Origin of the sequence: Pseudomonas aestuarii (genome assembly GCF_027988105.1) — a bacterium.
In the GTDB taxonomy this organism is placed as follows: Bacteria; Pseudomonadota; Gammaproteobacteria; order Pseudomonadales; family Pseudomonadaceae; genus Aquipseudomonas; species Aquipseudomonas aestuarii.
The window spans coordinates 1-56,503 of sequence record NZ_JAQJZJ010000018.1 but is presented as its reverse complement, the minus strand read 5'-3'; the positions used below and the strand labels follow the sequence as shown (position 1 = coordinate 56,503).

Here is a 56,503-nt window from a genome sequence, read left to right as displayed (position 1 = left end):
CCCAGCCCCTCAGTCTGAAACGCGAAATGTAACAACGAGTTCGGCGTTCGAAACTAGGTCAATGAAATTTCGGTATGTGGGTCAAAAGCGCATCGCCTGCAACACCTATCGACCTACGCCATGCTCAATTTGCCCAATCAAAGTGACGACTTGCTGGTAGTTGCCCGCCGAAATTGCTTCGGAGAGTGGCGACTGGGATAGCGCGCGGTTGGTGTTTGTAAGCCATCGAGCAGCTGCGGCTGCATCAAGATCAAAGAGATGCAGTGCTGCCGCAATAACGTCAGCGAATTGTGATGGCGATTCTGTGGGGACAGATACTGTTGCCGCTGGATTGCCAGGCTCGACTGCATGGGAAGGGCACCGTGTACGCAACCATTTATTTCGCTCTAGCGTCTGACCGGGTTTTCCACATACATCACAAATGGAATCCGACAAATATTCTGCTAGGTCAATCAGGCGGCCGATGTAGTCATCACCACCGCGGTAGTAAAAACGGAGCGTGCCGAATTTTTCTTTGACCTGTGTTGCTATCACAGGGGCGCAGAGTTGTTCCTGCTGGTGCTTCTGAATGAGCGTGCAAGTCGCGTCGAGCAACTCGAACCAGCCGTTTCGGCACTCGAAGCCGAAGTACGGGGCGATCTCATTTCCACTGGAGGGGAAAATTTCCGGGTAGCGAGTGCAGAAGTGATTTTCAAAGACTTGATCCATGATTTTTCAGTCCCTAGTGTCTTTAACGGGGTTGCGGTCCCAACTTCTAGGGTCGGATAGCCGACGCCCAATCAGGAATCCACTGTCCGAAAACGGTATGCGTCAGCCCATTTCGGTTGGACCTAGCGCATGTCGGCCTCACTGATCCGAAATCGGACATGCAGGGCCGAATTCGTAATCTAGTGATCCAAATTTGGAAAGAAAAGGCCGAATTGGGCGGGACTCTAGTTATGAGTAATTGACCGTTCGTCGGCAAAAATCACGGGTAATACCGACTTTCCATCCATAACGACCGAGTTTCCTCGGCGACGTTTTTCTCGGATTTTCCTGTGAGATACTTTTTATCGAAGGGCGAATTTGCGAGCAAAGGCGTTGTACGTCACTCCGTTCCTCCCAACGCGACTCGCTTTTTCGGCACTGCGTTTGAAAAAGAAAGACGTACTTAATACGTCAATAGCATTGACATAAAAATAATAACAAGGTGCTCATCATGGATAGAAAAACAGCGAGGCTTTGCCTCCGAATAACCCCTAGCGACAAGCAATTTATCTTCGCCAAGGCGAACGATCTGCAGCTCAGTGTGGCCGATTGGCTCATTCGAGCTGCGCTGGATCGCGAAATTATTCCACCACGATCAGTGTGGGATGCTGAATCGATCAGCCAGCTGTCCCGTATTGGTAACAACCTCAACCAGCTGGCTTATTGGGCTAATAGCGGAATGCTGGTGGACGACTCCGCCTTGCGTGAAATCGCAGCCGAGCTGCGCTTTCTACGAGGCTTGTCTGATGATCTTTAAGGTTCGCAAGCATCGCTCGAAGCGGCATTTGCGTAATCTGATCAGGTACTTGCTGTCCCGGCAAGGAAAGTCGAACGAGCGCGTTCTGCGACATGAGTCGCTGAATGCGCTACCGATGCTGCCAGGCGAAAGCCCAATCAGCTATGCAAAGCAATGGTCTGAACGGCTATGGAGTTTCACTGCTCAGGAGCGTCGTGGGAAGAAGCCACCGCAGGACTATTTCGTTCATTCGGTAATGAGTTTTTTCCCGGGTAATGATGAGCACGCTGCTGATCAGCTAACCGCAGAGCAAGCTATTGCTCTGGCTAAAGAGGCCATGGCAGAGGTTGCCCCTGGCGAGCGTCAGGTACTTTATGTGGTGCACGGCGACAAAGCACACCTGCATGTGCACATCGTGTTTTCTGTAGTCGAACGCGGTGGCCGGATATGGAATCCAAGGATGGATTTTCGGCGATGGGAGTCGGCCGCCGCTCGCTTAGAAGTCAAATATGGTTTGTACCAAGTGACGGTGGGTCGGCCCGGCGGAGTCCCTGCCAGAAAAAAATCGCCGACCAGTAATGAGTTGAACATGGCCATTCGTACGAGAATGCCGTCTGACCGGATGCTGTTGCAGCAGTTGCTCGATGCCGCATTAGCAGGCAAGCCGTCGTTCCCTACGTTTATCCATCGCCTGATCAATGCAGGTGTTACCCCTATCCCGAATATCGCCAGCACTGGTCGCGTGTCAGGCATCTCTTTTCGACTTGGAGATGGCCTGCCCATGAAGGGGAGTGATCTCGGAAAAGGTTATTCGTGGGGCGCACTGTCCAAACAGCTCAACTTTGCTGAGTCGCAACACCTTCACCTGCTTCGTCCATTTGTCGAGGAGCAGCCATCCGTAGACGGAGCGGTTCAGTTTGACGAGTCAGTTGAAGCCCCAGCACTACCTCTATCGGAGTCGATACCGAAGATGCGTCGGTTTATTGCTAAGCCTCGAGGTGACCAGCGCATTGATTGGGTCTGGCGAAACAAGCCGACGCGGACCGCATTTGTCGAATCGACCAAGGTATGCGTGGCGAGATCGGCCCATTCAGCTGTGTACGAAGCGATGGCAGATCGATCCCTGCAGCGAGGCTTGAAGCGCGTCGGCGTAACAGGATCAGAGGCGTTTCGGAGAAGGATGTGGTTTGAGTTGTCGCTTCGCGGAATCTCGGCGGTGGGCTATGAGCCATCAGAAGCAGATAGAAATCGATTGGAGTGGTGGATAAATGAGCAAGCTAAGAGTGGCCGAGGAAATGACTCAGCAAGAAGCCCTGCACCGAGCGGAGGAACTGTCACTGGCGTTGGCCGTGAAGTTGGACTCAATGCGGCAAATGAAAGTGTCAACGAGCGAAGAGCTGGCAGGGACGATGTATCCCTTGCTTCAGGCGATGACCTCGCTGGCGCTGGAAAATCAGGTGCTGATGAAAGAACTGCGCACGATGATGCGGGAGGAAATCTGCGAAATGAGAGCGGAGATGGGCGAGTTGCATTCGTTGATGAGGGAGCTAAAAAGTCTGTCTTAAGCGCCGAGGTCGAGTCCGCTGGAATGAGTTCGGCCATATATCCCACTCCGGCCATGCACCGTGCCTCACGTCTTGGGCAGGCCGCTTTGTTGCGACAGGGCGTGCAGTCAGTGCAGAGCAGCGACGATTGGCGGGTGGTAATGGATATGCTGTGGGAGTTGAATCGCCGGTTTACCCGGTGGGGGATCGTTTTCGGAATGCCTGGGCAAGCTCCGCTTGGGGAGCTGACGCACCATGCCCAGATTGCGCCGAGTTGGGCAAATTTGCAGGTTCTCAACAGTCAGGGGTGCAATATTGATTTGCAGCTGACATCTCCGGACAGTTGGCTACACCTTGAAGGGGTCACAGCTCTGGATTTCGAAAGGCTTGCTGCACAGGGCGTCACACCAACCATTCAGTTCACATCAGGTGGTATTACGCAGGTGTTCGTGCATGTGAATTATGGCTGTGAGAGTCGTCAGGTGATGAACCGCTTGGCGGAGCAGATACAGGTTGGACTCGACGCGAGGGTTCGGGCGCATATCGGCAGCGTGTCGTTTCCATTGACGGGGTTCGATTGCTGGTCTGATGAACAGCTTCGAGTTTGTAGTGGAGTTAGCTTCGACGGCAGTACGATGGGGATGCAGCTTTCGAGTCAGTTGAGGCAATTGAAGGGGGAGCTGGATAGATCGGGAATTCTGGGGGCTGTACCGGTACTGAGTTTGGACACAATGACCGAGGCTGGTGCGGAATTACTGGGGGAGAATCGAACGGTTCGAGGGGAACCGCCCCGTCCAGGTGAATATTGAACGAGGCGGGTTGATCAACGGCGTCGTAGATCGGGTGCTTTGCGTTTCTCCTTGAGGCAGTGCGGCTTACGTTGCTGGAGTTTCTGATAGTTTTCCCATGAGATATGAGAGAGGTCGACATCGAAATTTACCTTTGCGATTGTCGTCTGTCGTCGAGATAGCGAAAGTTCCTCGCCGTAGTTTGTGGTCGTGTCATCGTTGGTGCCGTGACCTATCAGCATCTTGATCATCAACTCTTGCGCGCCAACCCCGTTACGCAGGGAGTTAACGAACGTGTGGCGGAAGCTGTAAAGGCAGGCGCCCATCCCTTTATAAAAGCCACACTCTGGTAGATAGCCGTGATCGTTAGCACCTTGGCCGCTAAACCAGCGGGATGCCGTGCGTGCGAATCCATGTTTTTTGTCGTAGGGCAGCTCGGGAAAAAGGGGGCGGTAGCGTCCTCCTTCCTTCTGCCGCATTGCCACAAAATCCAGAAAGCCTATATCAACAAGTGTCGGGTGGATTGGGATTTCCCGGGCGCTGAAGGCAGTTTTAAGCCGTTGCTCTGGCCCTTCATCCGTAATTCGGATAACCCAGATTCCAGCAGACTTAAAGATGTCGCCGGCATATAGTTGGCACAGCTCTCCAGGACGGGCCCCCGTGAAAGCTCCTAGCAGGGGGAGCCAAAAACAGTAGCTAAAAGGGATCCATCTGAAATTTTCTGCAGCCTGTGTCGTGTAAATACGACTATGGAAAACACCCTCAAGCTCAAGAGGGGTAAATGTCTTGTAGTGGCGTTGTTGCTTGGACAGAGGAGGGAGCATTACCTCGTTAAGAGGTAGTTTGATCAGCCACTTCTTGTGTTCGCAGTACGTCATGAACTGCTTCAGGAGATTGAAATAGCGGTGAGCAGTTTCGCCACGAACGATTTCCTCGACCCCTGTGCTAATCATGTCGAGCTCATCTAGCGGCACCAGTGCTTGAGTGTTCTTCTTTTTCTTGCTCAGGGTCTCTTGCAGGTTTGTAAGGTCGGCCAGACTCAGCGAGAGAACAGGTCGATCCTTGCCGAGGAACTCAACGATCTGCTTTAGCTGGGACCTGTACTTGTAAGCCGTACCATGCTTCCAGGTCCCTTTGACCGTGTAATCCCAGATCATCTTGTCCGCTGCCGTTTGGATCGACATGGATAGATTCGGCTGAGCGAAGGACGGGGCCGGAACGCGCTCCAGTATCGTGCTTAGTTGCGCTGGATCGTTGAGCAGGCTTTGGAGATGGGACACAATTTCTGAATAATTGAATCCGAGGTGCTGCGGGACTGTTAGTGTCAGGGTATTAGTGCATTGCATTGAAACTCCTAAAAGTGCTCCAAAGGTAGGCCGACGGGAGCATTGCGAATGGCCGGGCTTGGGCTATGCCAAACTTGTTTTCGAATATAGTGCTGGTTTTAACTTCGTCAAGAATATTATTTTGCGGTGTTGTGTAAATATATATTGAACTCTCTGCAACCTCCGGCTGGCAAGGGTTGCAGAGGGCTGGGGTGTTGTTTGGCGGTCTGTTGTTGTGCCAGGTTAAGTTACTTAAACTGTAAAGCTCCTGCAGGATAATGCGCCAATCGCATACTAGAGGCTTATGTTTTCTCGTTGGCGAGGGGGTTGGCTTTCTGCCCGGTAAGTGGACGGGTTACTGGTGTTTAAGCCAGTCAATCAATAGCCCGGTATTATGATTTTCCATCTCTATGGATTTGCGGGTTGGTGGGCTTTGATCTCCTGCTCGTGCTGGTCGTCCCGGTCGATGGCTGATCTTCTGTAACCCCTGATAGTCCTCGAAGCTGATGTGGCTGAGGTCGATGTTGAAACGCAGCATCTCCACGGTCTGTTGCTTGATCTCGGTACTGTAGCCATCACCGTACTCTGCGGTTGTTGACTCATTGCTGTGCCCCGTCAGCGCCTGAATGCGCGGTTGATCGACGCCCGTCTGGCGCAACTGGTTGATGAAGGTATGCCGCAGCGAGTGGAAACTCAGACCGTTGAGGCGAGGAAAGCCGCACTGCTGCAAGTAACCCGCTCGTTGTGGGTCGCCACAGAACCAGCGGGAAGCGATGTGGCTATGCGCGCGGCGGATGTCGGCACGCATCTGCGGAAACAACAGCTCTTTGGGGGATGCGGCTGCTTGTCGGCGTTGCGCAACGAAGTCGAGGAAGCCTTTCTCCAGCAGCACTGAGTGCAGTGGGATGTCGCGTGCGCTACTGCTGTTTTTCAGCAGCTTGTGTGGGTGGTTGAGGTTGTGGCTCATCATCCAGGTTCCTTCCGGCGTCTGGACGATATCCTCGATCGTCAATTGGCAAAGCTCGTTCAGTCGGGAGCCTGTGAACAAGCCGAGCAGTGGTAACCAGAACTTGAAGTCGTCCATGCGCCAGCGCGGCACCTTTGTGGAGGTGTACACCGGGCCGTTGAGGAGCTGCCCCAGTTCACTCTGGGTATAGGCCCGTCGCACACGCGCACTGCGCTTCCTGGTTTTTTCCTTCAGTCGAATCGGTCCGGCGATATCGCGGACGATCCACTCGTTCTCATAGGCGAAGCGAAACATTGCCCGAGCCAGGTCGAAGTACTTCTTCGCAGTTTTGGGATGAATCGCTTCATAGCCACCCTGCTGGAGCAGGACATGGATCGGGATGCCGTTGAGCTCGCTGAGTTGGCGTCGGTTGCGGGGGTACATCATCAGAACAGTGCGCAGGTTGCGGAAGTCCTCCGTCGTCACCGTACTAATGTGGCGCGACGGCCCGAGGAGTTCACAGACGACTTCCAGGCGAGCACAGTTGAGAAAGCGTGTGCCTTGGTGCGACCACTGCCCGGTCAGCTCCTGGTCCCGTCGGTAACGCTCCATCAACTGCTGAATTGTCGTGTTCCCCTCCGGTGATTGCTCACTGCGAGGTGTCAGGCCGCCGGCAAACATCGCCCCGAGCGGATTGGCTGGGGCTGAGTGCTGATCGCTAGATGGCATTGCCCAATTGTCATCGTTATTAGGTGTTGGTGCTGGCGGTGGTGTCTGACCTGGCGGCATCGGTGTGTCGCTGTCAGGTCGCAAACGTGCTCGTATGGCCTCGACATGGATACGCAGTTCATTGAGGGTGGGGATACCGCTACCGAACTGCTGGCCCTGGAGGGCGAGACTCGACAGCCAATCGAAACGCTCGAGCACAAAGCCCGATTTCAGTATCGCCTCATGCAGGTCGTGGGTATGCAGGTCGAACGTCAGCCGAGCGGGCAACTGGGGGTAGTGGCTCCTCAGCAGCTCGGGCATATCCACATCCAGCAGGTGATGTTGTCCATGGGCTGGGTGTAGGCGGTGCGGGGCGTTACTGGCACCTGCGGGATTGTCCAGTTGGCGCAGAAATTCGTGGTCGCGGTCGCGCAGATCTTGTGGACGAAGTGCCAGCCAGCGGGGGTTATGGCGAAAATGCAGGCCGTGCTCGGGCAGCAGGTAACGGCGCAGTGATTCCAGCTGGAAGCTGGCTTGGTACAGCGGTAGCCACTCACTGCGTTGCAGGTGCTGTTCCAACTGTGCGGTCAGCTCGGCCATACCCTGGAGGACAAAAATCGCGCGCTGCTGTGCCTCTGTCGGGTTCAGCGTGTGCAGCTCGAACACCTGGGTTTTCAGCAGCAAGGGATAGGCTGCGCCGAGCAGATCGGGGAGGGGAACTTGCAGGGTGAACTGCTGCACTTCGCGTAGCAGAAAGGTGGGCATGCGGCGCAGTTGCTCATAGCGCTGACGGCCGATGGTCAGGTTCAGATCCTGTACCGGGCACATGATCTGTGAGCTGTGCGACGTGATGCTCGGGCGGGGATCCTGTTGGCTCAGTGGTCTGATCGACGCCTGAATGTCGGTCAGCGCTTGGAGCAAGCCGTCGGCAGTCTTGATTTCGCCGATACGAAAGCGCAGTTGGCGGATGCGCTCAGCCAAGTCGAGCGCAAGAGCGCGGGCTTCATCGACGGCGATACCGTCGAGCGGCCAGCGAATTTCGCGGGGTACGTAGGGGAAGCGCTGCTGAAGCAGGCGGGGGAGAATCAGCCGAAAGGTCAGCTGATCGTTGCTGTCGCGGTACAGGTAGTGAGCTAGGTGTTGCATGGGGTTCAACCTCGTCGTCAGTGGAATTTCCTGAGAAATTTCCAGACGTGGTTTGAACCCCATTTGAATTAAGTCTTCAAAATCAAAGACTTAACCTGATGATTGGTGGAGCCGGGGGGATTTGAACCCCCGTCCGCCAGTACTCCGCTGTCGGTTCTACATGCTTAGCCGTGTCTACTGAGTTAACCCTTGGCCGCCCGACGGGCAGGGTGCTTTGGGCGAGTTGTGTAATTTTTAGCCACTTCGTCCACAACGTACTACGCGGCGATTCTGTTCTATATGACAATCATTTCGGGTTTACAGACATCCCCTAATGATTGCTGGAGCCGAAGCTACCAGAAGTGCGACTAGGCTGCTTACGCAGCTAGTTGAGCACCGTAATTGTCATCATTGGCAATTATGGATTTTTGCAACAGTTTATTTACGAGTTCTGTTACCAACTCGGCATGCCCCTCGAGTTTCGCAACCGGCGTCGAATCCTAATCGGCCCCAAAGTTGTGTTACTTGAAAGTACGACAGCTAGTGTACGGCAAAGGTTCCGTAGCGTCGACCGGGTAATCTTCAGGCGCACGCTAGCAGTCATGTGCAGCTATGATTGCTGCTTGCAGTGGATGCATTGTCTTTGGGAAGAGACCTGATTATGCCGCGAGTAGCGCGTTACCCCGTGCGCCAGTGGATTTGGCGTGCCTTTGTGCAGAGTGCTTTGATTCCGCTGATCCTGGTGGAGACGGTGTTGATCACCGTGTATTTGCTGAGCAATGCAGCCATTCGCGATGCACAAATCGGTCATTTGCAGCAGAGTGCTCTGGAGGCGCTGTCCACGGCAGTGGCGCGCGAGGGCCAGGTGATCGACAGTCGGTTACGCTCGGCCGAGGCGCAGGCGCGGATCTTTCGTGATACAGCGAGTCATGCGCTGCAAAACACCGCTTTCCAGCCCGATGCGCTGGAGTTCAGGCGGCATGTTTCGACCAGCAGTGGAGTGTTTTACAGCCGTAGCGACGATGGCCGCGCAGCATCTTTCTACGCCAATAGCACGCCATTGGCACAGCAGGACCACGCCAAGGCCCTGCGCTTGTCGCAAATCGACCCACTGATGCGTTCGATTCGAGACGCCAACCCGTTGGTCAGCGCGCTCTATTTCAACAGTTGGGACAGCTATAACCGGATTTACCCATTCTTCATGACCCCTGAGCAGTATCCCCACGACATGGTGATACCCGATTACAACTTCTATTACTTGGCCGATGCGCTCCACAACCCGACGCGCAATGTAGTCTGGACCGATGTCTATCTCGATCCGGCAGGGCAGGGCTGGATGATGTCGGCGGTGGCGCCGGTGTACCGCGGTGACTTTCTCGAAGGGGTGGTCGGCCTGGATATCACCGTGGGCCAGATGCTCAGCGAGATCGGTGAGCTGGATGTGCCTTGGCAGGGCTACGCCATGTTGGTCAGCCGTGACAACAACATCATGGTGTTGCCGCAGGCCGGTGAGCAGGACTTCGCGTTGCACGAGCTTACCGAGTATTCCTACGCCGAGGCGGTGCGTCGTGAGGTGCTCAAACCTGCGGATTTCAGCCTTGATTCACGTTCCGGCATGCAACCGCTGTTGCAGGCTCTGGCATCCGGTCAGGGCCATGTGCAGGAGGTGATGCTCGGGGGGCGCAAGCAACTGGTGGCCTGGAGCGAGATTCCGCAAACGGGCTGGCGTCTGCTGCTGGTGGTCGATGAGGAAAACATCTTCAGCGAGACCAACCGCCTGGCCGAGCGCTACTTGCAGATCGGCTACCTGTTGATTGTCGGCCTGGGCTTGTTCTATCTGCTGTTTTTTGCCTGGATGTGGCTGCGTTCGCGGCGCTTGAGTGATCAGCTGGCTCAGCCGATTGCCGGTATCGTCGGCATGATGCGCCGTCTCGGTCAGGGTGATTACCACCCCAGTGCGCCGTCCAGCCAGATCGATGAGATGGTGAGCATGGCCCAGGCCGTGCAGCAGACCGGCGAGCAGTTACAGGCCAGCGACATCGAGCGGCATGAGGCGCAGCGGATTCTGCAGCTGGTGCTGGAAAGCACCACGGAGAGTCTGTGGGAGGTCGATGCGCCGAACATGACGATCAAGGTCAGTGACCACTTCGTCAAGCGTTTCGGCCTGCGAGCCGAGAGCATGAGTTTCAGCGAGTTCAACCTGCGCGTGCACCCCGATGACCTGGAGCGTACTCGCCATCTGCGGCAGTTGTTCGCGGTCAGTGGTGAGGATCAGTTCGAGGCGGAGTATCGCTATGCCGATGCCGGCGGTGAATATATTTGGTTGCTCAGCCGCGGCAAGGTACTCGAACACGATAGCAACGGCGGCGTCTTGCGCATCGCCGGTACGCATGTCGACATTACCCGGCTCAAACAGGTGCAGGAGGAGTTGCGCCGCGCCAGCCTGCAAGCCCAGTCTGCCAGCCAAGCCAAGAGCCGTTTCCTGTCGAGCATGAGCCATGAGCTGCGCACGCCGCTGAATGCCATTTATGGCTTTGGCCAGTTGATCGAACTGGAGACGCAAGGCAAGCCAGAGGCCCAGCAGGAAGCCGATTATGCCCGCGAGATCGTCAACGCCAGTCGCCACCTGACGGCGTTGGTCGATGACATCCTCGATCTGTCGAGCATCGAGAGTCGCCGCCAGCAGTTGCAATTGCAGGCGGTGGAAGTCGGCGCGCTGCTCAATGGTTGCGCCGAGCTGGTACTCCCGGAAGTCCAGAAGCGGCATCTGCAGTTGCAGGTACTGGCGGAAGTCGATGCCGGCTTGTACGTGCAGGCCGATATACGCCGTCTGCGCCAAGTGATACTCAATCTGCTGTCCAATGCGATCAAATACAACAGCCCGCAGGGCCTGATCAGCTTGGGCTATGAAGTGCGCCCGGACTGCGTACGCTTGTGGGTCGAGGACAGCGGCCCAGGTTTGACCCTGGAACAGCAGGCCCAGTTGTTTCAGCCATTCCAGCGTCTGGGTCGCGAGAACTCGAGCATTCCTGGTACCGGTATCGGCTTGGTATTGTGTCGCGAGCTGGCCAGCCTGATGGGCGGCGAAATGGGTTTTTGCAGCACGCTCGGCGGCGGCAGCCGTTTCTGGATCGACTTGCCCAGCGCCGCAGCACCCGAGACGGCGGCCGCCGTTGCGTCGCTGGTCGAGGCGGATGGGCCGAAGCGTAAAGCCGAAGTGCTGTGCGTCGAGGATCACCCCGCTTCCGTGAAGGTGGTGCAGGAAGCACTTCGCGAGTTCGCCGATGTACGTGGGGTCGGTTCGGTGCAGGGGGCGTTGGCCGAGCTGGAGAACCGCACGCCGACCCTGCTGTTGCTCGACCTGGACTTGCCCGATGGCGACGGGTTGCAGGTGCTGGACGCCATGCGCCGTGATCCGCGCCTGCGTAATGTGCCCGTATTGGTCATCAGTGCGACTGCCGATGAAGCGGTGTTTAGCGAGGCGCGTCAGCGCGGCGCACAGGCGTGCCTGGCTAAACCTATCGACCTGATTCAGGTGCGCCGATTAGCCCTGACTCTGTTGGGACAGGCCACTGGTGCGGGGCTATTCGCTGGCCTCGAGCAGTTGTAGGGCTTCACCGAGAACCTTCACGGATTGACTGTGATTACCCGCCTTGTGCAGCTCTTCGCCTTCGGCGCGGAGCTTTTGCACTCGCTCCAGTACGGTTGCGTCGCTGGGCGGATTGCTCTGCAGCATGGCATCGATCTTCGCCATATCTGCAGGGCAGTGCATGGCCCAGAGCGAGGTGCTGAGCAGTACGGTGGTGAAAAAAACGGCAAGACGGCGCATGGAGGTGCTCCTTTAGACGGCTGGGGAATTTCAGTATAGAAAATCCCACTGGCAGCCTTAGGCCGTTGATCTGCTTTCCCGTTGAAATAAAAAGCCCCGCAGGGCGGGGCTATGTCAGTCGCGGGCGCCCGCAGGCGAGCGTTTTTCACAGGTTCTCAGTGCTTGGCGCGGGTCACTCGGTCCACCAGATAGACCAGGCCGTGGTAGTCGATACCACCATATTGGCTCAGGCCGATCTCGCAGGTGCGGCTGGTGCTGATACCTTCCTCGCAGTACTGCACGGCCGACTGCAGATCGCGTAACGCGTGAGCGTTGAGTTCCGGAGTGGTGAAGCCCTTGTCGCCGGCAAAGCCGCAGCAGTGAATGCCTTCGGGGATTACCACCTGGCTGGTGCAGTGCCGGACGATATCGATCAAGCCCTGGGCTTCGCCCAGATGCTGGGTGCTGCAGGTGACATGCACGGCCACGGGCTTGTCCTGCGGCTGGAACTCCAGGCGCTCGAGTAGGTGCTCGCGGATGAACTTGACCGGGTCATGCAGGTTCAGGCGCGGGTCGAGTCCGTCCTGGAGCAGGCGCAGGGTGCAGGGGCTGGTGTCGCAATAGATCGGGTCGAGACCGCCGCGACTGGCCTTGAGCAGTGCGTCTATGAGCTCCTGGCGCTTGCGCTCGGCTTGCACGGCATAACCCTTGGACGCGAATGGCTGGCCGCAGCAGAGGTTGTCCAGATGGTCCGGGAACACCACCTGGAAGCCGCCCTTCTCCAGTAGTGCGCGGGTCTTATCGAGCAGCGGCATCTGCTCGGCATCGCTTGCTGCCGGGCCCATGGCGCGGGATACGCAGGCGGCGAGGTAAACCACCCGCGGTCGCTGATCGCCAGTGGTCGCGGGCAGTTGCAGCCGGTGGACCGGTTGCGGCATGGCCGGTGTCCACTGCGGCACGCGACCCTGGCTGGCTTTGCTCAGGGTGGCGGAGGCGCGACTGAGCAGCGGCGCACCCATGAGCAGGCGCGCGCCATTGGCCACGTGCAGCAGGACGCGGGTGCCCTGCATGGCGCGGCGAAAATTGTTCGCCAGCCAGTCGGCGCTGCGTTGATTGTGGGCGTCGCGGGCGCGCAGTTTGCGCACCAGGTCGCCGGTGTTGATCCCTACCGGGCAACGCTGGGCGCACAAACCGGTGGCGGCGCAGGTGTCTATGCCCTGATAGCGATAATCGCGCTCCAGTGCGGTGGTATCGATGCCTGCGCGCTGTTTCGCCTGGATATCACGCCAGATCACGATGCGTTGGCGCGGGCTCAGGGTCAGCCCCTTGGACGGGCAAACCGGCTCGCAGAAGCCGCATTCGATGCACTTGTCGATGATTTCGTCGGCCGCGGGCAACGGCTTGAGGTTTTTCAGGTGGATAGCGGGGTCTGCGCTGAGCACCACATCCGGGTTGAGAATGCCTTGCGGGTCGAGCAGGCGCTTGAGCTGCCACATCAGCTGGTAGGCATCCGCGCCCCATTCCAGTTCGACGAAGGGGGCCATATTGCGCCCGGTGCCGTGTTCGGCCTTGAGCGAGCCGCCGAACTCCACTGCCACCAGTTGTGTCACGTCATCCATGAATGCCGAGTAGCGGGCGACTTGCAGTGGGTCGTCAAAACCCTGGGTGAAGACGAAGTGCAGGTTGCCTTCCAGGGCGTGGCCGAAAATGATCGCCTCGTCGTAGTGATGCTTGTCGAACAAGGCGAGCAGACGATTGACCCCTTCGGCGAGCTGCTCGATGGGGAAGGTGACGTCTTCGATGATGACCGTGGTGCCGGTCTGGCGCACCGCGCCGACGGCGGGGAAGGTGTCCTTGCGGATCTTCCACAGCAGGTTGTACACCGCCGGGTCTGCGCTGAAGTCGACCTGCTTCTCCAGTGGGAACTCGGCGATCGACGCCATGATCAACGCCAGTTGCTCCTGCAGCAGGCTCTGGCTGGCGGCGCGGGACTCGATCAGCAGGGCACAGGCGCTGGCGGAGAGGCCCTTTACCCAGTCCGGCATGCCCGCCTTGTCTTGCACCGAACGCAGGCTGCGTCGGTCCAGCAGTTCCACGGCGGATACCGGCTGTTGCTTGAGCACGGTGACCGCGCGGCAGCAGTTTTCCACATCGGCGAACACCAGCAGGGCGCTGGCCTTGTGCGGGTGGTCGGGCACGGTGTCGTAGGTCACCGCACTGATAAAACCCAGGGTGCCTTCGGAGCCGACCATCAGGTGGCTGAGGATGTCCAGCGGCTGGTCGAAGTCGACCAGGGCGTTGAGGGACAGGCCTGTGGTGTTTTTCAGGCGGTATTTATGCCGGATCCTGGCGGCCAGCGCGCTATTGGCGCGGGTCTGCCGGCCCAGTTCGGCCAGTTGTTCGAGCAAGCCGGCGTGGCTGGCAGCAAAGCGCGTCACGCTCAGCGGGTCTTCGCTATCGAGCACCGTGCCGTCGGCCAGCACCAGGCGCATGCCGGCCAGGGTCTGGTAGGTGTTGTGCGCGGTGCCACAGCACATGCCACTGGCGTTATTGGCGACGATGCCGCCGATCTTGCAGGCATTGATCGAGGCCGGATCGGGGCCGATCTTGCGCTGGAAGGGCGCCAGCACGGCGTTGGCCTGAGCGCCTATTACGCCCGGTTGCAGGCGGATCTGCTTGCCCTGGTCACGAATTTCCCGGCCGTTCCAGTTCTCGCCCAGCACCAGCAGTACCGAGTCGCTGATCGCCTGGCCGGACAGGCTGGTGCCGGCGGCGCGGAAGGTCACGGGAACTTGATGATTCCCTGCCAGCTTGAGCAGGTCGACCACTTCCAGCTCGGACTCGACCCGGATCACCAGTTGGGGAATCAGCCGGTAAAAGCTGGCATCGGTACCGAAGGCCAGGGTCGACAGCGGGTCGTCGAAGCGGCGCGCGCGGGGAATCAGGCGCTCGACGGCGGCGAGGAAGGCGGCGGGCAGGCTCATGGGCGCTCCAGATCATTCTCAGTACATTGGGCGGCGCGTCGGGATGCTGATGCAGCGCCGTTAGTAGGAGCGGCTGGACGGCGTTGCGCTTCAACCACGGTAAGCGCGGATGAATCCACTCCTGCTACAGACGGTTTGCTGCTCAGCGTCCCAGTTCACGCACCAGCGATTCGGCGCTGATTTCGCTGATCGACTTGGCGCCGGTCAGGACCATGGCCACACGCATCTCTTTTTCGATCAGATCGAGCAGGTTGCTCACGCCCGCGCCGCCGGCGACGGCCAGCGCATAAATGAAAGCGCGCCCAAGCAGGACGGTGTCGGCGCCCAGGGCGATCATCCGCACCACATCCAGACCGGTGCGAATGCCCGAGTCGGCCAGGATTGCCAGCTCGCCCTTGACCGCGTCGGCGATGGCCGGCAGCGCGCGCGCACTCGACAGCACACCGTCGAGTTGGCGGCCGCCGTGGTTGGAAACGACGATGCCATCGGCGCCAAAGCTCACCGCGTCCTTGGCGTCCTGCGGATCGAGGATGCCCTTGATCACCATCGGGCCGTCCCAGAATTCGCGGATCCATTCCAGGTCCTTCCACGAGATCGACGGGTCGAAGTTGTCGCCGAGCCAGCCGATATAGTCGGCCAGGCCGGTGCGGCTGCCGCGGTAGGCGGAGATATTGCCCAGGTCATGGGGTTTGCCCAGCAGGCCCACGTCCCAGGCCCAGCTTGGGTGGGTCATGGCCTGCAGCATGCGTCGCAGCGGCGCGTTCGGCCCGCTCATGCCGGAGTGGGCGTCGCGGTAGCGGGCGCCCGGTACCGGCATGTCGACGGTGAACACCAGGGTGGTGACGCCGGCGGCCTTGGCACGCTCCAGCGCATTCTTCATGAAGCCGCGATCCTTGAGGACGTAGAGCTGGAACCACATCGGTCGATCGATCGCCGGCGCCACTTCTTCGATCGGGCACACCGACACCGTCGACAGGGTGAAGGGGATGCCCTTGGCTGCAGCTGCGCGGGCTGCCTGGACTTCACCGCGGCGGGCGTACATGCCGGTCAGGCCAACGGGGGCCAGCGCCACGGGCATCGACAGGGTTTCATCGAACAGGCGGGTTTCCAGGCTCAACTCGGACATGTTGCGCAGCACCCGCTGGCGCAGGGCGATGTCGGCCAGGTCCTCGACGTTGCGCCGCAGGGTGTGTTCGGCGTAGGCGCCGCCGTCGAGGTAGTGGAACAGGAACGGCGGCAGCTTGCGTTGCGCCGCTGCGCGGTAGTCGGTAGAGGCAGAAATGATCATCGGGTTCACCCTAGTGCCAGGAGAAGGCTGTTCTTGTCCAGGACACGGCCCCATGAATGCTGCGGGGCCGGCCTGTTCGGGTATACGGCAGTCGTGAATGGAGCCTGTCAGCCAGCGGACAGCGGGTCGCTAACGCCCAGCACATAGATCGCGATCATGGCGATCGAACCGGTGAAGAGCACGTAGTACAGCGTAGGCCAGATGGTTTTGCGCAGGATGCTGCCTTCGCGCCCCAGCAGGCCTACCGTGGCGGAGGCGGCTACCACGTTGTGGATGGCGACCATGTTGCCGGCGGCGGCGCCAATGGCCTGTGCCGCGACAACCACGGCACCGGAGATGCCCAGGTTAGTGGCCACGCCGAACTGGAACTGGCTGAACATCATGTTGCTGACCGTGTTGGAGCCGGCGATAAAGGCGCCGAGTGCACCAATGCTCGGTGCCAGCAGCGGGTATATCCCGCCGACGCTATCGGCTACCCAGCGGGCCATGAGGATCGGCATGCTGGCCAGATCGGCGCCGTTGACCCCCGAGTTGATCAGGATACGCACCATGGGCACGGTGAACAGCAGGACGAAACCGGCGCTGAGCAGCACCCCGGAGGATTCCCTGACCGCCGAGCCCAGGTCACGCAGCTTCATCTTGTGGAAGAGGAAGGTAGCGAGTACCACGGTGACCAGAATCCCACCCGGCAGATACAGCGGCTGGAAGCTGGCGCTGACTCCGGTCTCGCCGAGCAGGTCGGGGAAGTTCACCGCCACAGCTTTCAGTGCAGCGGTGACTTGCGGTACGACCCGGCTGATCACCAGCAGGGCACCGACCAGCACATAGGGCAGCCAGGCGCGCAGCGAGCTCATGGGCTTGGCGGTCAGTTGGTCCAGCTTCATTTCTACGGTGCCCAGCCATTCGCTCGGCCACTTGTCCGCCGGGGCAAAGTCCCAGGTGGTTTTGGGCAACAGAAAGCCCAGGCGTGCTGCGCTGGTCACAATCGCCAGGCCAATCAGGCCACCGGCCAGTGATGGAAATTCCGGACCAAGGAATACCCCGGTGAGGGCGTAGGGGATGGTGAAGGCCAAGCCGGCGAACAGTGCGAACGGCAGTACTTCGAAGCCGGCTTTCCAGCTTTTCTCGGCACCGAAGAAGCGTGTCAGCATCAGTACCATGATCAGCGGCATCACGGTGCCGACGATGGCGTGGATGATCGCCACTTCGCTGGTGATCAGCTGCAGGAACTGCGCCCAGGAAGAGCCTTGCTCAAGCAGCTGCGCGCCGAGGGTGGCCGAATCCAGGCCGGTATTGACCCCGACTATGATGGGCGTGCCCACGGCCCCGAAAGACACCGGCGTGCTCTGCACCAGCATGCCCATCAGTACCGCGGCCATGGCCGGGAAGCCGATGGCCACCAGCAGCGGTGCGGCAATTGCCGCTGGCGTGCCGAAACCGGAGGCGCCTTCGATGAAGCAGCCGAACAGCCAGGCAATGATGATCGCCTGAATCCGCCGGTCCGGGCTGATGGTGGCGAAACCGGCGCGGATCGCGGTGATGCCGCCGGAGTGTTTGAGGGTGTTGAGCAGCAGGATGGCGCCGAAGATGATCCACAGCAGACCCAGGGTGATCAGCAGGCCTTGCAGGGTCGAGGCGAGTACGCGGTTGACACTCATGTCCCAGGCGAACAGGCCAATGGCGGCGGTCACCAGGTAGACCAGCGGCATGGCGTGCTTGGCCGGCCAGCGCAGGCCGACCAGCAGGATGGCTGCGAGCAGGATCGGAGAAAAAGCGAGTAGAGCCAGTAGACCAGTTGACATGTCGGTCTCTCCTTAGCGGCGCGCGATGCGCATGGGTGTATGCGGATGCAGCGGTGCGGCAAATGGTTTGGCGATGACCGGCATGGCAGACCTCATAAGCTTCTTGGAATTGTTTTAGGTTTGGGTAAATTGGTAATACCAATTTACAATGTGGCGCGGCCAGAGTAAAAGTGGAAGCTTGCAGCTGTCAATTAGCAGGCTTACTACTTTGGTCGAGTGCCCTTGTCTTGTATGGGCTCCAGCGTCGCTATAGGCTTGCTCTACAAGTGCCTGAGAAGGGCGTTACAGGTGGTCAAACCAGTGAGGTTCGGGTTATGGATGTAGGCCAGGTGCGCCAGCGCCGTTTGTCGGACGATATCGTCAGTCAGCTGGAAACCATGATCCTGGAAGGCACGTTGAAGGCCGGGGAGCGGCTGCCCGCTGAGCGGGCGCTGGCCGAGCGCTTCGGGGTGTCGCGGCCGTCATTGCGTGAGGCAATTCAGAAACTGGCGGCCAAGGGCTTGCTGGTCAGCCGTCAGGGTGGTGGCAACTATGTTGCCGACTCGCTTGGTACGACCTTCAGCGATCCGCTCTTGCAGCTGCTGGAGAGCAACCCGGAAGCCCAGCGCGACCTGCTGGAGTTTCGCCACACCCTGGAAGGTTCCTGTGCCTTCTATGCCGCCCAGCGCGCCACCGAACTGGATCGCCAGCGCCTGAGGGAGGCTTTTGCCGCGCTGCAGGACTGCTACAGCCGTAGCGGCAAGGTGACCCGCGCGGAAGAGGGGGCGGCTGACGCGAGCTTTCACCTGGCCATCGCCGAGGCCAGCCATAACGCCGTGCTGCTGCACACCATTCGCGGGCTGTTCGACCTGCTCAAGCGTAACGTGGTGACCAATATCGGTGGTATGTACGCCCAGCGCGACGAGACCCGCGACATGCTGATCGATCAGCATCGGGCGCTTTATGAGGCGATCATCGAGGGCCGTGCCGAAGACGCGCGACAGCTGTCCAATCGGCATATCGACTATGTGCAGGAAGTGCTCGCCGAAGTGCAGCAGCAAGCGCGGCGAGAGCAAAGGGCGCAGCGCCGCGGTGCGGGCGGCAAGCCCTAGAGTGGGTTAGCCGCCTGCAGGAGGCGATCTGTCGCGCTGGAGGGCGGCGTAAACCGCCGGGGCGAGATCGCTGTCAGTCGTCCTTGCCTTTGGTGCGCATGGCGCGCTGGACTTCACGGTCGGCGTCACGCTCTTTTTCGGTGTGGCGCTTGTCGAAGTCCTTCTTGCCCTTGGCCAGGGCAATCTCGCATTTGATCAAGTGCGCCTTCCAGTAAACCGACAGCGCCACGCAGGTGTGACCCTTCTGCTGTACGGCGCCGAACAGCTTTTCCAGCTCGCGCTTGTTCAGCAGCAGCTTGCGCGTGCGGGTCGGGTCGGCAATCACGTGGGTGCTGGCAGCCTTCAGCGGGGTGATGTGGAAGCCCATCAGCCAGGCTTCGTTGTCTTTCAGCAATACATAGCTGTCGACCAACTGGGCCTTGCCAGCGCGCAGGCTTTTCACTTCCCAGCCGGCCAGGACCAGGCCCGCCTCGAATCTGGATTCGACGAAAAAGTCGTGCATCGCCTTTTTATTTTGGGCGATGGTGCCTTGAGGGTGTTTCTTTTGTTTAGCCATAGGGCGCGCATTATAGGGAGTCGTTGGCCTGCTGGCGACAGCCTGATCTTGAGAGAGGTGGGCTAATCCCTGACAATGCGCATCTTTTGCGTAAATATCGGGCGTATTCATGGTCAGTGACAAGGTTTCTATCCACGGCGCCTGGGCCAGTCGGTGGGTGTTTATCCTGGCGGCAACCGGCTCCGCAGTGGGCTTGGGCAATATCTGGAAGTTCCCCTACATGACGGGCATTTACGGCGGTGGGGCCTTCGTCATGATGTACCTGGTGTGCATTTTTCTGGTTGGCTTGCCGATCATGTTTGCGGAAACCCTGATCGGTCGCCGCGGCCGGCAGAGTCCGGTGAACGCCCTGGGGGCGCTGGCGCTGGAGTCTGACGCCTCGCCGCGCTGGTCGTGGGCCGCGCTGATGGGCATGGTCGCCGCGCTGCTGATCCTGTCCTTCTACAGTGTCATCGCCGGCTGGTCGCTGGACTACATCATCGGCATGGGTGGCGGTCAGTTCCAGAGCATCAGTGCCGATGGGGCGGGCGCTGCGTTCGGCGCCCTGACGGCCGACCCTTGGCGTCTGACCCTGTGGCATACGCTGTTCATGCTGTTGACCGGCTTCGTCATCGCCCGTGGTGTCGTGGCTGGCCTGGAGCGCAGTTTGCGCATCATGATGCCGCTGCTGTTCCTCTTGCTGCTGGTGCTGCTGGGTTACAGCATGACCACTGGGCACTTTATGCAGGGGGTTCACTTTCTCTTCGATTTTCAGCCCGACAAGTTGCTCGACGGCGTGCTGGCCGCCATGGGGCATGCGTTCTTCACCCTCAGCGTTGGCGTCGGTTCGATCATGGTCTACGGCGCCTATATGCCCAAGCGCGCCTCGATCGGTACGACGGTGATGGCGGTCGGCATTCTCGATACCCTGGTGGCCCTGACGGCTGGTTTGGCGCTATTCCCTATCGTGTTTGCTGCCGGCATGGAGCCGGGCGCCGGCCCCGGGTTGATGTTCGTCACCCTGCCGGTGGCCTTCGGTGGTATTGCCTTCGGCCAGGTCATGGGGACGCTGTTTTTCGTCTTGGTGCTGATCGCGGCCTGGACCTCGTCGATCTCCATGCTGGAACCGGCCGTTGCTTATCTGGTCGAGCGAACCGAGCGCAGCCGCAGGCTGATTACCAGTGTGCTGGTATTGTTGTGCTGGGCAGTTGGCATGGGTACGGTGTTGTCCTTCAATGTCGCTGCCGAGGCCAAGTTCTTCGTCTCCGCTGACGACGGTTTTCACCTGTTTCAGTGGGGTGCCGAAGGCGGGCGCAACTTCTTCGAAAGCATCGACTACCTGACCAGTCGCATTCTCTTGCCGCTGGGTGGCCTGGCCTTCGTACTGTTCGCGGGGTGGGTGCTCAAGCGTGAGGCGGTGCGCGAGGAGTTGGCGATCAATAATCCGCTGCTGTTCGGCCTGGTCTACTGGTTGATTCGTGTGGTGGCGCCATTGGGTATATTGATCGTGTTTGTTGCAGAGTTGATGAAATGAGTACAGTCACCCTTCTGGATGAAGTTGCAGGCTTATGAGTACCCATATCCAGCGCTCGGCGTTGCTGCCGTATCCGGCGTCGGCCATTTTCGAATTGGTCAATGACGTGGCGCGTTACCCGGAGTTCCTGCCCTGGTGTTCGGCCAGTGAGGTGCTGGACGTCAGCCAAACCCATATGCGTGCCAGCCTGGCAGTGGCCAAGGGTGGGCTGAGCCAGCGTTTTATTACCCGCAATGCGCTGGTTTGGGGGCAGTCGATCGAGCTGGTTCTGGAGGAAGGGCCGTTCAGTCAGTTGCAAGGCCAGTGGGTGTTCAAGGCGTTGGGCGAGCAGGCCTGCAAGATCAGTCTGGATCTGACCTTCGATTATGCCGGCCCCCTGGTGCGGGTCACCCTTGGGCCGCTATTCAACCAGGCGGCGAACACCCTGGTGGACGCATTCTGTCAAAGGGCGAAGCAGCTATATGGCTAGCAACAAGATGATCGTGGTCGAAGTGGTTTATGCCTTGGCGGATAAGCAGAAGTTGCTGCGTCTGAGCCTGCCTTACGGCACCACCGTGCGCCAGGCGGCCGAGCAGTCGGGCATGCAGGCGCATTTCCCAGGCCTGGACCTGGCAAGCATTCCGCTGGGGATCTTCGGCAAGGCGGTGGCCAAGCCAGATGAGCGGGTGCTGGAGGATGGCGAGCGGGTGGAGATCTATCGGCCGCTGATCGCCGACCCGAAAGAGGTGCGCAAGCAGCGTGCGGCCAAGGCGGCCAAAGCCAAGGCTGACGAAGAGAGCGCTTGACGCCCGATAGGCGCGCATGAAAAAGCCCGGAAATATCCGGGCTTTTTTGCGTCTGCCGGCTTACTGCGGCGAGCTGTCCAGCGGTTCAGGGGTCGGTACCGGCACGCTTTGCACCTCGTCGACGTCGCGCTGGATCTGCTCGAGCAGTGAGCCAGGCGCTGGTCGCTCTTCGGTTTGCGGCTGCGCAGTGGTTTGCGGTGCCGCCATGCTGGTGCCATCCTGGCCGAGAATGGCCTCGTCGCGGCTGACGCCCGGCATGAAGTCGCCCGACAGACCGGCCAGTTGATCATTGCCATTGAAGATCACGCTGACGCGCTCTTGCAGGCGTTTACCGCCGCCCGGTTGAATGCTGTACAGGTAGTCCCAGCGGTTGGCATGGAAGGTGTCGGTCAGCAGCGGGTTGCCCATGATAAACCGCACTTGGCTGCGGGTCATTCCGGGGCGCAACTGATCTATCATGTCCTGTGTAACGACATTGCCCTGTTGGACGTCGATTTTATAAACCCCGGGGAAAGAACAACCGGCGAGCGCGAGGAGTCCCACGAAGGTGAGACTGGTCAGCAGGAGCTTGGTTTTTTGCATCGGCGGGTGACTTCCACTATCTTGGCTGGGCAACGTAAACCCCGATCATACCCGCAATAAAGGAAGCTGCGAAGCCGCTTCCGCGAGAAAGCAGACCATGGTTGAAAATAGCGAACTACGCAAAGCTGGCCTGAAAGTGACCCTGCCGCGGGTCAAGATTCTGCAGATGCTCGATTCCGCCGAGCAGCGTCACATGAGTGCAGAGGATGTTTACAAGGCCCTGATGGAGGCGGGCGAAGACGTCGGCCTGGCCACCGTGTACCGCGTACTGACCCAGTTCGAGGCGGCGGGGTTGGTGGTGCGCCATAACTTCGATGGTGGTCATGCGGTGTTCGAGTTGGCCGATGGTGGTCATCACGACCACATGGTCTGTGTCGATTCGGGCGAGGTGATCGAGTTCTTCGATCCTGAAATCGAGAAGCGCCAGAGGGAGATCGTGCAAGAGCACGGCTTCGAGATGGTCGATCACAACCTGGTGCTCTACGTGCGCAAAAAGAAGTAAGCGCGCACACGCATCATGCACAAAGGCGACCCTCGGGTCGCCTTTGTCGTTTCAGTAATCCGTCAGAGGTTGTGAAAATATCGAGGTCCGTCGCGAAAACGTCTTTAGGCGTTTGCCGTAGGCGGGAGTTGTTTGCAATCTCTCAGGCCTGGGCACTGCCGACCATCTGCCGGGCATGGGCCAGGGATTCTTCGGTCAGGTCGACGCCGCCCAGCATGCGGGCGATTTCCTCGACCCGCTGATTGCTATCCAGCTTGCTCACGGCTGTGCGGGTGGCATCGTTGCCGCGCTGCTTGTGTACGAACAGGTGCTGATGGCCCTGGGCGGCCACTTGTGGCAGGTGAGTGACGGTCAGCACCTGGCCGCGCTCGCCGAGGCGGCGCAGCAGTTGCCCGACCACTTCGGCGGTCGGGCCGCCAATGCCGACGTCGACTTCGTCGAACACCAGGGTCGGCACCCGGGAGGTTTGCGCGGTGATCACCTGAATTGCCAGGCTGATGCGTGATAGCTCACCGCCGGACGCGACTTTGGCCAGGGTCTTGAGTGGTTGACCGGGGTTGGCGCTGACCAGGAACTCCAGTTGTTCGAGGCCGTTGGGCTGAGGGTCGCTGCCGTTGTTGGCGCTCAGTTTGATGTTGAAGCGCCCTCCCGGCATGCCCAGGTTCTGCATTTCCAGTTCTACCGCTGTGGCCAGTTCGCTGGCCGCGCGCTGGCGCAGGGCACTGAGTTCGCCGGCCTTTTCCTGGTAGTGGCGCTCGTAGGCGGCCAGTTCGTCGTTCAGGCGTTCGGCGGCCTGGTCGTCGGCGTTGAGGCTTTCCAGCTCATCGAACAGTTGCTGCTGCATGGCAATCAGTTCGCCGGGCTGAATCCGGTGCTTGCGCGCCAGGGTATAGATTGCATCCAGGCGCTCTTCCATCTGCTGCAGGCGCGCGGGGTCGGCGTCGAAATGGTCGAGAAAGCGATTGAGCTCGCCGACTGCTTCTTCCACCTGGATCTGGGCGCTGGCCAGCAGGTTGGTTGCTTCGCTCAAGACGCTCGGCTGACCCTGGAAGGCGCCCAGGCGGTTGAGGCTGCCGGTCAGAGTCGAGAGCACGTTGCCGGCGTCATTCTCGCTGCACTGTTCGATCACCAGGCGGCAGGCGCTGAGCAGGCTTTCGGCATTGGTCAGGTTCTTGTGTTCCTGCTCCAGTTGTAGCAGTTCGTTTTCACCCAGGGCCAGACTGTCGAGCTCCTCCAGTTGATAGCTGAGCAGCTGATGGCGTGAGCGTTGCTCGTCGCCGAGGCTGGACAGGCGCTGCAGCTCGCTGCGGGTCTGTTTCCAGCGTTGCGCCGCCAGTTGCACCTGGCGCGCCAGTTCCTGGCTGCCGGCGTATTCGTCGAGCAGGCGGCGGTGGGTTTCGGCCTTGAGCAGGGACTGATGCTCGTGCTGGCTGTGGATGTCGATCAGCAGTTCGCCGAGGGCCTTGAGGTCGCCCTGGGGGCAGGGCGCACCATTGATGTAGCCACGCGAGCGGCCTTCGGCGGTGATTACGCGACGCAGGATGCACGGGCCGTCGTGATCCAGGTCGCGCTCGGCCAGCCAGGTGCGGGCTTCGGGGATGTCGCCAAGGTCGAAGCTGGCCAGGATGTCCGCCTTGTCGGCGCCGGGGCGCACCACGCCGCTGTCGGCGCGATCGCCCAGGCACAGGCCGAGGGCGTCGAGCATGATCGATTTGCCGGCGCCGGTTTCGCCGCTGATGACACTCATGCCGCTGTCCAGCTCCAGGTCGAGGTGTTCAACGATGGCGTAGTTGTGTACAGACAGGTGCACCAGCATGGCGAGGCCCCTCAAGTGTTAGGTGTGTATATTTATACAGTGTTTGTTTCTCGGCTGACAATCCTTGTGCAGCACTTGAAGCTGCAGAATTTGTCCCCATATAGGCGGCAGACGCGCAAGTTTAGGCTTGCGTCGAATTTTTAGAGGAGAAACGCATGGCTGACGAACAGACCCGCGATACCCAGTTGCCGGAAGTGGCACCTGGTGCCGAAATGGAATCGAGCGATCAGTTGGACGCTCGCATCCAGGTGCTGGAGGAAGAGCTGGCTGCCGCTCAGGATCAGGCTCTGCGCATGGCGGCGGATCTGCAGAATGTGCGTCGTCGCGCCGAGCAGGATGTAGAGAAGGCGCACAAGTTCGCCTTGGAGAAATTCGCCAATGACCTGTTGCCGGTCGTCGACAGCCTGGAGCGCGGTCTCGAGTTGTCGAATCCGGATGATGAGGCAATCAAGGCGGTGCGCGAGGGCATGGAGCTGACGCTGAAGCTGTTCCACGACACCTTCAAGCGCTATCAGTTGGAAGCCATTGACCCGCACGGTGCGCCGTTCAATCCGGAGCACCATCAGGCCATGGCCATGCAGGACAGCACCAATGTGGAGCCGAACAGCGTGCTCAAGGTGTTTCAGAAGGGCTATCTGCTCAACGGTCGGCTGTTGCGTCCGGCGATGGTGGTGGTCAGCAAGGCGCCGAGCGAAGCGCCGCCGTCCATCGATGAGCAGGCTTGAAATTCGGCGATCAGCCCCCATTTATGAGTCAAGCGTTTTAGTGCTACCGCGGCTGACAAGGCGCAGCGGCGGAATTATCAAAATTTCAGGAGAATGATGATGGGCAGAATTATCGGTATCGACCTGGGGACTACCAACTCGTGCGTCTCCATTCTGGAAAACGGCAACGTCAAGGTCATCGAGAACGCCGAGGGCACTCGCACCACGCCGTCGATCATTGCTTATGCCAATGACGGTGAAATCCTCGTCGGTCAGTCGGCCAAGCGCCAGGCTGTGACCAATCCGCACAACACCCTGTATGCGGTGAAGCGCCTGATCGGTCGTCGTTTCGAAGAAGACGTCGTGCAGAAAGACATCCAGATGGTGCCGTACAAGATCGTCAAAGCCGACAACGGCGACGCCTGGGTTGAGGTGAACGGCCAGAAGATGGCGCCGCCGCAGATTTCCGCGGAAATCCTCAAGAAGATGAAGAAGACCGCCGAAGACTATCTTGGCGAGCCAGTCACCGAGGCGGTGATCACCGTGCCGGCCTACTTCAACGACAGCCAGCGTCAGGCCACCAAGGATGCCGGGCGCATCGCCGGTCTGGACGTCAAGCGCATCATCAACGAGCCGACCGCTGCGGCACTGGCCTACGGCATGGACAAGGCCAAGGGCGATCACACCGTGATCGTTTATGACCTGGGTGGCGGTACTTTCGACGTTTCCGTGATCGAGATCGCCGACGTCGATGGCGAGCACCAGTTCGAAGTGTTGGCCACTCACGGCGACACCTTCCTTGGTGGCGAAGACTTCGACATCCGTCTGATCGATTACCTGGTCGACGAATTCAAGAAAGAAAGCGGCATGAACCTCAAGGGTGACCCGCTGGCCATGCAGCGCCTGAAAGAGGCTGCCGAGAAAGCCAAGATCGAACTGTCGTCCAGCCAGTCGACCGACGTCAATCTGCCGTACATTACTGCAGATGCCACCGGTCCCAAGCACTTGAACGTGAAGATTTCGCGCGCCAAGCTGGAGTCGCTGGTTGAAGACCTGGTGCAGCGCACCATCGAGCCGTGCCGCATCGCCTTGAAGGACGCGGGTATCGACGTGGCCAAGATCGACGACGTGATCCTCGTCGGTGGTCAGACCCGCATGCCGCTGGTGCAGAAACTGGTCACCGATTTCTTCGGCAAGGAAGCGCGCAAGGACGTCAACCCGGACGAAGCCGTGGCCATGGGTGCGGCTATCCAGGGGGCCGTGCTGGCCGGCGACGTCAAGGACGTGCTGCTGCTCGACGTATCGCCGCTGACCCTGGGTATCGAAACCATGGGCGGCGTGATGACTGCGCTGATCGAGAAGAACACCACTGTTCCGACCAAGAAGTCCCAGGTGTTCTCCACCGCTGACGACAACCAGGGCGCGGTAACCATTCACGTCCTGCAGGGCGAGCGTAAGCAAGCTTCGCAGAACAAGTCCCTGGGCAAGTTCGATCTGGCTGATATTCCGCCGGCCCCGCGCGGCGTGCCGCAGATCGAAGTGACCTTCGATATCGACGCCAACGGCATCCTGCATGTCGGCGCGAAAGACAAGGCCACCGGTAAGACGCAGTCCATTGTGATCAAGGCCAACTCCGGTCTGTCCGAGGAAGAGATCGAGCAGATGGTGCGTGATGCCGAGGCCAACGCCGAGGAAGATCGCAAGTTCGAAGAGCTGGCCACTGCCCGTAACCAGGGTGATCAGCTGGTACACGCCTCGCGCAAGATGGTCACCGAAGCAGGCGATAAAGTCACCGAAGACGAGAAGGTAGCCATCGAAAAAGCGCTGGGCGAACTGGAAGTAGCGATCAAGGGTGATGACAAGGCTGCTATCGAAGCCAAGATCAGTGCCCTGTCCGAAGCCACTACCCCGCTGGCGCAGAAGATGTATGCCGAGCAGCCGCAGCCTGGTGCTGAGGCTCAGCAGGCTGATGGCGCTCAAGACGCGGGCGACGATGTGGTCGACGCGGAGTTTGAAGAGGTCAAGGAAAACAAATAAGCGCAAGCTTATGCCGCTCTGGCCGGGCGTGACGTGAGTCGCAACCGGCATGATCCGCCACGCGGGAGCTTGCTCCCGCGTTGGCGTGTCTGGAGTAGACGATTTAAAGGTATTGAAGACTTATGGCTAAACGTGACTATTACGAGGTGCTCGGTGTCGAGCGCGGCGCCAGCGAAGCAGAGCTGAAAAAGGCCTACCGGCGCCTGGCGATGAAGCATCACCCGGACCGCAATCCCGACGATAAAGCGTCGGAAGATATGTTCAAGGATGCCAACGAGGCCTACGAAGTATTGTCCGATGCCGGCAAGCGTGCGGCCTACGACCAGTACGGTCATGCCGGTGTCGATCCGCAGATGGGCGGCGGCGGTGGTCCGGGCGGGGCAAACTTCTCCGATATCTTCGGCGATGTGTTCAGCGACTTCTTCGGTGGTGCTGGCGGCCGTGGCGGTCAGCGTGGCGGCGCCCAGCGCGGCAGCGATTTGCGCTACACCCTGGAGCTGGATCTGGAAGAGGCGGTGCGCGGTACCTCGGTCAATATCCGGGTCCCGACCCTGGTCAATTGCAAGACCTGCGAAGGCTCAGGGGCGAAGAAAGGCACCTCGCCGGTGACCTGTACCACCTGCGGCGGTATCGGTCAGGTGCGCATGCAGCAGGGCTTCTTCTCGGTGCAGCAGACCTGTCCGCGTTGCCATGGCGGCGGCAAGATGATTACCGATCCCTGTGGCACCTGCCATGGTCATGGTCGCGTGGAAGAGCACAAGACCCTGTCGGTGAAGGTTCCACCGGGTGTCGATACCGGTGATCGCATTCGCCTGTCTGGTGAAGGCGAAGCCGGCGCGATGGGTGGCCCGGCGGGCGACCTGTATGTGGTGGTCAATGTGCGCGAGCACGCGATCTTTCAGCGCGATGGCAAGCATCTGTACTGCGAGGTTCCGATCAGCTTCGCCGATGCGGCGCTGGGCGGTGAGTTGGAAGTGCCGACCCTCGATGGCCGGGTCAAGCTGAAGATCCCGGAAGGCACCCAGACCGGCAAGCTGTTCCGTTTGCGCGGTAAAGGCGTAGCGCCGGTGCGTGGTGGCGGTGCCGGCGACCTGATGTGCCGGGTAGCGGTAGAAACCCCGGTCAGCCTGGATCGACGTCAGCGCGAACTGCTCGACGAGTTTCGCAAGACGCTGCAGGGCGATACCCGGCATTCGCCGAAGGCCAGTGGCTGGTTCGAGGGTGTCAAACGCTTCTTCGGCGATGTGTGAATAAACGGCCGCAGGCGGGTGCTGGCGAGCTGCAAGAGGGCTTGCACTCCGGCCTGCGGTTCGAGGCTTATAGCGTGGAGCGGGTGTCATGCAACGAATAGCAGTGATGGGCGCCGCCGGGCGCATGGGCAAGACCTTGATCGAGGCCGTGCAGCAGGCCGATGGCGTCAGTCTGACTGCGGCGATCGATCGTGCCGACAGCAGCCTGGTGGGTGCCGATGTTGGCGAGTTGGCGGCGCTGGGCAAGATCGGCGTTGAGCTGTCGGGCAATTTGAGTGAGGTGCTGGATCGGTTCGATGTGCTGATCGATTTCACCCACCCTTCGGTGACCCTGAGCAACCTGGAAGTCTGTCGGCGGGCGGGCAAGGCCATGGTGATTGGCACCACCGGCTTCAGTGCCGAGGAAAAACAGCTGCTGGCCGATGCCGGCAAGCAGATCCCCATCGTCTTTGCCGCCAACTTCAGCGTGGGGGTCAACCTGTGCCTGAAATTGCTGGATACCGCGGCCCGGGTGCTCGGTGACGAGGTGGATATCGAGATCATCGAGGCCCATCACCGGCACAAGGTCGATGCGCCGTCGGGCACCGCCTTGCGCATGGGCGAAGTGGTGGCCAATGCCTTGGGGCGTGATTTGCAGAAAGTCGCGGTCTACGGTCGCGAAGGCCAGACCGGTGCCCGTGCTCGTGAAACCATCGGTTTTGCCACGGTAAGGGCCGGTGATGTGGTTGGCGATCACACCGTGCTGTTCGCCGCCGATGGCGAGCGTGTGGAGATTACCCATAAAGCCTCAAGTCGCATGACCTTCGCCAAAGGCGCGGTACGTTCGGCGTCGTGGTTGCAGGGACGTGAGCCTGCGTTGTACGACATGCAGGATGTGCTGGGGCTCAACTGATGCGGTTCGTCGGAAGCGACTGCTCCGCTGAGGAGTAAGTCGCATCTGGCGGTGGACCAAAAAGGCACTTTCCTGTAGGCTTCCCGCTTTAGTGTGTCCACTAAAAGTTGCGCAGAATGAATCAGATAAAAAAGCGGGATGACGGTCGGTACGTCATTCCGCTTTTTTACAATCTGCGTTTGCTTCAAGCTTTGATCTACGGAGGTTTTCTTGAGTAAGCCAGCCCTTAAGCCTGCCATCCTGGCCCTTGCCGATGGCAGTATTTTTCGCGGCGAGGCCATCGGCGCCGATGGCCAAACTATTGGGGAGGTGGTTTTTAACACCGCCATGACCGGCTATCAGGAAATCCTTACCGATCCTTCCTATGCCCAGCAGATCGTTACCCTGACCTACCCGCATATCGGCAACACTGGTACTACACCGGAAGATGCCGAGTCCTGCAGCGTCTGGGCGGCCGGCCTGATCATTCGCGACCTGCCGCTGACTTCCAGCAACTGGCGCAACAAGCAGCCGCTCGATGAATACCTGAAGGAAAACGGTACCGTCGCCATCGCCGGCATCGATACCCGTCGCCTGACCCGCATCCTGCGCGAGAAGGGTTCGCAGAACGGCTGCATCCTGGTCGGCGACGATGCCACCGAAGAGAAGGCGTTGGACTTGGCGCGCAGCTTCCCCGGCCTCAAGGGCATGGACCTGGCCAAGGTGGTCAGCTGTGCCAAGTCTTACGAGTGGCGCTCCAGCGTATGGAATCTGCAGGACGACAGTCATCCGCTGATTCCGGCCAACGAGCTGAAGTACCACGTGGTGGCCTACGATTACGGCGTCAAGCTGAACATCCTGCGCATGCTGGTTGAGCGCGGCTGCCGGGTAACCGTGGTGCCGGCCCAGACTCCGGCCGCCGAGGTGTTGGCGCTGAATCCCGATGGCGTATTTCTGTCCAACGGCCCGGGCGATCCCGAGCCTTGCGATTACGCGATCCAGGCGATCCAGGACGTGCTGCAGACTGAAATTCCGGTGTTCGGCATCTGTCTCGGTCACCAGTTGCTGGCTCTGGCCTCCGGCGCCAAGACCCTGAAAATGGGCCACGGTCACCACGGTGCCAACCACCCGGTGCAGGACCTGGACAGTGGCGTGGTGATGATCACCAGCCAGAATCACGGTTTTGCCGTGGATGAAGCCAGCCTGCCGGGCAACGTGCGGGCGATTCACAAGTCGCTGTTCGACGGCTCCCTGCAGGGCATCGAGCGCACCGACAAGGACGCCTTCAGCTTCCAGGGCCACCCCGAAGCGAGCCCCGGTCCTGCCGATGTGGCGCCGCTGTTCGACCGTTTTATCGAAGCCATGGCCAAGCGCCGCTAAACCTCGCCGACTGACCCAAGGATTCGAGTAACCGCTATGCCAAAACGTACAGACATTAAAAGCATTCTGATCCTCGGCGCTGGCCCGATCGTTATCGGCCAGGCCTGCGAGTTCGACTATTCCGGTGCCCAGGCCTGCAAGGCCTTGAGGGAAGAGGGCTACCGGGTCATCCTGGTGAACTCCAACCCCGCCACCATCATGACCGACCCGGCCATGGCCGACGCCACCTACATCGAGCCGATCAAATGGTCGACCGTGGCCAAGATCATCGAGAAGGAGCGCCCTGACGCCCTGTTGCCGACCATGGGTGGGCAGACTGCGCTGAACTGCGCGCTCGACCTGGAAAAGCACGGCGTTCTGGAAAAGTTCGGTGTGGAAATGATCGGTGCCAACGCCGACACCATCGACAAGGCCGAAGACCGTTCGCGTTTCGACAAGGCGATGAAGGACATCGGCCTGGCCTGCCCGGTTTCCGGCATCGCCCATAACATGGAAGAAGCCTACGTCGTCCTCGAGAAAGTCGGCTTTCCCTGCATCATTCGTCCGTCCTTCACCATGGGCGGCACCGGTGGCGGCATCGCCTACAACCGGGAAGAATTCGAAGAGATCTGCGCGCGCGGTATCGACCTGTCGCCGACCAACGAGCTGCTGATCGACGAGTCGCTGATCGGCTGGAAGGAATACGAGATGGAGGTGGTCCGCGACAAGAAGGACAACTGCATCATCGTCTGCGCCATCGAAAACTTCGATCCGATGGGGGTGCACACCGGCGACTCGATCACCGTGGCTCCGGCACAAACCCTGACCGACAAGGAATACCAGATCCTGCGCAACGCCTCCCTGGCGGTGCTGCGCGAGATCGGCGTGGAAACCGGCGGCTCCAATGTGCAGTTCGGCATCTGCCCGAATACCGGGCGCATGGTGGTGATCGAGATGAACCCGCGCGTGTCGCGTTCCTCGGCGCTGGCCTCCAAGGCTACCGGTTTCCCGATCGCCAAGATCGCCGCCAAGCTGGCGGTGGGTTACACCCTCGACGAGCTGTCCAACGACATCACTGGCGGCCGCACTCCGGCGTCCTTCGAGCCGGCCATCGACTATGTCGTGACCAAGATCCCGCGTTTCGCCTTCGAGAAATTCCCCAAGGCCGATGCCCGCCTGACCACCCAGATGAAGTCCGTCGGTGAAGTCATGGCCATCGGTCGCACCTTCCAGGAGTCCATGCAGAAAGCCCTGCGTGGCCTGGAGGTCGGAGTTTCCGGCTTCGATCCGATGCTCGACCCGAATGACCCGGATGCAGAAAGCACCCTCAAACGCGAGCTGACCGTGCCGGGTGCCGACCGCATCTGGTACCTGGCCGACGCCTTCCGTGCCGGCAAGACCGTTGCCGAAGTGTTCGAGCTGACCCGCATCGACGAGTGGTTCCTGGTGCAGATCGAAGACCTGGTCAAGGACGAGGAAAAGATCAAGACCCTGGGCCTGGTCAGTATCGACCGCGACCTGATGTACAAGCTCAAGCGCAAGGGCTTCTCCGATATCCGCCTGGCCAAACTGCTCGGCGTTTCCGAGAAGAGCCTGCGCAGCCACCGGCACAAGCTGAAAGTGCTGCCGGTGTACAAGCGCGTCGACACCTGCGCCGCCGAGTTCGCCAGCGACACCGCCTACATGTATTCGACCTACGAGGAAGAGTGCGAGGCGGCGCCGTCGAGCCGCGACAAGATCATGATCCTCGGTGGCGGGCCGAACCGCATCGGTCAGGGTATCGAGTTCGACTACTGCTGCGTGCACGCCGCATTGGCGCTGCGCGAAGACGGTTACGAGACCATCATGGTCAACTGCAACCCGGAAACCGTCTCCACCGATTACGACACCTCGGACCGCCTGTATTTCGAGCCGGTAACCCTGGAGGACGTGCTGGAAATCGTTCGCGTCGAGCAGCCCAAGGGCGTGATCGTGCAGTATGGCGGGCAGACCCCGCTGAAAATCTGTCGCGCCCTGGAAGAGGCCGGTGTGCCGATCATCGGCACCAGCCCCGAGGCCATCGACCGCGCCGAAGACCGCGAGCGTTTCCAGCAGATGGTTCAGCGTCTGGGCCTGCGCCAGCCGGCCAATGCCACGGCGCGCAGTGAAGACGAGGCCCTGGCGGCGTCCAAGGTCATTGGTTACCCGCTGGTGGTGCGTCCGTCCTATGTGCTGGGCGGCCGGGCGATGGAAATCGTCTACCAGGAAGAAGAGCTCAAGCGCTACATGCGCGAAGCGGTGAAAGTGTCGAATGACAGCCCGGTGCTGCTCGATCACTTCCTCAACTGCGCCATCGAAGTCGATATCGATGCCATCAGCGACGGCGAAACCGTGGTGATCGGCGCGATCATGCAGCATATCGAGCAGGCGGGCGTGCACTCCGGTGACTCGGCCTGTTCCTTGCCGCCGTATTCGCTGCCGGCGCATATCCAGGACGAGATCCGCGACCAGGTCAAGAAAATGGCCCTGGAGCTTGGCGTGATCGGCCTGATGAACGTGCAGATGGCGGTGCAGGGCGAGGACATCTTCGTCATCGAAGTTAACCCGCGCGCCTCGCGGACCGTGCCGTTCGTTTCCAAGTGCATCGGCATCTCCCTGGCGATGCTCGGTGCCCGGGTGATGGCCGGCAAGACCCTGGCCGAAGTCGGTTTCACCGACGAAATCATTCCGAACTTCTACAGCGTCAAGGAAGCCGTATTCCCCTTCTCCAAGTTCCCCGGCGTCGACCCTATCCTCGGCCCGGAAATGAAGTCGACCGGTGAAGTGATGGGTGTCGGCGACACCTTCGGCGAAGCGTTTGCCAAGGCGCAGTTGGGCGCCAGTGAAATCCTGCCCAACAGCGGCTGCGCCTTTATCAGTGTGCGCGATGACGACAAGCCCCTGGTGGCCGAGTTGGCGCGTAGTCTGATCGAACTGGGGTTTGACGTGGTTGCCACGTCGGGTACCGCCAAGGTGGTCGAGGCGGCCGGCTTGCCAGTGCGCCGGGTCAACAAGGTGACCGAGGGGCGTCCCCACGTGGTCGACATGATCAAGAATGACGAAGTCACGCTGATCATCAATACCACCGAGGGTCGCCAGTCGATTGCCGACTCCTATTCCATTCGACGTAATGCGCTGCAACATCGAATCTGCTGCACCACCACGCTGGCCGCGGGTGAGGCGATTTGTGAGGCGCTCAAGTTCGGTCCAGAAAAAACGGTGCGCCGTTTGCAGGATCTCCATGCGGGAATCAAGGCATGACTAAATACCCAATGACCGTCCAGGGCGCGCGCGCCCTGGAAGAGGAGCTGGCTCACCTGACCAAGGTGATGCGGCCCAAGCTCAGTCAGGACATCGGCACCGCGCGTGAGCTGGGTGACCTCAAGGAAAACGCTGAATACCATGCCGCCCGCGAGCAACAGGGCATGGTCGAGGCGCGCATCCGTGATATCGAAGGTCGCCTGCAGAACGCCGTGGTCATCGATGTGACCAGCATTGCGCACACCGGCAAGGTTATTTTCGGCACGACCGTGGAGATTGCCAACGTCGAAACCGACGAAAGCGTGACCTATCAGATCGTTGGTGAAGACGAAGCCGATATCCGGCTCGGCAAGCTGTCGGTGGGTTCGCCTATCGCGCGCGCGCTGGTCGGCAAGGAAGAAGGCGATGTGGTGGTGGTCAAGACCCCCAGTGGCATCCTCGAGTACGAGATTGTCGAGGTTCGTCATATCTAGGCCCAGCAGCCCAACTGCTGGAGCAATCAGCTGGCTGTTGGCCCAGACATTCTGGGTCGGCGGCCTCTGGTTATTACATTTTCTGGTGTTGCCGGCGATCGCTAAACTGGGTCTGGCGCAGTTGCTGGTCGAAGAAATCGCCAGCGCCGTTCGCCCGCTCGTGGTGGGGCTGGCGGGGTTTTGTGCAGTATTGCAGGCAGTGGTGCTGATCCGTGCCGAGCATTTGGCCAGCCTGTGGCGCGATATGCGCGGGCAATTGCTGCTCACGGTGCTGGTAATGGCCACGAGTTACTTTGGCGTGCGCCATTTCTACTCAGCTGGCGGGCTGTGGCTGATGTTCAGCTACATGGTGATGGCGTTCTGCGGTCTGTTACTGGTGCTGCAGGCAGTGCCTGGCAGCAGTAAGCGATAAACTGCAGGCTTCAAGTCAGACAAGAAGCATGCAGTTTGCAGCTATCAGCCGTGATGGCGATGGACGTTGGACAGGTTTTTATTGACCTTGGGGTTCTTGCGGTAGATCAGCGCCATTTTGCCGATCACCTGCACCAGGTCGGCATGGCCGGCTTTGCACAACTGGTTGATCGCGGTAAGACGGCTCTCGCGCTCGACAATGCGCAATTGCACTTTAATCAGTTCATGGTCGCTCAGTGCGCGCTCCAGTTCGGCCAGTACGCCTTCGGTCAAACCATTGTCAGCCACGATCAATACGGGTTTCAGGTGGTGGCCGATAGATTTGAATTGTTTCTTCTGCTCTTGAGTGAGCGGCATAATCTGATTCCTGCATTTAATCTGGTAAAAAACGGCGATCAGTTTACCCGAGCGCTTTGGTTGCCGCCCAGATATTCATGCTCTGCACAAATTCGAGGTATTGCGTGGCCCGTTCCAAGACCAGCCTGCGTTGGCTGAAAGAACATTTCGATGACCCTTACGTCAAAATGGCGCAAAAGGATGGCTATCGCTCGCGCGCCAGCTACAAGCTGCTGGAGGTCCAGGAAAAGGACCGTATCCTGCGCCCCGGCATGACGGTGGTCGATCTGGGCGCTGCGCCAGGGGGCTGGTCGCAGGTCACCAGTCGGTTGATCGGCGACAAGGGCACCCTGATCGCTTCCGATATTCTGGAGATGGACAGCATCCCCGATGTCACCTTCATTCAGGGCGACTTCACCGACGATGCGGTGTTCGCGCAGATTCTCGAGGCGATTGGCGGTAATCCGGTAGACCTTGTGATTTCCGATATGGCCCCCAATATGAGTGGGGTAAGGACTGCCGATCAGGCGCGTGCCATGTACCTGTGCGAATTGGCGCTGGATCTGGCAGGGCGTGTGCTGCGTCCGGGCGGAGACTTCCTGATCAAGATTTTCCAGGGCGAAGGTTTCGATACCTACCACAAGCAGGTGCGCGAGATGTTCGGCAAGGTGCAGATGCGCAAGCCCTTGTCTTCGCGTGATCGCTCGCGTGAGCAATACATGCTTGGGCGCAGCTTTCGCGGTGGCAAGGTCGAGGGTTGAGGTGGCGGTCCTGTGCCCTCTGGGGCTGCGGCTGCTGGATGGCAAAATATAGGGTTACAGACGGCGCCTGCCAGGTGCGGGCGTTGTGTAGTAAGTTAGATCGGTACATAACTGGTCGTCATGCGAAGTGCGCTTCGACACGGGGCCTGCTTCAGAGGGTAGCTAATTGAACGACATGGCAAAGAATCTGGTCCTGTGGCTGATCATCGCAGCTGTCTTGGTGACGGTGATGAACAATTTTTCCAGCCCGAGCGAGTCGACCAAGCTCAATTACTCGGAATTTATCCAGCAAGTTCAAGATGGCTCGGTCCAGAGGGTCACGGTTGATGGTTTCATCATCAGTGGCGTGCGAGGCGATGGTTCCTCTTTCGAGACCGTGCGTCCGGCAATCCAGGATAACGGCCTGATCAAGGACCTGATCGACAACAACGTGCAGATAATCGGCAAGCAGCCGGAACAGCAGAGCATCTGGACCCAGTTGCTGGTGGCCAGCTTCCCGATCCTGGTGATCATCGCGGTGTTCATGTTCTTCATGCGCCAGATGCAGGGCGGTGCCGGTGGCAAGGGCGGGCCCATGAGCTTCGGCAAGAGCAAGGCGCGCCTGCTCTCGGAAGATCAGGTCAAAACTACCTTCGCTGACGTCGCCGGTTGCGACGAGGCCAAGGAGGAAGTCAGCGAATTGGTGGAATTCCTGCGTGATCCGGGCAAGTTCCAGCGTCTCGGTGGGCGTATTCCGCGTGGCGTATTGATGGTTGGTTCGCCCGGCACCGGCAAGACCTTGCTGGCCAAGGCGGTTGCCGGTGAAGCGAAGGTGCCGTTCTTCACCATTTCCGGTTCGGATTTCGTCGAGATGTTCGTCGGTGTCGGTGCGTCCCGCGTGCGCGACATGTTCGAGCAGGCGAAGAAGCATGCACCCTGCATCATCTTTATCGACGAGATCGACGCCGTCGGTCGCCATCGTGGTGCCGGCATGGGTGGCGGTCATGACGAGCGCGAGCAGACCCTCAATCAGTTGCTGGTGGAGATGGACGGCTTCGAGATGAACGATGGTGTCATCGTCATCGCCGCCACTAACCGCCCAGATGTACTCGATCCGGCGCTATTGCGTCCCGGTCGCTTCGATCGTCAGGTGGTGGTCAGCCTGCCGGATATTCGGGGTCGCGAGCAGATTCTCAAGGTGCACATGCGCAAGGTGCCGATGGGCGAAAATGTCGAGCCTGCGGTGATTGCTCGTGGTACCCCAGGCTTCTCCGGTGCTGATCTGGCCAACCTGGTCAACGAGGCCTCGTTGTTTGCCGCGCGTGCCGGCAAGCGCCTGGTTGAGATGAAGGAGTTCGAGCTGGCCAAGGACAAGATCATGATGGGCGCCGAGCGCAAATCCATGGTCATGTCGGACAAGGAAAAGCTCAATACGGCCTTCCACGAAGCTGGTCATGCCATCGTCGGGCGCCTGGTGCCCGAGCATGATCCGGTCTACAAGGTGTCGATCATCCCACGCGGTCGAGCATTGGGCGTGACCATGTTCCTGCCGGAAGAGGATCGCTACAGCCTGAGCAAGCGCGCGTTGACCAGTCAGATCTGCTCGTTGTTCGGTGGGCGAATCGCCGAGGAAATGACCTTGGGCTTCGATGGCGTGACCACTGGGGCCTCGAACGACATCATGCGTGCCACTCAGCTGGCGCGCAACATGGTGACCAAGTGGGGCTTGTCCGAGAAGCTCGGTCCGCTGATGTATGCCGAGGAGGAAGGTGAAGTCTTCCTGGGGCGCAGCATGGGCAGTCAGCACACCAATGTCTCGGCCGACACCGCCAAGGTGATCGACCAGGAAGTTCGCAGCATCATCGATCAATGCTACGGCACTGCCCGGCGCCTGCTGGAAGAGAATCGCGACAAGCTCGATGCCATGGCTGAGGCCTTGATGAAGTACGAGACCATCGATGCCGAGCAGATCGAAGAAATCATGAACGGTCGTGTCCCGCGTGAGCCGCGCGACTGGAGTGGTGGTGGTGATGGTGATGCTGATACGCCGGCTGCCAGTCCCGACGAAACGGATCGTCCCGAGAAACCTATCGGTGGTCCTGCTGCCGAGCATTAAGGATCACGATGTCTGAAGTGCACCATCTGAACCGGCTGCCTTGTGGCAGCCGGTTTCTTGATTTAACCCGTCCGCAGGTGATGGGTATCCTCAATGTCACTCCCGATTCCTTTTCCGATGGTGGTCGTTTCGCTCAGCGCGACGCCGCCTTGCGTCATGCGGAAGCGATGTTGCGTGCAGGCGCCGCCTTGATCGATGTCGGTGGCGAGTCGACGCGTCCCGGGGCACGAGCGGTTTCGCCGGTTGAGGAGCTTGAGCGCGTTGCGCCGATTGTCGAAGCCATTGCGGCCGAACTGGATGTGATCATCTCGGTGGATACCTCGACGCCTGCGGTAATTCGTGAAACGGCGCGTCTCGGGGCTGGCCTGATTAACGATGTGCGCTCATTGCAGCGTGACGGGGCGCTGGATGCCGCGGCTGACAGCGGCTTGCCGGTGTGCCTGATGCATATGCGTGGTGAGCCGACCACCATGCAGGAGAATCCCCACTACGCCGATGTGCTGGTCGAGGTGCGCGACTTTCTGGTTGAGCGCATGACGGCCTGTACGGCGGCGGGTATTGCACTTGAACGGCTGGTTCTCGATCCGGGTTTCGGCTTCGCCAAGACCCAGGAGCACAACCTCAGCCTGTTCAAGGGTTTGCAGTTGCTGCATGAGTTGGGGCGGCCGCTGCTGGTCGGCGTCTCGCGCAAGAGCATGATCGGTCGAGTGCTGGGCCACGAGGTCGGTGGGCGCCTATACGGCAGCCTTGCCCTCGCGGCCCTGGCGGTAACTAAGGGTGCGCACATTTTGCGGGTTCATGATGTGGCGGAAACCGTCGATGTGGTGCGCATGCTGGCTGCAGTTGAAGCAGCTGAATAAGTCATCAAGGAATATTAGTCATGGCTAGAAAATATTTTGGTACCGACGGTATCCGTGGGCGTGTCGGCGAGTTTCCCATTACCCCGGATTTTATGCTCAAGCTCGGCTGGGCAGCCGGTATGGCGTTTCGCAAGCAGGGTAAGTGCAAGATTCTGATCGGCAAGGACACGCGGATTTCCGGCTACATGTTCGAGTCGGCGCTGGAGGCCGGGTTGTCCGCGGCGGGTGCTGATGTGATGTTGCTGGGGCCAATGCCCACGCCGGCGATCGCCTACCTGACCCGTACCTTTCATGCCGAGGCGGGTATCGTCATCAGTGCATCGCACAACCCGCATCATGATAATGGCATCAAGTTTTTCTCGGGGCAGGGCACTAAGCTGCCCGACGAGATCGAGTTGATGATCGAGGAGTTGCTCGATGCGCCGATGACCGTGGTCGAGTCGGGTCAATTGGGCAAGGTGTCGCGGATCAACGATGCGGCGGGGCGCTATATCGAATTCTGCAAGAGCAGTGTGCCGAGCAGTACTGATTTTTCCGGTCTGAAGATCGTGATCGATTGCGCCAATGGGGCGGCCTACAAGGTGGCGCCCAGCGTGTTTCACGAGCTCGGCGTTGAGGTCTCGGTGCTTTCGGCTCAACCCAACGGCCTGAATATCAACGATGACTGTGGTTCCACTCACGTCGGGGCCTTGCAGGCTGCCGTGGTGGCGCAGCAGGCCGATCTGGGCATCGCTTTCGATGGCGACGCGGATCGTGTGCTGATGGTTGATCACACGGGGGCTTTGGTTGATGGTGATGAGTTGCTGTTCATCATTGCGCGTGACCTGCAGGAGCGTGGCATGCTTCAGGGTGGCGTAGTAGGCACCCTGATGAGCAATCTCGGTCTGGAGCTGGCGCTGGCAGATCTGGCAATTCCCTTTGTGCGCGCCAAGGTGGGTGACCGCTATGTGGTTGCCGAGCTACTGGAGCGCAACTGGCAGATGGGAGGGGAAAATTCGGGGCACCTCGTGTGTTTTCAGCACACCACGACGGGCGATGCGATTATCGCTGCGCTGCAGGTGCTGCTGGCGCTCAAGCGTCGTGGGCAGAGTCTTGCCGAGGCGCGCCAAGGCTTGCGCAAGTGTCCACAGGTGCTGATCAATGTGCGTTTTTCCGGTGGTGTCGACCCTCTCGAGCACCCTGCTGTGCGAGATGCCAGTGCGCGGGTGACCGAGCAAATGGCGGGTCGTGGTCGCGTTCTGTTGCGCAAGTCCGGTACCGAACCGTTGCTGCGGGTGATGGTCGAGGGCGACGATGAGGCCCAGGTTCGCGGCTATGCCGATGAATTGGCTAAGGTTGTTGCTGAAGTCTGTGTTTGATTGCTTGCCAGTCCCGGTGCCGTTGGGTAACATCTGCGCCCTCTTTGACCGATGAGGTAAAGCATGCGTCGCCCCTTGGTAGCTGGTAACTGGAAAATGCACGGTACCCGCGCCAGCGTCGCAGAGCTGATCAACGGTTTACGTCAGCAGGTGTTGCCTGCTGGTGTTGAGGTTGCGGTCTTTCCATCCTGCCTGCATGTTGTCCAGGTTCTGGATGGTCTGGCGGATAAAGGTGTGGCGATCGGTGCGCAAAATTGTGCGGTCGATCCCGCGCAAGGTGCCCTGACGGGTGAGGTTGCTGCCAGTCAGTTGCAGGATGCGGGCTGTGCCTTGGTGCTGGTTGGTCATTCTGAGCGACGCTTGCTGCTTGGCGAGACTGATGTCGAGGTGACACGCAAATTTGCTGCCGCGCAGTCTTGTGGGTTGACGCCGCTGTTGTGCGTAGGGGAGACCCTAGTTCAGCGTGAAGCGGGCAAGACCCTGGAGGTGGTTGGTGCGCAGTTGGCCAGCGTTATCGAGGCATTGGGTATTGAGGCTTTTGCTCGGGCGGTGGTTGCCTATGAGCCGGTCTGGGCTATTGGTTCGGGTTTGACGGCGTCGCCTGAGCAGGCGCAGCTGGTGCATGCCGCGATCCGCGCGCAGTTGGCTGCGCAGAGTGCTGAAGTGGCGTGTGCGGTAAGGGTTCTATATGGCGGCAGCGTGAAGGCCGCCAATGCAGCCGAATTATTCGGTATGCCGGATATCGATGGGGGGCTTGTGGGTGGGGCCTCTCTGAATGCGGATGAGTTCGGTGCGATTTGTCGCGCCGCAGGAAGCTGACATAATGCTGGAAACAGTCGTAGTAGTTGTTCATCTGCTGGGTGCAATCTGTGTGGTTGCGCTGGTTTTGTTGCAGCAGGGCAAGGGTGCGGATGCGGGCGCGTCTTTTGGTGCTGGCGCTTCGGGCACCGTTTTCGGTAGCCAAGGTTCCTCTACCTTTTTGAGTCGCGCTACTGCTATACTTGCCGCCACTTTCTTCTTAACTAGCTTGGGCTTAGCGTTCTTTGCTAAAGAAAAAGCTGATGCGTTGACTCAGGTCGGTTTGCCTGATCCAGCCGTGTTGGAAGTACAGCAGGTCAAGCCCGCTGTAGAAGATGTGCCAGTGCTCGAAGAGCAAAAGCCGGCTGTTGAAGCGGCTGACGTACCTCAGGCTCCAGAGCAGTAACAAGCAACAAGCAACAAGTGATTTTGCCGAGGTGGTGGAATTGGTAGACACGCTACCTTGAGGTGGTAGTGGCCATAGGCTGTAGGGGTTCGAGTCCCCTCCTCGGTACCAATTTACAAGAAAGCCCGCAGTATGCGGGCTTTCTTGTTGCTGAAGCGTTGGTTGACCCTTGTATGGCTTCGGTCGTATACTTCGGCCCCAGCTTTGGCGTGGGGTGGAGCGGTCTGGTAGCTCGTCGGGCCCATGGTCCGAAGGTTGTTGGTTAATTCCAACCCCCGCAACCAGCAGTAGCGGAGCCCCTTTTCAGGGGCTTTTTGCTAGCTGGAAGACAGGTTTTCCGGTCTTTAGAGGCCGGTCGAAGGGATGGGCGTTTCGCCCATTTTTCATTTGCACAGCATGCGCGAGGGGCTCAGGTGTCGAGCAAGCTAGAACAGTTGCAGGCCTTGGTGGCCCCGGTAGTCGAAGCACTCGGCTATGAATGCTGGGGTATCGAGTTCCTGTCGCAAGGGCGGCATTCTTTGCTGCGAATTTATATTGATCATGCCGATGGCGTTCTCATCGAAGATTGCGAGAAGGTCAGTCGACAGATCAGCGGTGTCCTCGATGTCGAGGATCCGATCACCGCGGAGTACACCCTGGAGGTGTCTTCGCCCGGTATGGATCGGCCGCTGTTCACGTTGCAGCAGTTCGCCAGTCATGCCGGCGAACAGGTGAAAATCAAGCTGCGTTCGCCTTTCGAGGGGCGCCGCAATTTTCAAGGTCTCCTTCGCGGCGTGGAGGAGCAGGACGTGGTGGTGCAGGTGGATGACCATGAATTCCTGTTGCCGATCGACATGATCGACAAGGCCAACATTATCCCCAGGTTTGATTGAGACGCGGATCCCGCGGATCCAATGGATTGCGAAAGGCGAGGCGTACGATGAGCAAAGAAGTACTGCTGGTTGTTGAGTCGGTGTCCAACGAAAAGGGCGTACCGGCGAGCGTTATATTCGAGGCGCTGGAGTTGGCTTTGGCCACTGCCACCAAAAAGCGTTTCGAAGACGAAGTCGAGTTGCGTGTGGCGATCAATCGCCAGACGGGCAACTACGAAACTTTCCGTTGCTGGACAGTGGTTGAAGAAGCCGATTTCGATGACCCGGCTCATCAAGTTACCGTTGATATGCCGCGGGCGATTGAGGCCAATGCGAAAGTTGGCGATGTGCTCGAGGAAAAGATCGACTCCATCGAGTTCGGTCGCATTGCTGCGCAAACCGCCAAGCAAGTCATCGTGCAGAAGGTTCGTGAAGCCGAGCGCGCTCAGGTGGTTGAAGCCTATCGAGAGCGTTTGGGCGAAATCATCTCCGGCACTGTGAAGAAGGTGACTCGCGATAGCGTGATCATCGATCTAGGTAACAATGCCGAAGCGCTGCTGGCGCGCGAGGACATCATTTCGCGGGAAACTTTCCGTGTGGGTGCCCGGGTTCGTGCGTTGCTCAAGGAAATTCGTACCGAGAACCGCGGTCCGCAGCTGATCCTCTCGCGTACCGCGCCGGAAATGCTGATCGAATTGTTCCGCATCGAAGTGCCGGAGATCGCCGAAGAGCTGATCGAAGTGATGGCAGCGGCGCGCGATCCTGGTTCGCGCGCCAAACTAGCCGTGCGCTCCAAAGATAAGCGTATCGATCCGCAGGGTGCCTGCATCGGCATGCGTGGTTCGCGCGTGCAAGCAGTCTCCGGCGAGTTGGCCGGCGAGCGTGTGGATATAGTGCTGTGGGATGATAATCCCGCGCAGTTTGTGATCAACGCCATGTCGCCGGCAGAAGTTGCCGCAATCATTGTCGATGAGGATGCCCATGCCATGGACATCGCCGTCGGTGAAGACAACCTGGCGCAGGCCATTGGCCGTGGTGGTCAGAACGTTCGTTTGGCCAGTCAACTGACTGGCTGGACGCTGAACGTGATGAGCGAAGCGGACATCCAGGCGAAGCAGCAAGCAGAAACCGGCGACATCCTGCAGCACTTCATCGACGAGCTGGAAGTCGACGAAGAACTGGCTCAGGTGTTGGTCGAAGAGGGCTTCACCAGCCTGGAAGAAATCGCTTATGTGCCGATGGAAGAGATGCTCAGCATCGATGGTTTTGATGATGAAATCGTCAGCGAGCTACGGGCACGGGCAAAAGATCGCCTGTTGACCAAGGCCATCGCCACAGAAGAAAAACTGGCAGACGCCCAGCCGGCCGAAGACCTGCTCTCTCTTGAGGGTATGGACAAAGGCTTGGCGCAGGAACTGGCAGTACGCGGTGTGGTTACCCGCGAAGACCTGGCCGAGCAGTCGATTGACGACCTGCTCGACATCGACGGCATCGACGCAGAGCGTGCCGGCAAGCTGATCATGGCCGCCCGAGCCCATTGGTTCGAGTAAGTTTTACGGCCTGAGGAGAGAAGTGCATGACGCAAGTCACGGTGAAAGAACTGGCCCAAGTGGTCGACACACCGGTAGAGCGCCTGCTGCAGCAGATGCGTGAGGCGGGTTTGCCGCACAGCAGTGCCGAGCAAGTTGTTACCGATAACGAGAAGCAGGCTTTGCTTGCCCATCTGAAAAGCAGCCACGGCGTCAAGGTTGAAGAGCCGCGCAAGATTACCTTGCAGCGCAAAACTACCAGCACCTTACGGGTGGCGGGTAGCAAGACCATCAGTGTAGAAGTGCGCAAGAAGAAAACTTTCGTCAAGCGCAGCCCGGAAGAGATCGAAGCTGAGAAGCAGCGTGAGCTGGCTGAGCAGCGTGCGATCGCCGAAGCGGCGCGTCTGAAGGTCGAGGAAGAAGCCAAGCGGCGCGCTGCAGAGCAATCCCCGTCTCTGGTCGCTGCAGCCAAGGGTGACGCGGTTGCGGCCCCGGCTCCAGTCGAGGTGCCGGTGGTCGCTGCCGCGGTTGAGGAGCGCAAGAAAGAAGAGCCGCGCCGTCCCGACAAGCCGCGCAGTGAAGATGCCGACCGTCGTGGTGATCGCAAGACCACCCAGCATCGTCCTGCGGTCAAAGAAAAGGCTCCGGCACCCCGTGTCGCGCCGCGCAGTGTCGACGAAGAAAGTGACAGCCATCGTCGTGGTGGGCGTGGCAAGTCCAAGCTGAAGAAACGCAATCAGCATGGCTTCCAGAGCCCGACTGGTCCGGTCGTGCGTGATGTCGCCATTGGCGAAACCATCACCGTCGGTGAGTTGGCCCAGCAGATGTCGGTTAAAGCGGCTGAAGTCATCAAGTTCATGTTCAAAATGGGCACTCCGGTGACCATCAACCAGGTGCTGGATCAGGAAACTGCCCAGTTGATCGCCGAAGAGCTGGGCCACAAGGTCAAGCTGGTCAGCGACAACGCCCTGGAAGACCAGTTGGCCGAGTACCTGAAGTTTGAAGGCGAGACCTTCTCCCGTGCGCCGGTGGTGACCGTCATGGGTCACGTCGACCACGGCAAGACCTCGCTGCTCGACTATATTCGTCGCGCCAAAGTGGCCGCGGGCGAAGCCGGTGGTATCACTCAGCACATCGGCGCCTACCATGTAGAAACCGATCGTGGCATGGTCACTTTCCTTGATACTCCGGGTCACGCTGCGTTTACCGCCATGCGTGCCCGTGGTGCCCAGGCGACCGATATCGTGATTCTGGTGGTTGCAGCGGACGACGGCGTAATGCCGCAAACCATCGAAGCGGTTCAGCATGCCAAGGCCGCCGGTGTGCCGCTGGTCGTTGCCGTGAACAAGATCGACAAGCCGGGTGCAGATCTCGATCGCATCCGTAGCGAGCTCTCTGTTCAGGGTGTTACGTCCGAAGAGTGGGGTGGTGATACGCCGTTCGTTTCGGTCTCGGCGAAAGTCGGTACTGGCGTCGACGATTTGCTCGAAGCCGTATTGCTGCAAGCCGAAGTCCTCGAGCTTAAAGCGACTCCGTCCGCTCCTGGCCGTGGCGTCGTGGTTGAATCGCGTCTCGACAAAGGTCGTGGTCCGGTTGCCACCGTGCTGGTTCAGGACGGTACGTTGCGCCAGGGCGACATGATTCTGGTCGGCTCGAACTACGGTCGTATTCGCGCCATGCTCGATGAAAACGGCAAGCCGATCAAGGAAGCGGGCCCGTCGATTCCGGTTGAGATCCTCGGTCTGGATGGCACTCCGGAAGCGGGCGATGAGATGAGCGTGCTGACTGACGAGAAGAAGGCCCGTGAAGTGGCCATGTTCCGTCAAGGCAAGTTCCGCGAGGTCAAGCTGGCCCGTGCACACGCCGGCAAGCTCGAGAACATCTTCGAGAACATGGGTCAGGAAGAGAAGAAGACGCTCAATATCGTCCTCAAATCCGACGTCCGTGGTTCGCTGGAAGCCTTGCAGGGTTCGCTCGGCGGCTTGGGTAACGATGAAGTGCAAGTGCGTGTGGTCGGTGGCGGTGTCGGTGGTATCACCGAATCCGATGCCAACCTGGCGCTGGCTTCCAACGCTGTTCTGTTCGGCTTCAACGTGCGTGCCGATGCCGGTGCGCGCAAGATCGTCGAGCAGGAAGGTCTGGATATGCGTTACTACAACGTCATCTACGACATCATCGAAGACGTCAAGAAGGCCCTGACCGGCATGCTCGGCAGCGATGTTCGCGAGAATATCCTGGGTATCGCCGAAGTGCGTGACGTGTTCCGTTCACCGAAGTTCGGCGCGATCGCCGGTTGCATGGTGACCGAGGGTGTCGTGCACCGTAACCGTCCGATTCGCGTCCTGCGCGATGACGTGGTGATCTTCGAAGGCGAACTGGAGTCCCTGCGCCGCTTCAAGGACGACATGTCCGAGGTGCGTGCCGGCATGGAGTGCGGTATCGGCGTGAAGAGCTACAACGACGTCAAGCCTGGCGACAAGATCGAAGTGTACGAAAAAGTCCAAGTGGCTCGCAGCCTGTAACAGGCATGTAGCAGCGAGTTGCAATATGCAGCGCCCGGCCCCGTTTTTGCGCGGCCGGGCGTTTGCCGCTTTTAGGCCTGACGTTTTTCAGGGCGTCGTGGCGAGTGGAAGGTAGTAGAAATGGCCAAAGAATATAGCCGTGCCCAACGCATCGGCGACCAGATGCAGCGTGAACTGGCGCAATTGATTCGTCTGGAAATTAAAGACCCGCGCCTAGGCGGGCTGGTGACCATTACCGCGGTGGAAGTCAGCCGCGATGCGAGTCATGCCAAGGTTTTCGTCACCGTGATGGGCGCTGAACCGGAGGAAGGCGTCGATCCTGTGGCGCAAAGCGTCAAGGTGCTCAACGACGCCAGCGGTTTCCTGCGCATGCAGTTGGGTAAGGCAATGAAACTGCGTAGCGTGCCCAACCTGCGCTTCCACTACGACGAGAGTGTGGTGCGGGGTGCGCAATTGTCCGCGTTGATCGAGCGGGCTGTCAGTGAAGACAATTCGCACGGCGACGAAACAACCGAGGCCAAGGAGTAAGCGCGTGGCTCAGGTGAAACGTATTCGTCGTCCGGTCAATGGCATCATCCTGCTGGATAAGCCGCACGGCTTCAGCTCCAACGCGGCGCTGCAAAAAGTCCGTTGGTTGCTCAATGCCGAAAAGGCCGGGCATACCGGAAGTCTCGATCCCTTGGCCACTGGTGTGTTGCCCTTGTGTTTCGGCGAGGCGACCAAGTTCTCGCAGTATTTGCTGGACGCTGACAAGGGCTACGAAACCCTGATGCAACTGGGCGTCACCACGACCACCGCCGATGCCGAAGGCGAGGTGCTGGAGCGTCGTCCGGTGACCGTTGGTCGTGCCGATATCGAGGCCTTGTTGCCGCGTTTTCGCGGTGAAATCAGCCAGATACCGCCGATGTACTCGGCGCTCAAGCGTGATGGCCAGCCACTGTACAAGCTCGCCCGTGCCGGTGAGGTAGTGGAGCGCGAGCCGCGTTCTGTTACTATTGCGCGCTTGGAATTACTGAGCTGCGAGGCAGAGCAAGCGCGCCTGGCAGTCGATTGCACTAAGGGCACCTATATACGCACTCTGGTCGAGGATATCGGCCACTTGCTCGGTTGCGGTGCCCATGTTGCAGAGCTACGGCGTACTAAGGCGGGACCGTTCGGGTTAGATCAGACGGTGAGCCTGGAGGCGCTGGAACAGGCCCATGCCGAGGGTGGTCATGAGGCTGTCGATCAGTTTCTGCTGCCGGTGGACAGTGGCCTGCAGCATTGGCCGCTGTTGCAGTTTTCCGAGCACAGCTCGTTCTACTGGCTGCAGGGTCAACCGGTACGCGCGCCAGAAGCGCCGAAATTTGGCATGGTACGGGTGCAGGATAACAATGGTCGCTTCATCGGCATCGGTGAAGTGAGCGAAGACGGGCGCATTGCGCCGCGTCGTTTGATTCGGTCGGTATGACCGTGGCGTTGGTGGAGAACCTCGGTTCTCGCTGGCGTATCGAGGGTGGCTGTTAATAGGCACGGTCATTCCTCACTTTAAAAACACGGGAAGCGATTCCCGGCCTATTGCAACTGTTTCGACAGTTGCCTAACTGAGAGGACGCCCACATGGCACTCAGCGTTGAAGATAAAGCCCAGATCGTTAATGACTACAAGCAAGCTGAAGGCGACACCGGTAGCCCGGAAGTGCAAGTTGCTCTGTTGACCGCCAACATCAACAAGCTGCAAGGTCACTTCAAAATCAACGGTAAAGACCACCACTCGCGTCGTGGCCTGATCCGTATGGTCAACCAGCGTCGCAAGCTGCTGGATTACCTGAAGGGCAAGGATCTTGGTCGTTACAGCGCCTTGATCGGTCGCCTGGGTCTGCGTCGCTAAGCAATGCTTATGCGTAGCTGACTGCCGAAGCTGGAAGTGGGATAAACCCCTGCTTCCAGCTTTTGCGTTTCAGTCATACGCGTTTGGACAGCGCCGGGTTCGACTCCCGCCACTGCCCACGAATTCTGCAACAAACCGCTTTCCCCAAAGGCAAAAAAGAGAAGGAAAACACCGTGAACCCGGTAATCAAGAAATTTCAGTTCGGTCAATCGACCGTTACCCTCGAGACTGGCCGTATCGCCCGTCAAGCCTCCGGCGCAGTTCTGGTCACCGTTGACGACGACGTCAGCGTATTGGTGACCGTGGTCGGCGCCAAGACTGCCGATCCAAGCAAGGGTTTCTTCCCGCTGTCCGTGCACTATCAGGAAAAAACCTATGCTGCCGGCAAGATTCCTGGCGGCTTCTTCAAGCGTGAAGGCCGTCCGTCCGAGAAAGAGACCCTGACCTCGCGTCTGATTGACCGCCCGATTCGTCCGCTGTTCCCGGAAGGCTTCATGAACGAAGTGCAGGTTGTCTGCACCGTCGTGTCCACCAGCAAGAAGACCGATCCGGACGTCGCGGCGATGATCGGTACTTCGGCCGCTCTGGCGATCTCCGGTATTCCGTTCGACGGCCCGATCGGTGCTGCGCGCGTGGCCTTCCACGAGAGCACTGGCTACCTGCTCAACCCCACCTACGAGCAGCAGAAAGCCTCCAGTCTCGACATGGTCGTTGCCGGTACCGAAGACGCTGTACTGATGGTTGAGTCGGAAGCCAAAGAGCTGACCGAAGACCAGATGCTGGGTGCGGTACTGTTCGCCCACGAAGAGTTTCAGTCGGTGATCAAAGCCGTCAAGGAACTGGCTGCCGAAGCAGCCAAACCGACCTGGGATTGGCAGGCCAAGCCGGAAAACACCGCACTGCTGGCGACCATCCGTAGCGAGTTCGGTGACGAAATTTCCAAGGCGTACACCATCAACGTCAAACTGGACCGCTACAAGCGTCTGGGCGAACTGCGTGAGCAGATCGTTGCCAAGCTGGCTGGCGAAGAAGGTCAACCGACTGCCGCTGAAGTCAAAGAAGCTTTCGGTGAAGTCGAATACCGCACCGTCCGCGAGAACATCGTCAACGGCCTGCCGCGTATCGACGGTCGTGACACCCGCACCGTGCGTCCGCTGAACATCGAAGTCGGCGTACTGCCGAAGACCCACGGTTCGGCGCTGTTCACCCGTGGCGAAACCCAGGCCCTGGTCGTTGCGACCCTGGGTACTGCGCGGGATGCCCAGTTGCTCGACACCCTCGAAGGCGAGCGTAAAGACCCCTTCATGCTGCACTACAACTTCCCGCCGTTCTCGGTCGGCGAATGTGGTCGCATGGGTGGTGCTGGCCGTCGCGAAATCGGTCACGGCCGTCTGGCTCGCCGCAGCATCTCGGCCATGCTGCCGAGCGCCGACGAATTCCCGTATACCATTCGCGTGGTGTCGGAAATCACCGAGTCCAACGGTTCCAGCTCCATGGCTTCGGTCTGCGGTGCTTCCCTGGCGCTGATGGACGCTGGTGTGCCGATGAAGGCACCGGTCGCCGGTATCGCCATGGGTCTGGTCAAGGACGGCGAGAAGTTTGCCGTACTGACTGACATCCTCGGCGACGAAGATCACCTCGGCGACATGGACTTCAAAGTAGCCGGTACCGCCAAGGGTGTGACCGCGCTGCAGATGGACATCAAGATCAAGGGCATCACCGAAGAAATCATGGAAATCGCACTGGGCCAAGCCCTGGAAGCGCGCCTGAATATCCTCGGCCAGATGAACCAGATCCTCGCCACCTCGCGTAACGAACTGTCGGCCAATGCCCCGACCATGATCGCGATGAAGATCGACACCGACAAGATTCGCGACGTGATCGGCAAGGGTGGCGCGACCATTCGTGCCATCTGCGAAGAAACCAAGGCTTCGATCGACATCGAAGACGACGGTACCATCAAGATCTTCGGCGAAACCAAGGAAGCGGCAGAGGCTGCACGTCAGCGCGTCCTCGGCATCACCGCGGAAGCCGAGATCGGCAAGATATACGTCGGCAAGGTCGAGCGCATCGTCGACTTCGGCGCCTTCGTCAACATCCTGCCAGGCAAGGACGGTCTGGTGCACATCTCGATGCTGAGCGATCAGCGGGTCGAGAAGGTCACCGACATTCTAAAGGAAGGCCAGGAAGTGAAGGTACTGGTACTGGACGTGGACAACCGCGGCCGTATCAAGCTGTCGATCAAAGACGTGGCAGCAGCGGAAGCCTCGGGCGTTTAATCACCCCCGCGCTTTACGCTAAAAAAGAGGGCCCCTTGCGGGGCCCTCTTTTTTTTGGGGTTCAGCGCATTATCGCTGCAACGCGCGGATCGACAGTCAGGGATACCGGTACATTGGCCATCGCCAAGAGCAAAGAAATCAACGGCGTGGTCGCGCTGGCTGCCGATGGTATGAAGTCAGCGGCACATCGCCGGACTCGACCCATCCGGTTCGGGTTTGCCGTCACCGCCAAATGAGGAAACCCGCACGAATGCCGATGTCATCATGGGCCAGTGCAAGTCACTCAATGGTCGTATCGAGGCGCGTTGACGATCGGGCCGTAGTCGGGGGGGCTTGGCGAATACTTGGCCGCTTAGGCTGCAAGAGCATGGCGGCTGGACCAAGAAAAGGGTCTTGGAGGAGTTGCGCGATTTCAGCCGCGAACTGTAGGCGCAATCGGCAGAGCAAAACCCCGCGCGCCATGCCTGCGGGGCTTGGGCGTGTTCAATTGCCGCGTTTGCTGTCGATGTCGCGCAGGCGATTACCCTCGAAACGCAGGAAGTGGTACATGCCATGACGCGGGCCGTAGACCCATTCTTCCACCGACACTTCGCTCCGAAAGCCGTAGTGATCGATCACTTCGCGGTAGCCGATAAGATCACGGCTCTTAGGTTCGCCGCACTTGCCGAGCACCTCGCTGCTGGCATCGTCGGTACTGATCAAGGCGCTGCCGCAGCGCAAAGTCGAGGCCTGGGCGCTACCGGCGAACAGCAGGAGCAGGGCAGTAAGGAGCGCTTTCACGGGGGTAACCAGTTCGACCAAGATGTGGCTCAGGCTAGCGGACTGAGAGGCGTTTGTCAGTGGCTGCGTCGGCGTTCGATGAGGGTCAGGCGGTTGCCCTCGAACGTCAGGATGGTGAGCATGCCGTTGCTTGGGCCGTAGACCCATTCCTCGATCTTGAGCTCGCGCCGTTCGTATGGCCCGAGGGTGTAGCCAATCAGATCACGGAAGGCCGGCTCACCGCATTTTTGCTCCACTTCAAAGGCACGATCGCCGACGCTGACCAGTTGGCTGCCGCAACGCAGGGTATCGGCCTGAGCCGTAGCAGCGTAGCAACCGAGCGCCAAGGTTAGGAAAATGGGTCTAAATGCTCTCAATTGTGGGCCCCATCTCATTGGCTATCGAGGTTCAGCACCGTAGCCACTCTGCCGTCCTGTCGTACCTGGCCGACGCCGACATCCAGCAGATAGATGCGTTCGTCAGCCAGTCCGCCACGATCGACCAGATAATCCTTGATGCTGGAGGCGCGGGCCTGGGCCAGTTGGCGTTGCAGTAATTGGCTCTTACTCCAGAACTGGAGGACGGCATTGCGTAAATTGGCGATCCGCTGCGGCTTGTCCAAATCGCTCCATTCGGTAGGCGGCTGCTGTTTCAGGCGGCGGCGGTAGATGGCTTCGAGCAGCGGGCCTTTTTCCTCCTCCGGGACCTGCAGTTGGCTGGCATCGGTCGGAACCGCATCGCCACGGCGCTGGAGAATCTTGTAATAGGTGGACTGGTATTCGCGCGCCAGGCGCTGCTCGGCCAGCGGCAGGCCGTCGCTACTTTGTGCGCTGCTGCCTTCGACCTCCAGGCGCAACGCCGGGCGCTCCTTAAGGGCTCTGGCGAGCAACTCCAAGGCGGATTGGGCGCTGCTGTCGAGATCGCTGCTGCCCGGCTTGAACAGCACCGTGCTCAGGTCCATCTCGGCGCCGCCGCTGACCAGTCCGCCAAGCAGCTTGAACGGCGCTTGAACCGCGCGCGCTATCAGGTTGCGCAGGGTTTTCCAGACAATCGGCATCACGCTGAATTCGGGGTTGTTGAGGTCGCCCTGCACCGGCAGGCTCAGGGCAATCTTGCCGTCGCTATCCTTGAGCAGGGCGACCGCCAGGCGAATCGGCAGGTCGACCGCGCTGGGGCTATCGACTCTTTCGCCCAGCTGCAATTGTTCGACCACCACGCTGTTCTCGGCATTCAGCTTGCCCTTGCTGATGCGGTAATGCAGGTCCAGATTGAGGCGGCCCTTGCGGATGCGATAACCGGCGAATTTCCCGGAATAGGGGGTCAGGGTGGTCAATTCGACCTGTTTGAACTGAGTGATGATGTCCAGGCTGTCCAGTGGGTCGAAGGGGTTGAGGCTGCCCTTGATACTGACCGGTGCATAGCGGTCGATCTTGCCCGCGATATCCACCTTGGCCGGCGCTTGCGTTTGGCTGTCGAGGGTGCCGATGCGGCCGTTGAGCTGCTGGATGGCGGTGGCGAAGTTGGGGGTCAGGCTGAAGTCGGCGAAATTGGCCGAACCGTCGACGAGGGTGACCTCGCCGATATGGATACTCAGCGGTTTGCTGGCAGACTCGGGCTTGGCGGCAGGCTCAGCCGCTTTGGCGGGGCTGGCCTTTGGGGCGATGACCAGTTCGCTGGCGTTGGTAGTCAGGTCTTCATTGACGATAAAGCGCGCATAGGGCTGGTTGAGCTGCACTTTGTCGATAGTCAGGCTATCGCCGTGCTGGTAGTTCAGGCCGAGCAGGTCGAGCTGCTGCCAGCGCACGAAGTCGCGCTCCTTGACGGTGTCGAGGGTATGCAACTGGTTGATCCGGGCCTTGCCCGTGACGCTGAAGGCCAGCGGCTCGGTGCCGCCCAGGGCGAGGTCCAGATCGCTATCGAGCAGGCCACTGCGCAGCTCGATGCGCACAAAGGGGCTGAGGTAGGCCTGGGCCACACGCAGGTCGACCGCACGGCTGACGACTTTCAGGCTGGCGGTGGTCGGGTTCAGCTGGGCCTGACCTTCGGCCTGCAGCCTGCCTTGTTGACCCAGGCCGGTATCCAGCTTGAGCGTGAAGGGCGAGGCCCCCAGGCTGTCGAAGTTCTGCAGATCGAGGTCGAGCGGGCCCAGCGCGAGTGCTACCTCCTGCTCTGGCACGCGGTCGGCCAGGTGCACCCGATAGTTACGCAGTTGCACATCGCGCAGCAGCACTTGCCAGGGTTTTCCCGGCGCCGTGGCTGTGTTTTTCTGCGGTGTGGTGGCTGGCGCCGCGCCGGCGAACAGCTTCTGCCAGTCCAGTTGACCGTCGGCTTCACGGGCGGCCCAGGTTTCCAGTTGCTGGCTGCGTAGTTTGCCGACCACCACCTGTTGCTTGACCAGATCCAGGCTGGAGTCGCTGATTTCCAGGTTGGCCAGTTTGACCAGTTGGCGGCCGTCCGGCGCTTTGATGGCGAACGGGGCGATCTTGATCTGGCTGTTGTGCAGCAGCAGTTGTGTGTCATCGGCCAGGCTCAGGGTGTAGTCGGTGGCCAGGTCGATGCCCCCTTCTTCCAGGATCAGGGGCGCGGCATCGCGTACATAGGGCCAGATGCTTTTGAGCTTGCCGTCGCTGATCTTCAGGCTGCCACTGGAGCTGAGCGGCACCAGACTGATCTGCCCGTTCCAGTCGATCCGACCACCATTGTGGCCGGTGGCGACCAGGGTCATTTCGGCACTGTCGTCGGGTAGGGTACTGAGGTTGTGCAGCTCGACGCTCAGGTCGTCATAGAGCAACTCGATGGGCTCGCTCGGACGCAGATCCTGGAAGTGCAGGTTGCCACCGGTCAGTTTGATATGGGCGATGCGCAGCGGGAAAGGCTCGCCCGGCGGCTCCTCGGTAACCGGCTCGGTACGGGCTGGCAAGGTGAACAGCTGGGTCAGGTTGAGGGTTCCGTCCTTGGCGAACTGCACCTGGGTCTGCGGCTTATCCAGTTCGACAGTGCTCAGGTGCAGGGCACCACGCCACAGGCTGTCGAGTTGCAGGTTGGCATAGAGGCGTTCGAAGGCCACCTGTTCCTGGCCGGGCTCGCCGATGCGCAAGCCCCAGAGGCTGGCTTCCAGGCTGAAGGGGTTGAGTTGCAGGCGCTCCAGTGTGGCCGGCGCCTTGGCATAGTGCGCGAGTTGCTGGTTGACGATGCGCAAACCGATGCCCGGCACAATCAGAAAGCCCAGCAGGCTGTAGAGCACAACGGCTATCAACAGGGCGCCAGCGGCGCGCTTTATTCCTTTAAGCATAAAAACGTCATCTATCCCGACGAGAAATGCTTTGGAGTATGGCACGCGTACGCCGTTCAAGATGCCAGCGGGCGGTGTTTTCTGCGCGGGTTTACCTTGGCCTAGAACTGCAGGATCAGGGTCTTCAGTGGCGGCTGGCCATCCCGTGACGGGAAGTCTGGCGCTGGCGCCAGTACCTGGCAGTCGCGCACCGGCCGGCCCAGTTTTTCCGCGCAGCGCAGCACTTGCGTGCGCCAGTCGCTGAGGGCGACCTTGGCCAGGTTGTTGCAGCAGATCAGCATGCCGTCCTCGGCGGTGGCGAGAATCGCCGGTTTGAGCAGGCTCTGGTAGTCGCGCAGCAGGTCGACGGTGCCGAAGGCGCTCTTGGCCCAGGCTGGCGGGTCGAGCAAGACCCGGTCGAACTGGCGCGGCTGCAGGCGCGGGTAATCGGGCAGCTTATGCCCGCGCCGCGCGCTGATCGGCAGCCCGGCCAATTGGCGAATCGCCGGAAAATAATCCGACTGGATGAACTGCATGGGCGCCAGTTCGGGGTTGAGCGCGGCGTTTTCGCGACCGACTGCCAGGTTGCCTTCGGCAAAGTCCAGGTTGATCACTTCGCGGGCGCCGCCAGCCGCCGCGCTGAGGCCGACGCCGCAGGTATAGGCGAACAGGTTGAGCACGGATTTCCCGGCACTGTGCGCCTTGATCCAGCCGCGGGCGTTGCGCAGGTCGAGAAACAGCAAGGGATCCTGTCCGGCATGGCGACCGCGCACGCGATAGTTGAGGCCCCACTCGTGGCCGACCAGGTCTGCCAGCGCCGCCGGCTGGGCCTGGTAGACCGGGTCGCTGCGATCGATCCGCGAGTTGCCCTGGCAGCGGTCGTTGTAGACCAGCAACAGTGGTGTATCGAGGGCCTGACTGCACTGCTCGGCCAGTTGCAGCAACGGGTCATGAGCGAGGCTCTGGTGAAAGCTTTGCACCAATAATTGCGGGCCGTAGCGGTCGATGGTCAGGCCGCCGGCGCCTTCCTGGCTACCGTGGAACAGCCGATAACAGTCGGTGCCTTGCTGGTGCAGTTCGGCGAGCAATGGCTGGCGATGGGCGAGTGCGGCGCGCAGCGCCAGTTCGAGAGAAGGCATGCGCTGCGACTCAGAAAGAGGAAGGTGCGCAGTTTACCAAGAAAAGCCCTGGCGGCAGCGCTGGCGTTTAACCCGTAGGGCGGGTTGCACCCGCCCTAGGGAATTGTGGTCGTCGTCCAGCATGGCGGTTGCGCGGTCATGCGTTGTTGGGCTTCGCGGAGCTCAGCCAACATGGCCCGGGCCAACCTACGATGCAACCCGCCATTGCTTGGGGGGTGCGCTCGCCCTACGCGGGGAACGTGGTTATCCGCGTTCGATCGCCAGGGCCACGCCCTGACCGCCACCGATACACAGGGTGGCCAGGCCCTTGTGGGCATCGCGCTTGATCATCTCGTGCAGCAGGGTCACCAGTATCCGGCAGCCGGAACCGCCGATCGGGTGGCCGATGGCGATGGCGCCACCGTTGACGTTGACCTTGCTGGCATCCCATTGCAGTTCCTTGCCGACGGCCAGGGCCTGGGCGGCGAAGGCTTCGTTGGCCTCGATCAGGTCCAGTTGCTCCAGGCTCCAGCCGGCCTTGGCCAGGCAGCGCTGGGTGGCGGAGACCGGGCCGATGCCCATGATCGCCGGGTCGACGCCGGCGTTGGCGTAGCCTGCGATACGCGCCAGCACCGGCAGACCCAGGGCCTGGGCTTTCTCC

At 59.9% G+C, this 56,503-nt stretch carries 44 protein-coding genes, 2 tRNA genes, 1 other RNA gene and 1 pseudogene; 31 read left to right on the top strand and 17 right to left on the bottom strand.

What is annotated here, in order from left to right; translation table 11 throughout:
* Positions 1–105 precede the first annotated feature (105 nt).
* A complete protein-coding gene (locus tag PH586_RS23180; protein ID WP_271350166.1) occupies positions 106–708 on the bottom strand; it encodes an antitoxin Xre/MbcA/ParS toxin-binding domain-containing protein in 603 nt (200 codons plus the stop codon).
* A gap of 490 nt (positions 709–1,198) precedes the next feature.
* Between PH586_RS23180 and PH586_RS23175 the strand changes: the two genes are divergently transcribed.
* Positions 1,199–1,504 (top strand): plasmid mobilization protein, encoded by a 306-nt coding sequence (locus PH586_RS23175; RefSeq protein ID WP_271350165.1) that lies wholly within the window; start codon positions 1,199–1,201, stop codon positions 1,502–1,504.
* Positions 1,494–3,836 (top strand): relaxase/mobilization nuclease domain-containing protein, encoded by a 2,343-nt coding sequence (locus PH586_RS23170; protein ID WP_271350164.1) that lies wholly within the window; start codon positions 1,494–1,496, stop codon positions 3,834–3,836. Before PH586_RS23175 ends, PH586_RS23170 begins: the two co-directional genes overlap by 11 nt.
* Positions 3,837–3,850: 14 nt before the next feature.
* Here PH586_RS23170 and PH586_RS23165 read toward each other — a convergent pair whose 3' ends face one another.
* The 3 genes from PH586_RS23165 to ssrA form a co-directional block, all read right to left on the bottom strand.
* Entirely contained in the window at positions 3,851–5,161 is a 1,311-nt protein-coding gene (locus PH586_RS23165) for a site-specific integrase (protein ID WP_271350163.1), read from the bottom strand.
* A gap of 334 nt (positions 5,162–5,495) precedes the next feature.
* The gene (locus PH586_RS23160) at positions 5,496–7,940 is read right to left on the bottom strand and encodes a site-specific integrase (protein ID WP_271350162.1); all 2,445 of its coding nucleotides are present in this window, start codon (positions 7,938–7,940) and stop codon (positions 5,496–5,498) included.
* 103 nt (positions 7,941–8,043) lie between these two features.
* Positions 8,044–8,431: a transfer-messenger RNA gene (gene ssrA, locus PH586_RS23155) on the bottom strand.
* Between the two features lie 149 nt (positions 8,432–8,580).
* Here ssrA and PH586_RS23150 point away from each other — a divergent pair.
* Positions 8,581–11,529, top strand: coding sequence for an ATP-binding protein (locus PH586_RS23150; protein ID WP_271350161.1), 2,949 nt, complete (start codon positions 8,581–8,583; stop codon positions 11,527–11,529).
* On the opposite strand, the gene PH586_RS23145 is transcribed toward PH586_RS23150, so the two are convergent.
* The 4 genes from PH586_RS23145 to PH586_RS23130 all read right to left on the bottom strand — a co-directional run bounded on the left by PH586_RS23145 (position 11,503) and on the right by PH586_RS23130 (position 17,801).
* A complete protein-coding gene (locus tag PH586_RS23145; RefSeq protein WP_271350160.1) occupies positions 11,503–11,748 on the bottom strand; it encodes a hypothetical protein in 246 nt (81 codons plus the stop codon). The two genes, PH586_RS23150 and PH586_RS23145, sit on opposite strands and share 27 nt — an antisense overlap.
* A gap of 155 nt (positions 11,749–11,903) precedes the next feature.
* A complete protein-coding gene (locus PH586_RS23140; RefSeq protein WP_271350159.1) occupies positions 11,904–14,711 on the bottom strand; it encodes an FAD-binding and (Fe-S)-binding domain-containing protein in 2,808 nt (935 codons plus the stop codon).
* 142 nt (positions 14,712–14,853) lie between these two features.
* Positions 14,854–15,999 carry an FMN-dependent L-lactate dehydrogenase LldD gene (lldD, locus tag PH586_RS23135; RefSeq protein WP_271350158.1) on the bottom strand — a complete coding sequence of 382 codons (1,146 nt, stop codon included), beginning with the start codon at positions 15,997–15,999 and terminating at the stop codon, positions 14,854–14,856.
* 107 nt (positions 16,000–16,106) lie between these two features.
* On the bottom strand, positions 16,107–17,801 hold the full coding sequence (locus PH586_RS23130) for an L-lactate permease (RefSeq protein ID WP_271350157.1): 1,695 nt from the start codon (positions 17,799–17,801) through the stop codon (positions 16,107–16,109).
* Positions 17,802–18,115: 314 nt separating this feature from the next.
* On the opposite strand from PH586_RS23130, the gene PH586_RS23125 reads away from it, so the two are divergent.
* Complete coding sequence (locus PH586_RS23125; RefSeq protein ID WP_271350156.1) at positions 18,116–18,892, top strand: FCD domain-containing protein; 777 nt, start codon at positions 18,116–18,118, stop codon at positions 18,890–18,892.
* Positions 18,893–18,965: 73 nt separating this feature from the next.
* On the opposite strand, the gene smpB is transcribed toward PH586_RS23125, so the two are convergent.
* Positions 18,966–19,448 carry an SsrA-binding protein SmpB gene (gene smpB, locus PH586_RS23120; RefSeq protein ID WP_238042691.1) on the bottom strand — a complete coding sequence of 161 codons (483 nt, stop codon included), beginning with the start codon at positions 19,446–19,448 and terminating at the stop codon, positions 18,966–18,968.
* Positions 19,449–19,557: 109 nt separating this feature from the next.
* On the opposite strand from smpB, the gene PH586_RS23115 reads away from it, so the two are divergent.
* Genes PH586_RS23115 through PH586_RS23105 form a run of 3 tightly spaced genes read left to right on the top strand, consistent with a single transcriptional unit; the run spans position 19,558 to position 21,746 of the window.
* Entirely contained in the window at positions 19,558–20,961 is a 1,404-nt protein-coding gene (locus tag PH586_RS23115; protein ID WP_271350155.1) for a sodium-dependent transporter, read from the top strand.
* Positions 20,962–20,995: 34 nt separating this feature from the next.
* On the top strand, positions 20,996–21,430 hold the full coding sequence (locus PH586_RS23110) for a type II toxin-antitoxin system RatA family toxin (RefSeq protein ID WP_271350154.1): 435 nt from the start codon (positions 20,996–20,998) through the stop codon (positions 21,428–21,430).
* A complete protein-coding gene (locus PH586_RS23105; protein ID WP_271350153.1) occupies positions 21,423–21,746 on the top strand; it encodes an RnfH family protein in 324 nt (107 codons plus the stop codon). Before PH586_RS23110 ends, PH586_RS23105 begins: the two co-directional genes overlap by 8 nt.
* A gap of 60 nt (positions 21,747–21,806) precedes the next feature.
* Here the strand turns inward: PH586_RS23105 and PH586_RS23100 are convergent, their stop codons facing one another.
* Complete coding sequence (locus PH586_RS23100) at positions 21,807–22,328, bottom strand: outer membrane protein assembly factor BamE (protein WP_271350150.1); 522 nt, start codon at positions 22,326–22,328, stop codon at positions 21,807–21,809.
* Between the two features lie 97 nt (positions 22,329–22,425).
* On the opposite strand from PH586_RS23100, the gene fur reads away from it, so the two are divergent.
* Positions 22,426–22,830: a ferric iron uptake transcriptional regulator gene (gene fur, locus PH586_RS23095; RefSeq protein ID WP_238042414.1), complete on the top strand. Its 405-nt coding sequence runs from the start codon at positions 22,426–22,428 to the stop codon at positions 22,828–22,830.
* 142 nt (positions 22,831–22,972) lie between these two features.
* Here fur and recN read toward each other — a convergent pair whose 3' ends face one another.
* On the bottom strand, positions 22,973–24,646 hold the full coding sequence (recN, locus tag PH586_RS23090) for a DNA repair protein RecN (protein WP_271350149.1): 1,674 nt from the start codon (positions 24,644–24,646) through the stop codon (positions 22,973–22,975).
* 155 nt (positions 24,647–24,801) lie between these two features.
* Here recN and grpE point away from each other — a divergent pair, with 155 nt between their 5' ends.
* The 8 genes from grpE to PH586_RS23050 all read left to right on the top strand — a co-directional run bounded on the left by grpE (position 24,802) and on the right by PH586_RS23050 (position 35,031).
* Positions 24,802–25,371 (top strand): nucleotide exchange factor GrpE, encoded by a 570-nt coding sequence (grpE, locus tag PH586_RS23085; protein WP_271350148.1) that lies wholly within the window; start codon positions 24,802–24,804, stop codon positions 25,369–25,371.
* A gap of 99 nt (positions 25,372–25,470) precedes the next feature.
* Positions 25,471–27,387, top strand: coding sequence for a molecular chaperone DnaK (gene dnaK, locus PH586_RS23080; protein ID WP_271350147.1), 1,917 nt, complete (start codon positions 25,471–25,473; stop codon positions 27,385–27,387).
* A 122-nt stretch (positions 27,388–27,509) separates the two neighbouring features.
* The gene (dnaJ, locus tag PH586_RS23075; protein WP_271350146.1) at positions 27,510–28,637 is read left to right on the top strand and encodes a molecular chaperone DnaJ; all 1,128 of its coding nucleotides are present in this window, start codon (positions 27,510–27,512) and stop codon (positions 28,635–28,637) included.
* Positions 28,638–28,725: 88 nt separating this feature from the next.
* Positions 28,726–29,529 carry a 4-hydroxy-tetrahydrodipicolinate reductase gene (gene dapB / locus PH586_RS23070; protein ID WP_271350145.1) on the top strand — a complete coding sequence of 268 codons (804 nt, stop codon included), beginning with the start codon at positions 28,726–28,728 and terminating at the stop codon, positions 29,527–29,529.
* 210 nt (positions 29,530–29,739) lie between these two features.
* Positions 29,740–30,888, top strand: coding sequence for a glutamine-hydrolyzing carbamoyl-phosphate synthase small subunit (gene carA / locus PH586_RS23065; RefSeq protein ID WP_271350144.1), 1,149 nt, complete (start codon positions 29,740–29,742; stop codon positions 30,886–30,888).
* A gap of 36 nt (positions 30,889–30,924) precedes the next feature.
* Positions 30,925–34,146: a carbamoyl-phosphate synthase large subunit gene (carB, locus tag PH586_RS23060; RefSeq protein WP_271350143.1), complete on the top strand. Its 3,222-nt coding sequence runs from the start codon at positions 30,925–30,927 to the stop codon at positions 34,144–34,146.
* On the top strand, positions 34,143–34,619 hold the full coding sequence (gene greA, locus PH586_RS23055; protein WP_238042406.1) for a transcription elongation factor GreA: 477 nt from the start codon (positions 34,143–34,145) through the stop codon (positions 34,617–34,619). The genes carB and greA overlap by 4 nt, the downstream gene beginning before the upstream one ends.
* Before the next feature lie 37 nt (positions 34,620–34,656).
* Positions 34,657–35,031 carry a DUF4149 domain-containing protein gene (locus tag PH586_RS23050; protein WP_333908337.1) on the top strand — a complete coding sequence of 125 codons (375 nt, stop codon included), beginning with the start codon at positions 34,657–34,659 and terminating at the stop codon, positions 35,029–35,031.
* Positions 35,032–35,075: 44 nt separating this feature from the next.
* Here PH586_RS23050 and yhbY read toward each other — a convergent pair whose 3' ends face one another.
* Positions 35,076–35,387, bottom strand: a complete 312-nt coding sequence (yhbY, locus tag PH586_RS23045; protein ID WP_238042404.1) for a ribosome assembly RNA-binding protein YhbY — start codon at positions 35,385–35,387, stop codon at positions 35,076–35,078.
* Positions 35,388–35,491: 104 nt separating this feature from the next.
* On the opposite strand from yhbY, the gene rlmE reads away from it, so the two are divergent.
* From rlmE to pnp, 15 genes are all read left to right on the top strand, one after another.
* Positions 35,492–36,127 carry a 23S rRNA (uridine(2552)-2'-O)-methyltransferase RlmE gene (gene rlmE, locus PH586_RS23040; protein ID WP_271350141.1) on the top strand — a complete coding sequence of 212 codons (636 nt, stop codon included), beginning with the start codon at positions 35,492–35,494 and terminating at the stop codon, positions 36,125–36,127.
* 175 nt (positions 36,128–36,302) lie between these two features.
* Complete coding sequence (ftsH, locus tag PH586_RS23035) at positions 36,303–38,222, top strand: ATP-dependent zinc metalloprotease FtsH (RefSeq protein ID WP_271350140.1); 1,920 nt, start codon at positions 36,303–36,305, stop codon at positions 38,220–38,222.
* A gap of 8 nt (positions 38,223–38,230) precedes the next feature.
* Entirely contained in the window at positions 38,231–39,082 is an 852-nt protein-coding gene (gene folP / locus PH586_RS23030) for a dihydropteroate synthase (RefSeq protein ID WP_271350139.1), read from the top strand.
* Between the two features lie 20 nt (positions 39,083–39,102).
* A complete protein-coding gene (gene glmM / locus PH586_RS23025; protein ID WP_271350138.1) occupies positions 39,103–40,440 on the top strand; it encodes a phosphoglucosamine mutase in 1,338 nt (445 codons plus the stop codon).
* A 63-nt stretch (positions 40,441–40,503) separates the two neighbouring features.
* Positions 40,504–41,259 carry a triose-phosphate isomerase gene (tpiA, locus tag PH586_RS23020; protein WP_271350137.1) on the top strand — a complete coding sequence of 252 codons (756 nt, stop codon included), beginning with the start codon at positions 40,504–40,506 and terminating at the stop codon, positions 41,257–41,259.
* Between the two features lie 4 nt (positions 41,260–41,263).
* Entirely contained in the window at positions 41,264–41,644 is a 381-nt protein-coding gene (secG, locus tag PH586_RS23015; RefSeq protein WP_271350136.1) for a preprotein translocase subunit SecG, read from the top strand.
* A 25-nt stretch (positions 41,645–41,669) separates the two neighbouring features.
* A tRNA-Leu gene (locus PH586_RS23010) sits at positions 41,670–41,755 on the top strand.
* Between the two features lie 97 nt (positions 41,756–41,852).
* A tRNA-Met gene (locus PH586_RS23005) sits at positions 41,853–41,928 on the top strand.
* 129 nt (positions 41,929–42,057) lie between these two features.
* Positions 42,058–42,516: a ribosome maturation factor RimP gene (gene rimP, locus PH586_RS23000; RefSeq protein ID WP_271350135.1), complete on the top strand. Its 459-nt coding sequence runs from the start codon at positions 42,058–42,060 to the stop codon at positions 42,514–42,516.
* A gap of 47 nt (positions 42,517–42,563) precedes the next feature.
* Positions 42,564–44,045 carry a transcription termination factor NusA gene (nusA, locus tag PH586_RS22995; RefSeq protein WP_238042396.1) on the top strand — a complete coding sequence of 494 codons (1,482 nt, stop codon included), beginning with the start codon at positions 42,564–42,566 and terminating at the stop codon, positions 44,043–44,045.
* A 26-nt stretch (positions 44,046–44,071) separates the two neighbouring features.
* Positions 44,072–46,546, top strand: a complete 2,475-nt coding sequence (infB, locus tag PH586_RS22990) for a translation initiation factor IF-2 (protein WP_271350134.1) — start codon at positions 44,072–44,074, stop codon at positions 46,544–46,546.
* A 120-nt stretch (positions 46,547–46,666) separates the two neighbouring features.
* Positions 46,667–47,074 (top strand): 30S ribosome-binding factor RbfA, encoded by a 408-nt coding sequence (rbfA, locus tag PH586_RS22985; protein ID WP_271350133.1) that lies wholly within the window; start codon positions 46,667–46,669, stop codon positions 47,072–47,074.
* A gap of 4 nt (positions 47,075–47,078) precedes the next feature.
* Entirely contained in the window at positions 47,079–47,996 is a 918-nt protein-coding gene (truB, locus tag PH586_RS22980) for a tRNA pseudouridine(55) synthase TruB (RefSeq protein ID WP_271350132.1), read from the top strand.
* 149 nt (positions 47,997–48,145) lie between these two features.
* The gene (gene rpsO / locus PH586_RS22975) at positions 48,146–48,415 is read left to right on the top strand and encodes a 30S ribosomal protein S15 (RefSeq protein ID WP_238042392.1); all 270 of its coding nucleotides are present in this window, start codon (positions 48,146–48,148) and stop codon (positions 48,413–48,415) included.
* 173 nt (positions 48,416–48,588) lie between these two features.
* Complete coding sequence (gene pnp / locus PH586_RS22970) at positions 48,589–50,694, top strand: polyribonucleotide nucleotidyltransferase (protein ID WP_271350131.1); 2,106 nt, start codon at positions 48,589–48,591, stop codon at positions 50,692–50,694.
* A 483-nt stretch (positions 50,695–51,177) separates the two neighbouring features.
* On the opposite strand, the gene PH586_RS22965 is transcribed toward pnp, so the two are convergent.
* The 5 genes and pseudogenes from PH586_RS22965 to PH586_RS22945 form a co-directional block, all read right to left on the bottom strand.
* Positions 51,178–51,474, bottom strand: coding sequence for a DUF2845 domain-containing protein (locus tag PH586_RS22965; RefSeq protein WP_271350130.1), 297 nt, complete (start codon positions 51,472–51,474; stop codon positions 51,178–51,180).
* A 56-nt stretch (positions 51,475–51,530) separates the two neighbouring features.
* The gene (locus PH586_RS22960) at positions 51,531–51,830 is read right to left on the bottom strand and encodes a DUF2845 domain-containing protein (RefSeq protein ID WP_408637046.1); all 300 of its coding nucleotides are present in this window, start codon (positions 51,828–51,830) and stop codon (positions 51,531–51,533) included.
* Between the two features lie 14 nt (positions 51,831–51,844).
* Entirely contained in the window at positions 51,845–54,745 is a 2,901-nt protein-coding gene (locus PH586_RS22955) for a DUF748 domain-containing protein (protein ID WP_271350129.1), read from the bottom strand.
* Between the two features lie 101 nt (positions 54,746–54,846).
* The gene (locus PH586_RS22950) at positions 54,847–55,863 is read right to left on the bottom strand and encodes a class I SAM-dependent rRNA methyltransferase (RefSeq protein ID WP_271350128.1); all 1,017 of its coding nucleotides are present in this window, start codon (positions 55,861–55,863) and stop codon (positions 54,847–54,849) included.
* Between the two features lie 243 nt (positions 55,864–56,106).
* Positions 56,107–56,503: pseudogene (locus tag PH586_RS22945) on the bottom strand (acetyl-CoA C-acetyltransferase); the annotation flags it as partial.

Coding starts and splice junctions, on each gene's coding strand:
- infB (WP_271350134.1), top strand. CDS start 44,072: ATGACGCAAGTCACGGTGAAAGAACTGGCCCAAGTGGTCGACACACCG.
- PH586_RS23105 (WP_271350153.1), top strand. CDS start 21,423: ATGGCTAGCAACAAGATGATCGTGGTCGAAGTGGTTTATGCCTTGGCG.
- yhbY (WP_238042404.1), bottom strand. CDS start 35,387: ATGCCGCTCACTCAAGAGCAGAAGAAACAATTCAAATCTATCGGCCAC.
- grpE (WP_271350148.1), top strand. CDS start 24,802: ATGGCTGACGAACAGACCCGCGATACCCAGTTGCCGGAAGTGGCACCT.
- PH586_RS22950 (WP_271350128.1), bottom strand. CDS start 55,863: ATGCCTTCTCTCGAACTGGCGCTGCGCGCCGCACTCGCCCATCGCCAG.
- PH586_RS23100 (WP_271350150.1), bottom strand. CDS start 22,328: ATGCAAAAAACCAAGCTCCTGCTGACCAGTCTCACCTTCGTGGGACTC.
- glmM (WP_271350138.1), top strand. CDS start 39,103: ATGGCTAGAAAATATTTTGGTACCGACGGTATCCGTGGGCGTGTCGGC.
- PH586_RS23150 (WP_271350161.1), top strand. CDS start 8,581: ATGCCGCGAGTAGCGCGTTACCCCGTGCGCCAGTGGATTTGGCGTGCC.
- nusA (WP_238042396.1), top strand. CDS start 42,564: ATGAGCAAAGAAGTACTGCTGGTTGTTGAGTCGGTGTCCAACGAAAAG.
- folP (WP_271350139.1), top strand. CDS start 38,231: ATGTCTGAAGTGCACCATCTGAACCGGCTGCCTTGTGGCAGCCGGTTT.
- fur (WP_238042414.1), top strand. CDS start 22,426: ATGGTTGAAAATAGCGAACTACGCAAAGCTGGCCTGAAAGTGACCCTG.
- PH586_RS23110 (WP_271350154.1), top strand. CDS start 20,996: ATGAGTACCCATATCCAGCGCTCGGCGTTGCTGCCGTATCCGGCGTCG.
- rbfA (WP_271350133.1), top strand. CDS start 46,667: ATGGCCAAAGAATATAGCCGTGCCCAACGCATCGGCGACCAGATGCAG.
- PH586_RS23140 (WP_271350159.1), bottom strand. CDS start 14,711: ATGAGCCTGCCCGCCGCCTTCCTCGCCGCCGTCGAGCGCCTGATTCCC.
- PH586_RS23145 (WP_271350160.1), bottom strand. CDS start 11,748: ATGCGCCGTCTTGCCGTTTTTTTCACCACCGTACTGCTCAGCACCTCG.
- recN (WP_271350149.1), bottom strand. CDS start 24,646: ATGCTGGTGCACCTGTCTGTACACAACTACGCCATCGTTGAACACCTC.
- lldD (WP_271350158.1), bottom strand. CDS start 15,999: ATGATCATTTCTGCCTCTACCGACTACCGCGCAGCGGCGCAACGCAAG.
- PH586_RS23115 (WP_271350155.1), top strand. CDS start 19,558: ATGGTCAGTGACAAGGTTTCTATCCACGGCGCCTGGGCCAGTCGGTGG.
- PH586_RS23175 (WP_271350165.1), top strand. CDS start 1,199: ATGGATAGAAAAACAGCGAGGCTTTGCCTCCGAATAACCCCTAGCGAC.
- carB (WP_271350143.1), top strand. CDS start 30,925: ATGCCAAAACGTACAGACATTAAAAGCATTCTGATCCTCGGCGCTGGC.
- PH586_RS23125 (WP_271350156.1), top strand. CDS start 18,116: ATGGATGTAGGCCAGGTGCGCCAGCGCCGTTTGTCGGACGATATCGTC.
- secG (WP_271350136.1), top strand. CDS start 41,264: ATGCTGGAAACAGTCGTAGTAGTTGTTCATCTGCTGGGTGCAATCTGT.
- dnaK (WP_271350147.1), top strand. CDS start 25,471: ATGGGCAGAATTATCGGTATCGACCTGGGGACTACCAACTCGTGCGTC.
- PH586_RS23170 (WP_271350164.1), top strand. CDS start 1,494: ATGATCTTTAAGGTTCGCAAGCATCGCTCGAAGCGGCATTTGCGTAAT.
- tpiA (WP_271350137.1), top strand. CDS start 40,504: ATGCGTCGCCCCTTGGTAGCTGGTAACTGGAAAATGCACGGTACCCGC.
- PH586_RS23180 (WP_271350166.1), bottom strand. CDS start 708: ATGGATCAAGTCTTTGAAAATCACTTCTGCACTCGCTACCCGGAAATT.
- ftsH (WP_271350140.1), top strand. CDS start 36,303: ATGGCAAAGAATCTGGTCCTGTGGCTGATCATCGCAGCTGTCTTGGTG.
- PH586_RS23130 (WP_271350157.1), bottom strand. CDS start 17,801: ATGTCAACTGGTCTACTGGCTCTACTCGCTTTTTCTCCGATCCTGCTC.
- dnaJ (WP_271350146.1), top strand. CDS start 27,510: ATGGCTAAACGTGACTATTACGAGGTGCTCGGTGTCGAGCGCGGCGCC.
- rpsO (WP_238042392.1), top strand. CDS start 48,146: ATGGCACTCAGCGTTGAAGATAAAGCCCAGATCGTTAATGACTACAAG.
- PH586_RS23160 (WP_271350162.1), bottom strand. CDS start 7,940: ATGCAACACCTAGCTCACTACCTGTACCGCGACAGCAACGATCAGCTG.
- PH586_RS23165 (WP_271350163.1), bottom strand. CDS start 5,161: ATGCAATGCACTAATACCCTGACACTAACAGTCCCGCAGCACCTCGGA.
- greA (WP_238042406.1), top strand. CDS start 34,143: ATGACTAAATACCCAATGACCGTCCAGGGCGCGCGCGCCCTGGAAGAG.
- PH586_RS22955 (WP_271350129.1), bottom strand. CDS start 54,745: ATGCTTAAAGGAATAAAGCGCGCCGCTGGCGCCCTGTTGATAGCCGTT.
- smpB (WP_238042691.1), bottom strand. CDS start 19,448: ATGGCTAAACAAAAGAAACACCCTCAAGGCACCATCGCCCAAAATAAA.
- dapB (WP_271350145.1), top strand. CDS start 28,726: ATGCAACGAATAGCAGTGATGGGCGCCGCCGGGCGCATGGGCAAGACC.